Raw genomic sequence first — 57,141 nt, 5'->3', positions numbered from 1 at the left:
CGCGGCGGCGGCGCTGGTGGTGGTGGGCCAGGCGGCGGACCTGCGCGAGGGCGTGAAGCGGGCCGAGGAGGCCATCGACTCGGGCGCGGCGGCGCGCAAGCTGGCGGCGCTCATCCAGGGAGGGGTTCATTGAACAGGGCCCCGAGGAAAGTCCCCTCTTCCTCCGCGGGAGAGGACTAGGCTGAGGGAGTCGTTCCCCAGCAGTCTCTGCCACGGGCGGGCCCACCGCGGAGCCAGCCCCCGGAGAACCCTGTATGAACCTCCTCGCGGACATCTTCGCGCGCAAGCGCCGGGAACTCGCCACCCGCCCTCCGCTGGGCGCACGGGTGCGTCCTCCCTCGCGGGACTTCACCGCGGCCCTGCTCCAGCGCCGGCCCGGCGTGGCGGTGAACGTCATCGCCGAGGTGAAGCGCAAGAGCCCCTCGGGCGGTGACTTCCCGCATCAGGATCTCGTCCAGGTGGCTCGCGGCTACGAGGCCGGGGGCGCCTGCGCCATCAGCGTGCTCACGGACGACGTGGACTTCGGAGGCAGGCTGGCGGACCTGGAGCAGGTGCGCGCGGAGGTGTCGCTGCCCGTGCTGCGAAAGGACTTCCTGGTCGCCCCGCGCGAGGTGGAAGAGAGCGCGGCCATCGGAGCGGACGCGGTGCTGCTCATCGCCGACGCGCTGGAGGACGGGCTGCTCCAGGAGATGGTGGCGGCCGCGAAGTCCTGCGGAGTGGCGGCGCTGGTGGAGGCGCACACGGAGGCCCACGCCGAGCGCGCCCTGGCGGCGGGCGCGGAGCTGGTGGGTATCAACAACCGGGACCTGGCCACGCTGCGCACGGACACGGCCACGGCGCTGCGGGTGATGCCTCGGCTGCGCCAGCGGGCCCGCGGACTGGTGGCCGAGAGTGGACTGAAGACGGCGGCGGACTTCGCGGCGGCTCGGGCGGCGGGGGCTGACGCGGTGCTGGTCGGCGAGTCCCTGCTGCGAGACGCGGAGCCCGGCCGGGCGCTGGCGCGGCTGCTGGCCGCGAGGGATGGGGCGGCGTGAGCGTCCGGGTGAAGATCTGCGGGGTGACGCGCCTGGAGGATGCGCGGACCGCATGGGCGGCGGGCGCGGACGCGCTGGGGCTGAACTTCTACCCGCGCTCGCCTCGCTACGTGGAGCCCGCCACGGCGGCGGCCCTGGGGCACACCCGGCCCGGGCTGGGCGCGGTGGTAGGCGTCTTCGTCAACGAGTCCCCGGACATCATCCGAGCGCGGGTGCGCGAGTGCGGGCTCACGGCGGTGCAGCTCCACGGCGACGAGCCGCCCGAGACCTGCGCGGGCTTCGGCGTCCCTGTCATCAAGGCGCTGCGCGTGCACGGGCCGGAGGACGTGGCCCGGGCTCGCACGTACGTGGGCGCGGGGGACGTGGCGACGCTGCTGCTGGACGGGGCGGCGCCGGGCTACGGCGGAGGGGGCGTCACCTTCGACTGGTCGCTGGTGGCGCAGCTTGTGGACGTGGGAGTGCCTGTCCTGGTGGCGGGCGGGCTCACGCCGGGAAACGTGGCAGAGGCCGTCCGCGCCACTCATCCCTATGGAGTGGACGTGGCGAGCGGGGTGGAGGCGAGCCCCGGTATCAAGGATCCCGAGGCGGTGCGGGCCTTCATCCGCGCCGCCAAGGCAGTGAACCTGTGGGGGCAACAGACATGAGCATGGAGACCTCGACCGGGCGCTTCGGCCGCTACGGTGGCCGCTATGTGCCAGAGACGCTCGTCCCGGCGCTGCTGGAGCTGGAAGCGGCGTACGCGGCGGCGCGCGCGGATCCCTCTTTCGACGAAGAGGTGGCGCGGGTGCTGAAGGAGTTCGTCGGACGCGAGACGCCGCTGACGCCCGCGCGCCGGCTGACCGAGTCCTGGGGCGGCGCGCACGTGTGGCTCAAGCGAGAGGACCTGGCGCACACGGGCGCGCACAAGATCAACAACACCATCGGCCAGGTGCTGCTGGCGCGGCGGATGGGCAAGAAGCGCATCATCGCCGAGACGGGCGCGGGGCAGCACGGCGTGGCCACGGCGACCGCGTGCGCGCTCTTCGGCTTCCCGTGCGAGGTGTACATGGGCGCGCTGGACGTGGAGCGCCAGTCGCTCAACGTCTTCCGCATGCGCGCGCTGGGCGCCACGGTGCGGCCGGTGGAGTCGGGCTCGAAGACGCTGAAGGACGCGATGAACGAGGCCATCCGCACGTGGGTGGCGCAGGTGGAGGACACCCACTACGTCATCGGCAGCGCGGCGGGGCCGCACCCCTACCCCACCATCGTCCGGGACTTCCAGTCCGTCATCGGCCGCGAGGTGCGCGCACAGAGCCAGGCGGCCTTCGGGCGGCTGCCGGATGCCATCACCGCGTGCATCGGCGGCGGCTCCAACGCGATCGGCATCTGCCACCCCTTCATCGGGGACAAGGACGTGCGGCTGGTGGGCGTGGAGGCCGGCGGCCACGGGCTGAACAGCGGGCAGCACGGCGCCTCGCTGACGCTGGGCACGGAGGGGGTGCTGCACGGGACGCGCTCGCTGGTGCTGCAGGACGCCCACGGGCAGATCCAGGAGGCGCACTCCATCTCCGCGGGCCTGGACTACCCGGGCGTGGGGCCGGAGCTGGCGCACCTGGCCAAGCAGGGCCGGCTGGAGGTGCGCACGGCCACGGACGATGAGGCGCTGCGGGCCTTCTACGAGGTGGCTCGCACGGAGGGCATCCTCCCGGCGCTGGAGACGTCCCACGCCTTCGCGCGCGCGGCGGAGCTGGCGCGAGAGCTGGGCAAGGGCAAGCACCTGGTCATCAACTGCTCGGGTCGCGGCGACAAGGACGTGGCGACCATCGCGGCGAAGGGCATTCCGGCCACGGGCCACGAGGGGAAGGCATGAGCGGCGAGATTGCAGCGGCCTTCGCGAAGGCAAAGGCTCGAGGAGAGGGCGCGCTGGTGGCGTATGCCATGGCGGGCGATCCGGACCTTCCCCGCTCGGTGGATGTGTTCGCCGCGCTCGTGGAGGGCGGCGCGGACATCCTGGAGCTCGGGGTGGCGTTCAGCGATCCCATCGCGGACGGCCCGGTCATCCAGGCGGCCTCGGAGCGAGCGCTCAAGGCGGGCGCCACGCTCCAGCGTGTCATGGACGAGGTGGTGCCCGCGGTGCGCAAGCGCTGCCCGAACACCCCGCTGGTGGTGATGACGTACGTCAACATCGTCATGGCGCTGGGTGAGGAGCGCTACGCGAAGCTGGCGCGCGAGCGAGGCATCTCCGGCACCATCCTCCCGGACCTGCCTCCCGAGGAGAGCACGGGCCTGCGGAGCACCTTCGATGCCGCCGGGCTGGAGCTCATCCCGCTGTGCGCGCCCACCACGCCGCCCGCCCGCGCGGAGGCCATCGCCAAGGACGGGCGGGGCTTCGTGTACTGCGTCTCGGTGGCCGGAGTGACGGGCATGCGGGCGGAGCTGCCGAAGGACCTGTCCTCCCGCCTGGAGCTGGTGCGGCGTGCGTCGCCCGTGCCCGTGGTCGCGGGCTTCGGCATCTCCACCGCGGAGCAGGCTCGGGTGATTGGCGCCCATGCGGATGGAGTCGTCGTCGGCAGCGCCCTCGTGCGCGCGGCCCACTCGGGCGGCCCGGCGGCGGCGCGCGAGCTCTGCGCGGAGATCAAACGCGGCCTGAAGCGCTGAGGACGAGCCATGAAGCCACTCTCTCCGCAGATCGTCCTCGTCCGCCACGGTGAGACGGCCTGGAGCCGGAGTGGCCAGCACACCGGCCGCACCGACATTCCGCTGCTCGAGGATGGGCGGCGGATGGGGCGCGCGCTGGAGCGTCCCCTGCGGGCCTGGAGCTTCGTAGCGGTCTGGACGAGCCCCCTGCGCCGCGCCAGCGAGACGTGCGCCCTCTCGGGGCATGGCGTCATCGCCCGGGAGAATCCGGACCTGATGGAGTGGGACTACGGCGCCTACGAGGGGAAGACCTCCAAGGAGATCCATGCCACGGAGCCCGGCTGGAAGCTCTGGAAGGACGGCGTCCCCAACGGCGAGACGGTGGAGCAGGTCGGCGCCCGGGCGGACCGGGTCATCGAAGAGGCCCGGCGGGCTCGAGGCAACGTGCTCCTCTTCTCCCACGGGCATCTGCTGCGAGTGCTCGCCGCGCGCTGGCTGGGACTGCCGCCCACGGAGGGCCGGCTCTTCGCGCTGAGCACCGCGTCCATCAGCGTGCTCGGGTGGAACGAGGAGCAGCCCGTCCTCGTGCAGTGGAACGACACCAGCCACCTGTGAGCCCCGAGGGCCCCTGCCCTCTCCTGCCCCGCGCTGGGAGCTGAGGGGTCCTCGCTCGAGCTCAATTCCAGCTCATCCACTCCCGCGAGAGCACCGACGTCGCCCAGAACATCCGCATCCTGGCGCAGGGCGAGTTCAAGTTCGCCGTGCCGTCCCAGGATGCCTCCGTGGCCAAGGCGGGATGACCCCGCCTCCCTCGGCTCAGACCGAGACGCCCTCCACGAGGGTGTAGGGCGGCATCGTCGGGATCACCCGCGTCAGCTGGAAGCCCGTCGCCGCGAAGAGCTCGCCGAACTCCTTCGGCGTGCGCTCGCGGCCACCCAGCATGGACAGCATGAGCAGGTCCACCAGCTTGCCCGCCAGGGCTCGCTCCGGCGCGGGATCGACGATCATCTCCATGAGGAGGAGCTTCTTCCCGGGCCCACCCGCGGCCTTGCGGGTCACCTCGAGGATCCGCTTCACGTCGTCATCCCGCCAGTTATGGAGGATCTCCTTGAAGAGGTAGAGGTCCTGCCCGGCCGGCACCGCGTCGAAGAAGCTCCCGCCCACGAGCTGGCAGCGGCCGGCGCGCTCGAACTCCGCCAGGATGCCCGGTTCCCGGGCGCGCTCGAGGACCTCCGGCTGCTCGAAGAGCGTGCCCTGGAGCGCCGGATGGGCGCGGAGGATCTCCGCCAGCAGGCGCCCCTGCCCCCCTCCGACATCCACCACGGAGCGGATGCCCGCGAAGTCATAGGCGGCCAGCAGTAGCGGGTTGCTGCCGTTGGAGATGCTGGTCATCGCCTCGTCGAAGAGCTTCCCGTGCTCGGGGTTCTTCGAGAAGAAGTCGAAGATGCCGGCGCCGTGCTCGTTCTCGGGGATGGACTTGCCGTTCTTCACCGACCCGAGCACCTCGCCGAGCGACTCCCAGTGCCAGGGGCTGCCGAAGTAGCGCGCCCACGCGCGCATGGAGCCCGGAACATTGGAGCGCAGCCCGTGGGCCAGGGGCGTGATGCGGAAGATGCCCTCGCCTTCCTGCGCGACGATGCCCATGGCCTCCAGCGCTCGCAGGACGCGGAACAGCGAGTCGGCATGCGTCCCCGTGGTGCGCGCCAGGTCATCCACGTGGCGCGGCCCTGGGGCGAGCAGGTCCGCCAGGCCCAGCTCCGCGGCGATGTAGAGGACCCGGGAGATGAGCATCGTCCCGCCGGTCAGGTACATGATGAAGAGGGGCGGTGGAATCGCGGGGTTGAAGAGCTCCTGCACGGAACGGGCAGCAGCGGGCAGAGGGGGGGTGGGAGCCTGGGGGGGGGGTGCTCATGATTCTCCTGCGGTTGGAAGGGAACGGGCTCAGTGGCCCACGGCGATGCGTCCACCTCGCTCGGTGGCGAGGTGTCGCAGCACGAAGTCTCGGACCGCGCCGCGCCGGATCTTGCCACTGCTCGTCTTGGGAATGGTGCGGGGAGGCGCGGCAATCACGTGGTCCGGCCGCAGGCCGCTGACGCGTCGCACCTGCTCCTCCACCTGCTGACGCAGCTTCCGGAGCACTTCCGGGTCCGACTCCACCGTCTCGAAGACGATGGCGATGTCCTCGGTCCCCGTGTCGCCATTGGCCAGCCCCACCGCGGCCACGCAGCCTTCCCTCACCTTGTCGACGGCGGAGACGGCGCCCTCCATCAAGTAGGGGTGGTAGTTCTCCCCTCCTCGGATGATGAGGTCCTTGCACCGGCCCGAGACGTAGAGCCGCCCATCGACGAGGTAGCCCATGTCTCCGGTGAGCAACCACTGATCCTTCAGCACTTCCCGCGTGGCCTCGGGGTCCCGGTAGTAGCCATGGAAGAGCGACGGCCCGCGAAGGGCGATCTGTCCCTGCTCCCGCTCTCCCAGCACGCGGCCATCCTCACCCCGTACCTGCACCGCGTGTCCGCAGACAGCCCTCCCGACGGAGACGACCTGGATCGCGTCGGGAGCATCCTCGGGGATGGGCACCGCCCGCCCGTCGCGGGCCAGCCGGCTCCGCGAGATGGTGTCCACGATGACGGGAGTGCCGGCCTCGTGGAAGGCCGCGGCCACCACCATCTCCGCCATGCCATAGGACGGCAGGAAGGCGTTGGCCGGGAAGCCGTAGTCCGAGAAGCGCTCGGTGAAGTGGCGCACCGTGTCGGCGTGGACGAACTCCGCGCCGTTGTAGGCAATGCGCCACGAGCTCAGGTCCAGCCCCTGGGCCTCCTGCTCCTGGAAGCGCTTCAGGCAGAGCTGATAGGCGAAGTTGGGCGCGAACGAGAGCGAGCCTCTCAGCACATGCATCGCCCAGAGCCACCGCAGGGGCCGGGTGATGAACGCCGCCGGCGGCATCAGCGCCACAGGGACGCCATGGGTGATGGCCGACAGCGTGGTCGCCACCAGGCCCATGTCGTGGAACAGCGGGAGCCACCCCAGCACCAGATCGCTCTGGCGCCACTGCTGCCCTCCCGAGCCCGCCACGCACCGGGCGTTGGTCAGGAGCGCCTGGTGCGTGCAGGTCACCGCCCGCGCGGCCAGCGTCGTGCCAGAGGTGAACTGAAGGAAGGACAGGTCCTCCGGTCGGCTGGGGTGCGCCGGGACATCTCCCTCGCCCGAGAGCTCCTGAACGCCGTGCACCGAAGGCCGCCCCTGTCCCAGGAGCTCCGTCAGGAGGTCCGTCACTTCTCGGACCGCGCCTTCCTCCGTCACGACAGCGCACGGCTCGAGCACCCGGAGCTTGGGCACCAGCCGCTCGCCCCATGCCTTCAGCCCGCGGCCCAGGGTGGGCGCCTCGACCAGACAGGGGATCGCGCCGAGCAGCTGGCACGCGAAGAAGCCCTCCAGCAGCTCGGGCGAGGTCTGCATCGACAGGAGGATCCGGTCACCGGGCCACACGCCCTGGCGGCGCAGCCCCGCGGCCAGCCGTCCCGCCCGAAGCCGCAGCTCCCGCCAGGAGACGCGGGTCACCCGCTCCTCCATGTCGATGAAGTAGCCAAAGACGGCGGCGGGCGTGGCACTGGCGCGGTACTCCAGCAGCTCCCCCAGCGTGGACACTGGAGGAAGCACCGCAGGCGCCCCCGGCGGAAGCGGCTCTCGCCGGTCCGGATGACGCACCGCCCCCGGACCCAGCATCAGCTGTGTCGTCTGACGCTCCATGGATGGATCTCCTCGCTAGAAGCGAACCAGCGCCCCTTCGACCGTGAGCCCCGGGCCGAAGGCCATCAGCACCCCGTAGTCCCCTCGCGCCGGCTTGTCCTGGCGGAGGATGTCCTCCAGCACGAGCAGCGTGGCGGCCGCGGCGCAGTTGCCATGGTTCTCCAGCACGTGCCACGAGGCGCGGGACTGCTCCGGCCTCAGCTCGAGCTTCCGGGTGAGGAACTCGATGATCTTCGGGCCCCCGGGGTGGATGCCCCAGTGCCGGATGTCTCCCCGGGAGAGCTTCGCCGGCCCGAGCAGCTTCTTCAGGAAGCCCTCGATGTTCTCCGCCAGCACGAACGGGACGAAGGGCGACAGCGTCATCCGGAAGGCCTCGTCCGTCAGACGCAGCGTCATCATGTCCGCCGTCTCGTAGAGCTGCTCCGTGTGGGTGCGCAGGAACTGGAGCCCTTCACCCTCCGGCGCGCTGCCCAGCAACATGGAGGCGCTCGCGTCTCCGAAGAGGTACTGGACGACGGCCTGCTCCTTGGTGGGAGCCGACTGCATGCTGATGGAGCTGGCCTCCGTGCAGTTGAGCAGCACCAGCTCGTCGGGCCGCACGGCCAGGCTGTCCAGCGCGACCTTGAAGGTATTGAAGGCCGCGAAGCACCCCATGCTCCCGATGACCGTGCGGCGCAGGGAGCTGCTCAGCCCCAGCCGCCGCGCGATGACGCAGTCGAAGAAGGGCGCGAAGTACCCCGTGTTCGTCGTGGTCACGAAGCTGCCGACACGCTCGCGATCCACGCCCTCCAGCACGGCCTCCACGGACTGCTGGGCCACGCCGATCACCGACTCCTCGAACGCGCGCATGCGCTCGCCGGTGCCGCGCACCCGGCCGGCCAGCTCCTGGCGCGGATCCCAGAACATGCCCCGCTGGCGCACTCGCGTCTGCGCCATCAAGCGCTCGATGTCCTCGAGGTCCTTGTACCAACCCCGAGCCACCCCGGAGTGGAACTCCTCCTGGGTCAGCCGGAATGGAGGCGGCGCTGACCGGATGGCCAGGAGGGTGGGCAGGTGGCGCTCGCAGGACTGGCTCATGGCTCGTCTCCTTCGGTGGGGGGGGGCCGGGCTTCCAACAGGAAGTCGACGAGGCTGGCGATCGTGTCCTGGCCATGCTGCGCGGCGCGCACGTACCAGGGCGTCAGATCGACTCCCGGGACGCGGGACTTGACCATCGCCATGAGGCTCTCGAGGGACAGGGAGTCGAAGCCCAGATCATGAACCAGGGACGACTCCTCCAGCACCTGCTCGAGGGAGAGGACGGGATGGATCTCCAGGACGGCATGCTGCATCCACGCGACGAGCTCTTCCCGAGCCATCGGCGTCGACTGTCGCGGCTCGATTTCGAGCTTCTCCGTCCGATCGGGAATCATCCTACCCGATAGGTAGAGCATAATTTTCGAACCAACACAACTCTTCAGGTAGCCTGTGACCGCTGGCGCTAGCGCCAAATGTCATCCAGTGAGTCACACACTGCGCGGTTATGTGGGGTGTGCGGCGGGCTCAGCCGGTCGCGGAGAGCGGCTTCGCGCGGAGCCGGGAGACGGTGTCGCGCGCCTGGTCCGTGGTGTCGGTGTACAGGAAGTCCATGCGCCACTTGCCGGCGAGGTAGAGCGCCACCGTCATGGCCTTGGTGACGGCGCGCTCCACCATGCCGGCGCCCACGAAGATCATCCCGCGGAACCACTCCTGGCGGAGCTCCTGGGTGAAGACCTTCCGAGCCTCCGCGTTGGCGGCGAAGCCGGAGACCTCCATGATGGCGAAGAACGGCTGCGCGGCGGCCAGCTCCCGGTAGATGTTGATCAGGGCCCTGGCATCATCGGCCCCCACAGGCCCACCCATCCTCACGAAGAGCATGTCCGAGCCCTCGAGGTGTGCCTTGTGTTTTCCGAACACCCACTCTCGCTGGATACTCACGATGCGCTCCCCCTCGGTTGTCCGAGCTGGTCTCAGACTCGCGATCTTATAACGCGGAGCAGACGCACCTGTGAGACCCACCGTGGTGGACTCGACAGTGCGGCGTTTATCCGGTCGCTATCATCTTCACGGGAGCACCGGAATTTCCGACATGCATTGAGCCCATCTCGCACATGCAGGCACAGACGCGCAGGTAGAAATCCACGGCTTGTATGAATTGCTCCCGTCGATTCACGACTTCCGGGGAGAAGCACAGGGGCGAGTAGTGCACCTGCTCGTCCTGGATGGAGTAGTGCACCAGGAACCTGGGCCGGTAGACGCCCGCGACCTTCTCCGGGAGGAACAGCTCCGGGGTGAAGAAGCGGGGCATCTGGTCGAAGCGGCAGTTCTGGATGGCGGCGGCGCGCACGCCCGGTACGGCCGGCAGGTGTGAGGAGGCAATGTCGACCACCTCGAACGCCAGCAGTCTCGAAAGCAGCGGGAGCCTCGAGAGCCCGGAGGCGAGCCACCGGAGGATGGCTGACTCCTTGAGAGGCTTCGGCGCCCAGCAGGCCCAGAGCACCGCCCCCAGCAGGAGCGGCGTGAAGGCGAACGCTCGGAACCACGCCAGCAGCACCGTGGGCGTGACGAAGCCCTGCCTGGGAAAGAGCATGTGCTGTCGGTGGGAGTCCACCGCCCGGCGCAGCAGACGGACCAGGTCCGCGTCGCCAGCGAGGAGCGCTCGGGGCACCTCGTCGCCAGGCTCGAGCGCGGTCAGCCGCGCCACCACGTCCTTCATCTCTTGCGTGCCGCAGAGCTCCATCGCTCCGCCATAGAGGCCGCGGAAGCAGCCCATGTAGACCGCCTCGGAGGACACCGGGAAGCGGCCGAACACCCGGGCATAGGCGGCGTGAAGACAGACCTGGAAGATGGAGTCCGCGGAGACGTTGTCCCCCGCGAGCTCTCGGAAGGAGCGCCGCCCCACCCTCGCGTGGCCGATGTGAGGCGCCTTCCGCACCCACGCCCGATGCTGCTCACGGTAGGAGCGGAGCACTTCCCGCTCCCGCTCATCGAGCACCGCGTGCTGGAGCGGCTTCACGCTCGCGGCGTCCTCGGAGGAGTTCCTCAGGAGCGCCGAGAAGTCGTGCCTCCGGGCCTCCAGGCCCGCGTACGAGGTCGCCTTCAGGATGGTCGAGCCGAACACATAGTTCCTCAGCCGGGCGATCACCGAGGCCTTGCCGTTGCCGTAGACGATGAACTGGAGCCCCTTGTCGTGCCAGCAGCTCTCGGGGTGCGCGAAGTGCTCGGTCGCCAGCTCGTTGATGCTCTCGGGGGAGGCCTCGGGGATCAGCGAGACGACGAACAGCGCCCGGTTGATCGTGTCGAAGTAGTCCCGGTGCCTGGACCGGAGCGCGACCTGGCGCTCGTCATAGACGTGGGTGCAGAGGCTCAGGCGCTCCTCGGTGACGGTCCCGCCGTGTTGGGCGTGACGGACGATCGCGACGATGTCCCCCAGCAGCTGGCGCTGGTCCTCGTCGGTCAGCACCCGCTCGGGGAGGTCCACCCGATAGGCCACGCCGCGGATGAGCACCACGACATGGCTTCCCGGCTCGACGTCGGTGCTCTCCGCCATGAGCCGTGGCCTCCCGCGCGAGAGCTCGTGGAGCCCCGAGCACCGGGTGAAGAGGAAGAACGCCTCATCGGTGTCGCTGCGGAGGCCCCTCGTGAGGTTGACGAGGTTGCCGCTCTTCAGGTTCCTCCAGAACGCGAACATCCCGGCGATCAGACTGGCGGCCCGGGTCTCGAGGGTGCCGTTCCTCGCGTCATCCTCCAGGATCGCCACGGGGTTGATGAGCTGGGAGACGGAGCCGAAGACGTGGGTCGACAGGCGATTGAAGATCGCCAGCGGCACCGCGGAGCGCTTGGAGAGGTGCGTCTTGCGCGCGAAGAAGAGCGCGTGCCGGATGGGAGTGACGACCACGAGGAAGGCGCCCACCAGCCAGGAGGCACAGGTCCTCAGGACGGAACCGTCCAGCACCACGCTGAAGGTCTGGCGGAAGGCGGCCCGGACCTCGGGCCCCGTGTACAGCGGGTAGGGCTTGATGGGCTCGCTCGAGCGTCCTTCCTTGAAGCGGGTCTCCGCCCCCGCCCGCCGGTCCCGCTCCTCGAGCTCGCTCAGTCGGGGCGTGGCTCGGTAGAGCACGAAGGCCAGGCACAGGTACGCCACGCAGAGGAGCAGACCTGCGAGCAGTGAGACACTCATCGCACGGCCCCCTGAGCCGGTGGACGGAGCCTCGCGCGGGCCGTCTCCTCGACCTTCGGAACGAAGTACGTGGCGAAGACATGGCCCAGGCCCCGCTGGATGAAGCGGCCGATGGCCTGCGCCAGCAGCGGAACCCGACTGGAGATCTTCACCTCCCAGTCGAGGTCGACCTGCTCGCCCCGCTCGACGAGCGTCACGATGCCCTGGTGGCGGATCGGCATGCCCTTGATGATGGAGTACCCGATGCGGCGGGGAGGCTCATAGAGGTTGACCTCCTCCATGACGGAGATGAAGGGGTGTGACACGACACGGACGGCTCCCACTCCGTTGCGCGGTGTCCCCTCGCGGACCAGCCGGCAGCCGGTGACACCTGGCCAGTTCCGCATGTCCTCATGGTCCGTCAGCCGCTCGAACACGACCTCGATCGGGGCCTTCAAGGTGGCTCGGAAACGGATGTGGCTTTGTCCCATGACCTTCCCCGCGCCGCACCCGAGCGGGATGCGGTGTGGGCTCCTTTTGACGGTGCCGGGTGTGAGCTCGATTCTATCCGATCCCCCCACACTCACCGTTCGTGCCGCAGCCGGAGCGCGGGCATCTTTCCAGTCCTGAAAGCTTGAGGCGAACGGCCCAGCGTCCGGTCTCCATTTGGTGAAACGATTCTCCCGGTCGCCTGAGGCTCCGGCGCGACTGGGGAGATCCCAACAGATGCTGACGCTCACGCGTGAGGACGTCCGGCTCGGTTGCCGCGCCACGGACTGGCGCGCGGCCCTGGATCAGGCCGCCACCGCACTGGTCGAAGCAGGCCGGGTCTCGGCCGAGTACCGCGAGGGACTCCTCGCACGAGAGGCGCAGTCCTCCACATACCTCGGCCATGGTATTGCGATTCCGCACGGCACCCTGGAGAGCCGACGCCATGTCCGCGCCACGGGCGTGCGCGTGCTGCAGTTTCCGGAAGGCATCTCCTGGCACGACGGCTCCAGGGTGAACCTCCTGGTGGCCATCGCCGCGCAGTCCGACGAGCACCTCGACATCCTGCGCCAGCTCACGCACGTGCTGGAGCGCACGGGCGTGGCCGAGACGCTGGCCGGTGCGAAGAGCGCGGATGAGGTGATTGCGGCGCTGTCCCGCGAGCTGGTGACGGCGAAGTTCGATGCCGAGACGCTCGTCATGGAGCTGCCGGCGCGCGACCGGCTGGAGCTGGCGCTGGCCGCCGCGGGGCGTCTGCGCAACATCGGCTGCGTGGACTCGAGCTTCGTCGCATCCATCGCCGGACAGCAGCCAGTCCCGCTCGGCCAGGGGCTGTGGCTCGCGTACGGCGCCACGGGGGTGAAGACTCCCGCGCTGGGGCTGGCCACTCCGAAGCAGCGCTTCCAGGACGATGCGGGAGACGTGGCCGCCGTCTTCTGCCTGGCGGCCCAGGGGGATGCGCATCGCTCGCTGCTCGAGAGACTCGACGCGCTGATCGCCCGGGGTGATGGAGCCGAGCTCGCCACCCTGCCCGTCGAGCAGATCCTGTCCCGTCTGTCGGGCGAGTCCGCCCAGGCCCGGACCGCGCGGGTCCGCCTGCTCAATGCCCAGGGGCTGCACGCTCGGCCCGCCCGGGAGCTGGTCCAGGTGGCGCGGGCGCAGACCGTGCCCGTCCTCCTCCGCGTCCTCGAAGGACAGGGCGAGGTGGTTCCGGCGACCAGTCTGATCCGGGTCCTCGGGCTCGGCGCGCGGTACGGCCAGACGCTGGTGTTCTCCGCCGAGGGTGAGGGCGCCGAGCAGGCCGTCTCGGCCCTGGCGGACGCGGTCCGTGGTGGACTGGGCGAGCCGGTGACGCCGCTCGAGGAGAAGCGCCAGGCCCCGGCGGTCCATGCTCCCGCGACGGCTCCAGCGGCACCGGGGCCGGTCATCGCTCCGGGCGCCGACGAGACGCTCACGGCCGTGCCGGCGGCTCCCGGGCTCGCGATCGCCCCCGCCTACGTGCTGCGCCTTCCCGAGTTCCGCTATCCCGAGCGCTCGAGCGACGCCGCGCGTGAGCGAGAACGCCTCGAAGGTGCGCTGGCGGGAGCCCGGCAGCAGCTCCAGGTGGTGGTGCAGCGAACGACGGGCGGCGAGGTCGCGCAGATCCTGTCGATCCACGTGGAGATGCTGGAGGACCCGGCGCTGCGCGACGCGGCCTTCAAGGCCATCGGCGAGGGGCTGTCGGCGGAGGCGGGCTGGTGGCGCGCCATCGAGACGGCGGCGCGGGCCCAGGAGGCGCTCCCCGACCGACTGCTGGCCGAGCGCGCCGCGGACCTGCGCGACGTGGGCCGCCGGGTGCTCGGCCTGCTGTGTGGCGTCGAGCTGCCCATCCCTCCGGAGCAGCCCTACATCCTGGTGGCGGAGGACCTCGGGCCCTCGGACGTCGCGCGGCTGGACACGGCGAAGGTCCGCGGTCTCGTCACCGCGCGGGGAGGTGCCACGGCGCATAGCGCGATCCTTGCCCGGTCCCTCGGCATCGCCGCGGTCGTCGGAGCCGGTGAGCGCGTGCTGGCCCTGAGCTCTGGGGTCGAGCTGATCGTCGACGGCGAGAGCGGACGTGTCGTCGCCTCTCCGAGTCCGGCGCGTCGTCAGCGCACCGAGCAGCGCATCGAGGAGCAGAAGGCGCTCCAGCAGGCGGCCCACGGCCGGCGCCACGAGGAGGCCCGCACGCAGGACGGTCACCGGATCGAAGTCGGCGCGAACATCGGCAACACCGCGCATGCCGCCGACGCCGTCGAGCGCGGCGCGGAAGGCATTGGGCTGCTGCGCACCGAGTTCGTGTTCATGGCCCATCCGCGGATGCCGGATCTGGCCACGCAGATTGCCGAATACAGCCGGGCGTTCGACGCGCTCGCGGGCCGCCCGATGGTCGCGCGCACCCTGGATGTGGGCGGAGACAAGCCGCTGGAGTACTGGCCCATCCCCGCCGAGGAGAACCCCTTCCTGGGGCTGCGAGGCATCCGCCTGACGCTGACCCGGCCCGAGGTGCTCGAGACGCAGCTACGCGCCCTGCTGACCGCCGCGGGCTCGCGGCCGGTGCGCATCATGTTCCCGATGGTCAAGGACATCGATGAGTTCCGCGCGGGCAAGGCCATCTTCGACCGGGTGCAGGCCGAGGTGAAGGCGACCGACGTCCAGCTCGGCGTCATGATCGAGGTGCCCTCCTGCGCCCTGCTCGCTCCAGCGCTCGCGAAGGAGGCCCAGTTCTTCTCGATTGGAACCAACGATCTGACGCAGTACACGCTGGCGATCGACAGAGACCATCCCCAGCTGTCGGTGCAGTCCGATGCGCTGCACCCGGCCGTGCTCCACCTGATTCGCCTGACGGTCGAGGCCGCTCATGCCGAGGGCCGCTGGGTGGGCGTGTGCGGCGAGCTCGGCTCCGACCCGCTGGCGATTCCGGTCCTCGTCGGGCTCGGGGTGGATGAGCTGTCCGTCACCAGCCGCCGTGTGCCGCTGGTGAAGGCCCGAATCCGGGAGCTGACTCTGCCTCGTGCCCGCGAGCTGGCCGCGCTCGCCCTGCGGCAGCCCACCGCCGCCGCGGTGCGCGATGCCCTGGAGGCGGCCTGATGGCACGGCTCCTGACGCTGACCCTCAACCCCGCCCTGGACCTCTCCATCCGGCTCGGGGTGCTCGAGCCCGGCAAGGTCAACCGGACCGAGAGCACCCGCCTCGACGCGGGCGGCAAGGGCATCAACGTGGCGCGCATCCTCGCGGGCCTGGGGCATGACGTCACCGTGTCGGGGCTGCTCGGCGCCGACAACGAGACGACCTTCGTGCGGACCTTCGCCGAGTGCGGCCTGCGGGACGCGTTCATCCGAGTGTCGGGAGAGACGCGCATCAACACGAAGCTCTCAGAGCAGGGCGGGCGCGTCACCGACCTGAACGGACCGGGGCCCCGGATTCCGGAGCGCTCGCTGGAGGAGCTGGCCGAGCGGCTCCGAGCGCTGCGCAGCGGGCTCGACGCGGTCGTGATCTCCGGCAGCCTGCCCCCCAACGTCACCCCGGCCTGGCTCGCGGACCGCATCCGGGAGATCCGCCAGTGGCCGACCCCTGTGTGGCTCGACACCAGCGGCCCGGCGCTGGTCTCCGGACTGGCCGCTCGGCCCTCGGGCATCAAGCCCAATGAGACCGAGCTGGCTGACTGGGCGGGCTACCCGCTCCAGACGCCCGAGGAGCAGCTCCGGGCCGCGCTCCAGCTCAACGAGGACGGCATCGAGGACGTGCTGCTCTCCACCGGCGCCGAGGGCGTACTCTGGGCCTGGCGCGGCAACGTCCTGAAGGCCCGGCCGCCTCGGGTCTCCGTGGTGAGCACCGTCGGCGCGGGCGACACCCTGCTCGCCGGTACGCTGCACGGCGTGCTGTCGGGCTGGCCACGCGAGCACAGCCTGCGCTTCGCGACGGCGCTCGCCGCCGAGTCCGTGCGCCATGTGGGCCTCGGAGATCCGAACGCCTCGGATTTCGACGTGCTCCAGCAGCAGACCCTCGTTCAAGCCTTGTCCGTGGAGCACCTCCGGCGGGAGACACACCGATGAACGTCATCATCGTCACGGCCTGTCCCAGCGGCGTGGCCACGACCTTCCTCGCCGCTCGGGGCCTCGAGCGCGCCGCGACCCGACGCGGCTGGAAGCCCTTCGTGGAGATGCACAGCCAGCTCGAGCCGCTCGTCCCGCTCGACAAGGCCACGATCGATGCCGCCGACCTGGTGGTCGTCGCGACGAGCGCGCCGGTGCCGCTCGAGCGGTTCGTCGGCAAGCGCGTCTATCAGGCGACCATCGCGCAGGCGCTGCCGGAGCCGGATGCGTTCCTGGCGCGGGCCGAGAGCCAGGCCGCGACGCTGCCCCAGGCCGCTGGCCGTGGAGGGCTGGAGGCCACATCCAAGGCACCGGCGCCGGCATCCGCCCAGGGACAGAAGAAGCTCGTGGCCATCACCGCCTGCCCGACGGGCGTTGCCCACACCTTCATGGCGGCCGAGGCGCTCACCCAGGCCGCGAGCGGGCTCGGCTATCCGATTCGCGTCGAGACCCAGGGCTCCGTGGGCGCCCAGAACAAGCTGACCGCGGAGGAGATCCGGAACGCCGACGCCGTCATCCTCGCCTGCGACATCGAGGTCGACACCTCGCGGTTCGCGGGCAAGCGCGTGTGGCGGACCTCGACTGGCACAGCCCTCAAGAAGTCGACCCAGACGATCCAGGATGCGCTGGAGAAGGCACAGGTCCAAGGGGGCGGGACAGGGAGCGCGGAGACGCCCGCGGGCAGCGGTGGAGGAGGAGCACCGGGCGCCCGGCGCGGGCCCTACAAGCACCTGCTGACCGGCGTGTCGTTCATGCTGCCCATGGTCGTCGCGGGAGGCCTGCTGATCGCCCTGTCGTTCGTGTTCGGCATCGAGGCCTTCAAGGAGGAGGGCTCGCTGGCCGCGGCGCTCATGCGGGTGGGCGGCGGCACGGCCTTCAAGCTGATGGTGCCGCTGCTGGCGGGCTACATCGCGTACTCCATCGCAGACCGGCCCGGCATCACTCCTGGAATGATCGGCGGCTATCTGGCGAGCGAGCTCGGAGCGGGATTCCTCGGAGGCATCGCCGCGGGCTTCATCGCCGGGTACTCGGCGCGGTTGCTGAGCCGCTCCCTCAAGCTCCCGGTCAGCGTGGAGTCGCTCAAGCCGATCCTCATCATCCCCCTGGTAGCGAGCCTGCTCACCGGGCTGGTGATGATCTACGTCATCGGCACGCCGGTCGCCGCGATCATGTCGTCGCTGACGACGTTCCTGAAGAACATGGGCTCGGGCAACGCGATCATGCTCGGAGCGCTGCTCGGCGCCATGATGTGCTTCGACCTGGGCGGACCGGTCAACAAGGCGGCCTACACCTTCGGCGTCGGCCTGCTGGCGGAGGGAGGAGCAGGCGCGCAATTGCCGATGGCCGCGATCATGGCCGCGGGCATGGTGCCGCCCCTGGGGCTGGGAGTCGCGAGCCTCCTGGCCCGCGCCAAGTTCTCCGAGCCGGAGCGCGAGGCCGGCAAGGCGTCGCTGGTGCTGGGGCTGTGCTTCATCTCCGAAGGCGCCATCCCCTTCATGGCCAAGGACCCGTTCCGCGTGATTCCCACCTGCATGGTGGGTGGCGCGATCACGGGAGCACTGTCGATGTTCTTCGGCGTGCAGCTGATGGCCCCGCATGGTGGGCTGTTCGTGCTGCTCATCCCCCACGCGGTCAGCCACGTGGCGCTGTACCTGCTGGCGCTCGCGATCGGGACCGGGATCATCGGTGGCGGGTACGCGCTGCTCAAGACGGGCAAGGCCGAGATGCCGGAGGCGACCGAGCAGCCACGGAACGCCCCCGTGGCCGCACGGCCGCCCTGAGGCGCTGAAGCGTCAGAAGCTCACAGGGACGATGAAGGCGTCGCGTCCACCCGGAGGGGCACTGCCTTCGACGAAGACGCCCTCCGTGTAGCCCGCGACGAAGACGCGGCCGCACGCATCCACCACCACGTCGGCCACGTGATCATCCGCGCCTCCCTGGCTGCCGTGCTGCCAGGTTCCCAGCAGCTCCCCGTTCGCGTCGAACTCCAGGGCGAAGGCATCCAGGCTGCCTCGCTCTCCGGTGGCGCCCTCGAAGACGCCGGTCGTCTCTCCCGCCACGAAGGCGTGGCCTCGGGAGTCCACGACCATCGCGGTGACGAAGTCGGCCTCGAGGGTGCCAGCACGCGACACCCAGCGCGCCTCTCCCGTCGCGCCGTCCAGCCGCGCCAGGTAGACATCCTGGCCCGCCCTCACGGGCAGGTTGCCCACCGCGCCGTAGGTGGTGCCCGCGACCAGCACGTCGCCGCCCGGCAGCGCCACCAGCTTCGCCGCCGTGTCGAGTGGGTGCGGACTCAGCGACAGGTTCCATGCGAGCTCGCCCCGCTCATCGCGGCGCTGCACGAAGGCGCCACGCGCGGAGCCAGACAAGGCATTGCCGCTCACATAGCTCTCCTCCGCGGCTCCCACCGTGAGGCCCGTGTACCAGTCGGAGTGCGTGCTGTCCCAGCGGCGGTTCCAGTCCGTGCCCCACGCGCCGTCCGCGCCCTGGGAGATGCGGAGCACGAACGGGTCCTCCCACGACTCCACGTAGTTGCTGGGGACGTAGATGTCGTCATACCCCGCCACCACGAAGCTCCCCGCCGGCGTTCGCGCGAGCCGCACGGGGTGCTGAGGCCGGGCGTCGCCCCACTGGTAGAGCACCGTCGCCTCTCCCTCGGACGTCACGGAGGCGAGGAAGCCGTCGAACTGCCCTCCCGAGCGGAAGCCCTCGAAGGCTCCCGTGGTCCGTCCCGCCACCCACAGCCCGCGGCCTTCCGGAGCCATCTCCAGGGCCTCCACCGTGTCCGTTCCCACGGTCCCCAACGCGCGCTTCCACTCCACGCGCCCGTCGGTGGCCAGCCGCATCACGAAGCCCTGGGCATCCCCGGACGGCCCGAGGTTGCTCTCCCCCAGCACCGCGCCCTCATAGCCCACGACGTACAGCTCGCCATCCTTGCCCGCTCCCAGCGCCAGCGCCTCGTCCCCCAGCGCCGTTCCCAGTTGCTGCCCCCGCGGCCAGGACTGCTCGCACATCCGCCCTGAATCCTCCGGAGTGTTCGCCTCCTGCGCCTCTCCACAAGCCGTCAGCAGCTCTCCCGCGAGAATGAGCCCCAGCGAGACTGCTCGGTTCCACGACCTCGACACTCCTGTGTACAGCGATGACATGAACTGCCCCCCTGATGGTGAATGCGCCATCTCTCAGGCAAGGCTCGCGCCAGCGCTTGCGCCCGAGGCTCCTCCTCTAGAGAAGCCCCTGGAGCGCCATCAGGGTTTCGGACCTGGGCGTCACCGGGCCCACGAAAATTCGTGGGCGCGGTGGACTACTGGGACTGCGCGACCTTCTCCGGTACGCCCGGGGACTGGGACGTCTCGGGAGGCAGCAGCGCCAGGAGGTTGGCGTGGATGACGCCGCAGATCTGCTCGAGCGGCAGATCGTTCTCATCCACGCCGAAGGGATCCTCGATCTCCACGCCGATCTCCTCGATGCCGAGGAAGACGTACGAGACGAGGAAGGTGGCCACCACCGCCAGCCATCCGAAGCTGTCCACCAGAGCGAACGGCAACGAGTAGCAGTAGAGGACGAGCGCCCGGCGCAGGTGCACCATGTACGCGAAGGGCATGGGCGTCCTGTGGATGCGCTCGCAGCCACCGACGTAGTCGATGAGCAGCTGGACGTTCTGGTCCAGCGCCATCTGCGTGTACTCGTTGTAGTAACCGCGGCGGCGCCCCTCCGCCAGCGCTTCGCTCATGCGCCATGCCACCGCGAGCGTCGCGTGCTGGGCGGCTGCGACCTGCTGGACGTCCCCCGGCGGAAGCTGCGCGGCGATGGGCCCGAGGTTCCTCACCCCTCTCAGGCCCGAGGCCGCGGAGCTGGGGAACACGGCGGTCCAGCGCACCAGCGTCCGGTAGAGCTCCGGGTCGCGCTCTCGGAGGAAGACGCCCGCGGCCCGCGCCAGGTTGCGCGTCTCGTTGACGATGCCTCCCCACAGCTTCCGGCCTTCCCAGAAGCGGTCATAGGAGGAGTTGGTCCGGAACACCAGGAGCAGGCCGAGCGCCACCCCCACCAGCCCATGCACCGTGCTGGGGATGTCCACCGGTCGGACGTAGCGGTGGAACGCCACCACTCCCACGGCCCACACCGTGGAGACGAGCATGCGTCCGACGATCTCGCGGACCATCGACCCCTTCAGGTCGAAGAAGTGGTGCAGCCATCGGTGGGGATCGTATTGGATCATCGCGCCGCACCTTCTCGCCTACCCCGGATTGGAAGGCAACGGTCGAACCGTCACTTCGAGCCTTGTCCTCCAGCCTGCCAGGACCGATCATCAACGGTGGCCATGAAGCCCGCTCCCTCTCGCCACAGGCTTGCCCCCGCGATCCTTGCCTCGGTGCTCCTGCACCTGGCTGTCGCCGCGTGGCTGTGGCTGGCGGCTCCCCGGGCTTCATCCGTCCCGAGCCCGGCGCCCGTGAGCGCGGAGCCGAACTCCGTGGAGCTGGAGTTCATCGACGTGCCGCCCGCGGCCCCGCCTCTCCCGAAGGAGCCTGCCGCCAGCCCAGCGCCAGCGAAGCGCTCGGCCGCCCGGCCTGCCCGCCGACAGCAGCCGGCCGCGCCCGTGGCTGAGAGCCCGCCCCCCGCCAAGCCCGCCGAGCGCCAGGAGGATCGGCCCATGGCGGAGCCGGGAGGAGAGGATGCGCCGCGCAAGCTGGTGCTCGTTCCTTCGTGGCCAGGAGGGGTTCCCGGTGCCGGCGCTCCCACCGCGGAGCCGGAGTCCCGGGGCCGTACCTTGCGCCCGGGTGATCCGGCCCTCGAGCCCGAGTCCTCGGCCGAGACCTCGGAGCGGCTCACCGCGCGCGTCCAGGACTGGATGGACGATGGAGCGGCGGGGGCTCGCGCCCGAGGCATCGGACAGCACCCCTACTTCGAAGGGGTCCGCGAGTCGCTCGATGGGGCACTCGGTAGCGCCGAGGGCGGCGAGGCTCGCGATCTCGGGATCTGGAACCCCATGGCGGGCGTCATGAAGAGCTACACGCAAGCCGCCGAGGAGTACGGCAAGACGGGCAACCCGGGAGGAGCCCCGCCCCCACAGCATCCCCTTCACAGCGAGAAGGTCGCGGAGATCTTCAGGCACGAGCCCGCGGCGGACCGGCTGCGGATGCAGATCCAGGCGCGCGAGACGCTGGAGGCGCTGAACAACCGCAGCCCCCTGCTCACCGTCACCCTCGAGCTGCGCCTGGACCGCAGCGGGGAGCTCGTGGACGCCAAGCTCACCGACCCTTCTGGCAACCCGCTCTTCGATGCCTTCGTGCTGAAGGTCGTCCCAGGGGCGCTCACCTCGCTGACGCCTCCTCCGGAAGAAGCGCTCCGGGGACGCGACGTCCTCAGGACCCAGTGGATGGTGGAGGGCTGGCTCTACACGCCCCAGGCGCTGAGGGAGTCGCTCGCCAGCCTCGCCACCGGCACGCTCACGCTCCCGTTGGGGCTCCTCATGGATCCCTCCAACGCCGCGCTGCGCCCCCGCTTCGAGTACCGGGCGCGCCTGCTCAAGGTCTACTGAGCCCGCTCCGGCAGCCGTTGTCGGCAATCCCCACCGGAACCGGCAAGGTTTGCCGGCAAGGCTTGCCTCGAAGACGCCCCAAAACCGCCTGAAACCCCCTCGCGCCTGGAAATTCCCAGGGCGCGCGGCGTGGCACGCCGGATGCTTTGGGATGCGGACGTGAGCTGAACCACTCCCTCCCACGCACCGAGCGCGGGAGGCGCCCACCGCCTTCGAGCCCCATCCAACCGCACCGCTTCACGCAGGGACTGAGCGTCCCGGGGAACCTCCATGCCTGGAAAGCACCGCATCCTCCTCTTCCTCACGCTGCTCCTCCTGGGAATCACCGCGGGAGGGGTGGCCCTGAAGTCGAACGACCTGCCCGCTTCCGAGGCGCCTCAGGCCACCTCGAAGCCCCGCTCCACCGCTCCCGCCGAGCCGGCCTCCGCGCTGCCCGCTCCTTCCGCGCGGAAGGCCATGGAGAGCGCTCGGGAGTGGGTGCCCGGCATGAAGTACCGCTACACGCTGAGCTCCAGCCAGGAGGTGAACTTCACCTCCTCCCAGCCCGGTGCCGAGACGCCCCCGGGCCTGCGCTTCCACCTCCGAGGCGAGTGGAGCGTGGGAGTCGTCTCCGTGGACGGAGAGCAGGTCCACGCCCGCATCCAATTGGTGCCCTCCACCGCCGAGGTGAACCTGAACGGGGAGAGCCGGCTCGCGCCCGAGGTGCGTCGCACCTTCGAGGCCGGCCTGGCCCAGCCCTTCTTCATCACCCTGCACCGCTCCGGTGCCGTGCAGTTCGTCCACTTCGAGCAGGGCACCGACATCCTCGTGCAGGGGCTGCTGCGCGCCACCGTGGCCGCCACCCAGCACGTGCTGTCCGGCGCTCCCCAGGAGACCTGGCGCACCGAGGAGCAGGACACCACGGGGCTCTACTCCGCCCAGTACACCCGCAAGGGCCCCGCGCACTTCGAGAAGACCAAGCTGGCCTACTCGCACCTGGCCACCCCCGACGGGCTCCAGCCGCTGAACGCCGGCCCGCGCGTGAGCATCAGCGCCCTCGCCTCCTTCGAGCTGGGCACGGACTTCTGGGCCGAGTCCCTCCAGGGCCGCGAGCACCTCGAGGTGGACTCCGGGCCGTCCATGTTCACCGTCGTCAGCTCGCTGCAGGTGAGCCTGACGCTGAAGGAGCGCAGCCGCGACCGCACCCTGATCGGCTCCTTCCTGGATCGCTACAGCGAGCTCACCACCCTGCCGCTGGCGAGCTACCAGGGCGAGGGCCAGGACCCCAAGGTGGAGCTGCGCCAGATTCTCGCGGGCAAGAACTTCGACGCGCTGGTGAAGGAGCTGCGCAGCCTGCCCGCCGACGAGAAGCAGAGCGAGACCGCGCGCAGCCAGGCCCTGCAGCAGCTGCGCGCGCTCTTCCTCCTGGAGCCCGGCCAGGCCCTCCTCGTGCACGACACCCTGCGCGCCGGAATGGACCCGCTGGCCGCCAGCCCGCTGCTCGGCGCGCTCTCCTCCGCCAGCACCCCGGAGGCCGTCCAGGCGCTCTCCTCCATCGTCCGTGACGAGTCGCTCGCCGGACCGGTGCGCATGGACGCCACCTCCGCGCTGGGCATGGCCAGCACCCCCACCGACGAAGGCGTGGCCGCGCTGCGCGAGCTGTCGCACGACGCCAACCCCGAGCTGGCCGACACCGCCACGCTGGGCCTGGGCAGCGCCTCCATGATGATGAACGACAGCCGGCCGCGCGATGCCGAGTCGCTCGTGCACGAGCTGGACAGCGCCTACCGCTCCTCCAGCAGCCCCGAGCAGCAGGCCCTGATGCTGCGCGCCCTGGGCAACACGCGCCACCCCAGCGCGCTGCCCACCCTGCAGTCGGCCCTGTCCTCCACGTCCCCCGAGGTGCGCACCGCCGCCGTCGAGGCCCTGCGCAACATGCCCGCCCCCAGCGCGGACCAGCTGCTCGCGAGCGTCCTCCTGCAGGACCCCACCGCCGAGGTGCGCCAGACGGCCGTCTTCGCCAGCAGCTTCCGTCCCCTGGCCCCGCTGCTGCCGGTGCTCTCCCAGGCCCTGCGCATGGACAGCTCCGACCTGGTCCGCCGGGAGATCATCACGCTGGCTGGTGATCAGTTCCGCGCCGTCCCCGAGGCGCGCTCCCTCCTCGAGTGGAGCAGCCAGAACGACCCGAGCCCGGGCCTGCGCCGCACCGCCCTCACCTTCCTCAGCTCGCGGACTCACTGAGCCGCGGCAGTCCCCCTGTCCCCGCAGTCACTTCAACACCCACACCCAACCCACACACAGAGAGGCAGTCCATGTCCCGAATCATTCCCCGTACCCTGAGCGCTGTCCTGGCGTTCATCGTCCCCACCCTGGCCGCGGCGCAGGCCACCACCCCGATCCCGGAGTACACCGACCCGGTCGTCTACCAGGTCGAGGCCAAGTTCCCGGTGGTGTCCTACCCGGATGGCTATGTGATGGATGACAACTACAGCTGGGAGTCGACGCTGCTCCCCTACGACCAGAGGCGCGTCTACACCCCGGAAGAGCAGGAGGCGATCATCGCCGACGAGGTGCGCATCACCGGAGGCCGGCGTATCACCAACACCGATGGCACGACGGAGATCGCCATCGAGCAGCCCACGATTCCTGAAGCATCCCGGGAGACGGCACCCCCTCCCGAGGAGATCTACGAGGAGGATGGCCAGCCCCCAGCACCCCAGCTCAAGCCGCAGGGCCTGATCAGCACCATGTCCGCTCCGGCGACGGCCACCCGGCGCTGGGTCCGCAAGGACGCCTTCGGCAACTCGATGTTCGGCGCGGGCTACTACATCGACACCTTCGTGCAGGGCACGGAGGCCTCCGGCGCCATCGGCAAGAAGGTGGTGGCCTACGTCGACGGCAAGGTGCACGCCACGGCGTTCTCCTATACCCGGGAAGTGGTCCGCGCCCGCATCGACGTGTCCGGGCAGCAGGGTGGCACCAACAGCGGCATGGCCCGGGTGTACGCCATGGGCCAGCAGATCTACTCCAAGAGCCTGGCGGCCAGCTTCACCATCACCCCCGTCAACTCCAGCCGTGACTTCTTCGTCGTCAGCAAGCGGTTCAATGTGGGCCCCGTCCCGATGAAGGTGCGGGCCGCGCTCAGCGGCGGCGCGAAGCTGAGCCTGTCCGGAAAGATCAGCCCCACGGAGGCCAAGATCAACGGGACGCCGGGCGGCTACGTCAACGTGACGGCCTCGGTGAGTGTGGACGTCGTCGTCTTCGCCTTCGGTGTCCAGGGCAGCCTGATGCTCATCAACGTGAACCTGCCGGCGACCGCCGAGCTCTTCTGGCCGCTGTGCAGCGCGATGACCTGGAAGCTCAGCTCCAACATCAGCCTGAACACGATGTCCGGCAACATCCGGCTCTACGCCCGGGTGAAGATCTTCTGGTTCTTCAAGAAGACCTGGTACCTGACCATCGCCAACTGGTCGGGCTACACCCTGAACGCCCCGCTCTTCAGCAAGACCGGCACGATCGGCCTCGGCATCTGCCCGGGCTTCGCTCCGGCCGACACCACCCCGCTGATGAGCATGGCTGAGCAGCTGTAGTCCCCAGCGGCTCCCGAAGCAGGAACATCCGAGCGGCCTCGCGTCACGCGGGGCCGCTCTTCGGCTTTCCGCCCTCCCACCTCACGTCAGGCAGAGCACCACCACGCCCGCCACGGCGACACATGCGCCGCTGATGGAGCGCAGGCCGATGCGCTCCTGGCGCTGGAAGTAGACGACCGGCAGCATCAGCACGGGCACGGTGGAGGCGATCGTCTGCGTCACACCGCTCTGCACGTGCTGCAGCGACTCCAGGAAGAACGTCACGCCCAGCACGGGCCCCATGACGGCGCCACAGGAGACGGCGATCATCGCCTGCCTGTCCTTCAGGCCCGCCATGAGACGGCGCCCCCAGCCGAGGGCGGCAATCAGCAGGCCGAAGCACACCGCCCCCGCGACGGCCCGGATGAAGGTGGCCGCCATCGCGTCGTACTGCCCTCCGTCCTCCAGGCGCATGCCATGGGCCGCGGTAGTCGCGCCCAGGGCCTGCGCCACCGCAGCCAGCAGCGCGAGCACCGCGCCCTGGCGCTTGTCTCGCCGGGTGTGCGGCGCGTCGCTCCCCGAGCGCTCGAGGGTGACCCACATCACCCCGGCGAGCGTGAGCGTCATCCCCAGCAGATCGAACCACGAGAGGGGATAGCGTCGCACGAGCACATCGAGCAGGGCGGCGAACACCGGCGCCAGCGACAGCATCAACATGCTGCGCCTCGCCCCCTGGAGGACGAACGCCCGGAACAGGCACATATCGGACAGGAAGAAGCCGAGCACCCCGCTGAGCGACAGCCAGAGCCACGCGCTCGCTGGCGCATCCAGCGGCAGGAACATCCCCCGCCGCACGAGGCAGAGCATCCCCAGCAGCCCGAGCGCCAGCACCAGCCGGACGAGGTTCACCACCAGCGAGCCCATGCGCCGCCCCGCGCTCTCGAAGCAGAAGCTGCTGGCGACCCAGCAGCAGGCCGTCACCAGGGCGAAGAGCTCTCCAAGGCGGTGTTCCATCATGGGAGCGCGGGACGATAGACGAGGACACCCGCGCCTGGGCGCACCCGGCCCGGGAGTGCTCCAGGCCAGCGCGCGGAGTGAACACACCGGCACAGGCTTCCTCGGGAAGGCCTGGTGGGTTCCAGGGGCCTGAAGAAACCGTGGCCGGATTTTCCGGGCGGCTGCGTTCTCCCTGGAGTGAGAGGGAGAGCGCCCGAGGAGCCGGCTGGGCCCGTGCCGGAGGGAAGCGTTGAACGTCGAAGAGGCGTACCAGGCGTACTTCCCCTCAACGGGCGGTGGGACTCGCGCGAAGCAACGCCTGGGTGTGCGTCAGGAGCTCCGGCCCTCCCGGCGCGCCATGGCCTGGAACGACGATGCGCGCCTGGGGGAAGCGCTCACGCGTCCTGTCCACGCTCGCCGGCCAGGCCGCCGTGTCCGCATCCCCCACGTTGCCCAGGTCCTTCGACTCGCCGCCCTTCACGAAGCAGCCGCCGAAGAGGACCGCGCCGCCCGGGTGCCAGACCACGATGTTGTCGGGCGCGTGGCCGTGGCCAGGAAAGAAGAGCTCGAGCGGTCCCAGGGCCTGGGTCTCCGCGAAGGTGAGTGAGGGGACTGGCTCCTTGCTGGCCGCCGCGATCCGCGCCGTCTCCTCCTGTCCGTAGACGGGGAGCCCACGCGCCAGGAGCGCGGAGATGCCTCCCGTCCGGTCCTCGTGAGAGTGCGTCACCACGGCGGCCTTCACCGGACGGTGCAGCACATCCTGAGCCCACGTCAGCAGGCTCTCGGCCTGCCGAGCGTCCCAGCCCGTATCGACCAGGATGGAGCCATCACCATCCTCGACGAGCAGCCCGTTGGCCGGGATGTTGGCATAGGGCCCGCTGCCCATCGTCGTGTGGACCCAGACGCCCGGGGCGACGCGCCGCAGGCTCACGTCCTCCGTGAGGGCGTACTCACCGCGCTCCTGAGCGCCGGGAGTGGGAGTGGAGGCACAGGCGGCGCTGAGCGCGAGCACAGCCCAGACGCGGAGCAGGCGACAGGGAACGGCGGCCATCGAGCTTCACCTCGGAAGAAGGGTTCCGAGGCTTCCTCTACGCTCAGTACCGCCCTTCGAGGAAGTTCTTCACCAGCGTCGGGCCCTCGGGCGTCAGCACGCTCTCCGGGTGGAACTGCACGCCGACGATGGGCCGCTGGCGGTGCTTCAGGCCCATGATGAGCCCATCCGGCGTCCACGCCGTGGCCTCCAGCTCCGCCGGCAGCGTCGAGGCCTCCACCACGAGCGAGTGGTAGCGCCCGGCCCGGAAGCCCTGGGACGCCCCGGTGAAGAGGCCCGTCCCGCTGTGCTGGACCGACGTCGTCTTGCCGTGGACGGGCTCGGGGGCGCGAATCACCTTGCCGCCGAAGACGGCGCCGATGGACTGATGCCCCAGGCACACGCCGAACACCGGCACCCGCGCATCGCGGATGGCGGCCATGCTCACGCCCGCCTCGTACGGCGTGCACGGCCCCGGAGACACCACCACGTGCGAGGCCCCCGAGGCGAGCACGCCCGCCGCGTCGATCTCGTCGTTGCGCGCCACCTTCACCTCGGCGCCCAGCGTGAACAGCAGCTGCACGAGGTTGAACGTGAACGAGTCGTAGTTGTCGATGACGAGGATCATCGCCCACCTCCCTCGCGAGCCAGCTTCAGCGCGGTGCCGAGCGCCCGGGCCTTGGCCTCCGTCTCGTCCGCCTCCAGGCTGGGAACCGAGTCCGCCACCAGCCCCGCGCCCGCCGTCCACAGCGTGCGGTCTCCGTCCACGAAGAACGTGCGCAGCGCGATGGCCACGTCCAGCGTGCCGCAGAACGACAGGTAGCCCACCGCGCCCGCGTAGGGCCCGCGCCGCATGGGCTCCAGCTCGTCGATGATCTGCATGGCCCGAATCTTCGGAGCGCCGGAGACGGTGCCCGCCGGGAACGTGCTCGCCAGCGCATCCAGCGCGTCGTACTCCGAGCCCAGCTTGCCGCGCACCTGCGAGACGATGTGCATCACGTGGCTGTAGCGCTCGATGACCATCAGCTCCTCGACGCGCACGGAGCCCGGCGCCGCCACGCGCCCCACGTCGTTGCGCCCCAGGTCCACCAGCATCATGTGCTCGGCGCGCTCCTTCTCGTCCGCGAGCAGCTCCTTCTCCAGCGACTGGTCCTCGGCCTCGGTGGCGCCGCGGCGGCGAGTGCCGGCGATGGGCCGCACCACCACGTCCCCGTCGCGCACCTGCACCAGCAGCTCCGGCGAGGCGCCCACCAGCGCTCGCGCCTCGCCCAGCTCCACCAGGAAGAGGTACGGCGAGGGGTTCACCCTGCGCAGCGCGCGATAGAGGCTGAGCGGGGGTGGCGTCCCGCGAGACTCGAACCGCCGCGCCAGCACCACCTGCATGCAGTCTCCGGCGCGGATGTACTCCTTCACGCGCTCCACCGCGGCCTCGTAGCCCGCGCGGTCCCAGTGGACGATGGGATCGGGCTCGCCGCGCATCTTCGGGGCCGGCGCATAGGCCTCGGGCGGCAGCGGCCTGCGCAGGCGCTCGGCCATGGCCTCGGCGCGCTCCTCCGCGTCCTTCAGCGCCTGCGCGACGCTCCCGTGCAGCGCGGGCCGGGCGATGACCGTGGCCTTGAGCGCCTGGGTGCGCGTGTCATGCGTGACGAACTCCTCGGCCAGCAGCCACTCGGAGTCCGGGAACGACAGATCATTCGAGTGCCGGTCCGGCACATGGCGCTCGAACCAGGAGGCGCAGTTGTAGCCGAGGTAGCCCACCAGCCCGCCCAGGAATGGCGCCTCGCCCGGCAGCGCGGCCACGGCATGCTCGCGCCACAGCGCTCGCAGCACCTCCAGCGGCTTGCCGTCGCGGCGCTCCTCGCGCTCGCCCCGCCACAGGGTGGCCCCGTTGCGATCCAGCCGGACGCGACCGGTGGGAGAGGTGCACACGTGGCTGTAGCGCCCGAAGCGCTCGCCGCCGTGGCACGACTCGAGGATGAAACCCCGCGAGCCAGCTCCCAGCTTGAGGTACGCCGACAGCGGCGTGTCGAGATCCGCGGGGATCTCCACCGAGACGGGGACCGACTCCCCCTTCTCCGCGCGCTGGCGATACGCCGCCTTCCGCTCCTGTGCGTTCATCATCATTGGGTTCCTCGGGGGCCTGTGATGGAGTTTCCCCCACCAGGCGCTCTCCTGGAAAGGGCCCCCCGGTTCCTACTGAGTGTAGGAAAAGTGAGACGTGACGGCCGGAGCCCTAACGCTTCTTGCGCTCCTCCACGTAGACGCCGTCCTTCCATTGATACATGCGACGGACCTTCACGGTCTTTCCGCTCTCTGACTCGCCCTTGCGTGTCTCCACGGAGATGAGCCGCCGCTTCTTTCGCTGGAAGGAGACGGCATGGCGGACCACGAGGGGCGGGTCCACCCGCTCCGTCAGGGAGAGCGACTCCATCACCGTGCCGAGCGCCTCGTGATTGCGCCCGGGCACCACGTAGCTGAGCAAGGCCTTGAAGCTGGTGCTGTCCGCCTCGGGAATGGACTCCACCATCAGCAGCGCCACGCCGGCCTTCCTGGGGTCCACGAAGGTGGCCTTGACCGAGCCTCCCGGCCCCGCGCCCGCGGGCCGTAGATCCAGGTAGGCGACGCGCTGGTTGGGCGGCAGCCTCGGCTCCATCACCCGCACGCGGATCTTGAAGTCCGCCGTCATCGCCACCGTGGCGAGCTCCTTCTCGCCGTCTCCGTCGAGATCCTTCTCGAAGCGCAGCGGGGTGAGGAGGTTGCCGAACAGGTGGCCGCTCACGGTCCTGCCCTCCGCGTCCTTCGCCTCCACCAGGTACCAGTGGTCCACGCGATCCAGCACCCGCACCCGCTCGCCCGAGCGCTGCTTCACCGTCACGGGCGAGCCCAGCGCGAGCGAGGCCACCACGCGCGTCTCCTCGTCGGGCTCCTCGCGCAGGCTGGCCTGGTCCACCGCGATGAAGAGCTGGTGCCCCGGCTCCCACGTGGAGATGTCATAGGAGGCCGGGTCATTCGTGTCCCCGTGAGCGGCGTAGAGAACGATCTTCGGCTGCGAGAGCAGGAGAGAGAGCAGGAGAGCGGGCGCCATGTAAGGTTGCTCGGGGGGAGGACGGCGGAGTTATCTCCTGGCAGCCAACGCCATGGAAGTCCATCCCTTCCCGGGAGCCCGGGTCGCTCCGGGAGAAGGATGCCTCCCTGGTCTCGGAGGCAGCAGGTGACCTGGCTGCTCCCCGCTGTGGCCGCCAACCTGTGGCGTCGTTAATTGAAAGAGGCTTTGGGTGCCACTGCTCTCCAGGACAGACCGCCGCTGGTCTCGGTGACGCCCCAGGGCCTGTTCTGCCCGCCCGGGGGCTTCTACATCGATCCCTGGCGCCCGGTGGAGCGGGCCCTCATCACCCACGCCCATGGCGACCACGCCCGTGGCGGCAGCCAGCGCTATCTGGCGGCACGGGCCGGACAGGGCCTGCTGCGCAAGCGGCTGGGGCAGGACGCGGAGCTGACCACGCTGGAGTATGGCGAGCGGCTCACCGTGGGCGACGTCACCGTGAGCTTCCACCCCGCGGGCCACGTGCTCGGCAGCGCGCAGATCCGCATCGAGCACCAGGGCGAGGTGTGGATCGTCTCCGGCGACTACAAGCGCACGCCCGACCCCACCTGCGTGCCCTTCGAGGTGGTGCGCTGCGACACCCTCATCACCGAGGCCACCTTCGGGCTGCCCATCTACCGCTGGGATGATCCGCGCCTGGTGGCCGAGGACATCCTCCGCTGGTGGGACGGCAACCGCGAGGCGGGACGGGCCTCGGTGCTGTTCTGCTACGCGCTGGGCAAGGCGCAGCGCATCCTCGGAGAGCTGGCGCGCCTCACGGACCGGCCCGTGCTCGTGCATGGCGCGGTGAACGGCCTGGTGGGCTGCTACCGCGAGGCCGGCGTGCGGATGCTGCCGACCCAGCTCGTCTCCGAGACGGAGAAGGGCGCCTCCTTCGCCGGGGCGCTGGTGCTGGCGCCTCCGAGCGCGGGCGGCTCCACGTGGATGCGCCGCTTCGGGGACTTCGCCACGGCGTTCGCCTCGGGCTGGATGCGCGTGCGCGGCAACCGGCGGCGGCGCGGCTTCGACCGCGGCTTCGTGCTCTCGGACCACGCGGACTGGCCGGAGCTGCTGCGTACGGTGGAGGAGACGCAGGCGAGCCGGGTGCTCGTCACCCACGGCTACAGCGAGCCGCTCGCGCGCTACCTGCGCGAGAAGGGGCTGGATGCCGCTCCACTCTCCACGCCCTTCGAGGGCGAGGCGGAGGACTGAGATGCGGCGCTTCGCGGACCTCTATGACGCGCTCGACGCCACCACCTCCACCAACGCCAAGGTGGAGGCGATGGTGCGCTACTTCCGGGATGCTCCGGCCCAGGACGCGGCCTGGGCGCTGTACTTCCTCACCGGCCGGCGCCTGAAGCGGCTGCTGACGTCGAAGGTGCTGGTGCCGTGGACGCAGGAGCTGACGGGCCTCCCCGACTGGCTCTTCGCGGAGGTCTACGCCTCCGTGGGCGACCTGGCGGAGGTCATCGCGCTGCTCCTCGATCAATACGAGCGTCCCGCCGCGCCCGAGGAGATGCCCCTGTCCTGGTGGCTGGAGGAGCGGCTGCTTCCTCTAAAGGATCTGGAAGTCACCCAGCAGCGCGAGCAGGTGCTCTCCTGGTGGAAGGTGCTGCCCCGGCGCGAGCTGTTCCTCCTCAACAAGATGCTCACCGGCGAGCTGCGCGTGGGCGTCTCGGACACGCTGGTGGTGCGCGCCGTGGCGCAGGTGGCGCAGCTGCCTGCGGCCACCGTGTCCCATCGGCTGATGGGGACGTGGGCGCCCTCGCGAGCCTTCTTCGAGCAGCTGCTCTCCCCCGACGTGTCGGACGGAGACGTGTCCCGGCCGTATCCGTTCTATCTGGCCTCGCCGCTGGAGCAGCCGGTGGAGTCGCTGGGCGCTCCCCAGGACTGGCTCGTCGAGTGGAAGTGGGACGGCATCCGCGGCCAGCTCATCCGCCGCAAGGGCGGTGTCTATCTCTGGAGCCGCGGCGAAGAGCTCATCACCGAGCGCTTCCCGGAGATCACCAAGGCCGCCGAGGCCCTGCCGGATGGGACGGTGCTGGACGGAGAGGTGCTCGCCTACGAGAACGGCCGTCCCCTGCCCTTCAGCCGGCTGCAGCGGCGCATCGGCCGGCAGAAGCTGACGGCCAAGGTGCTCGCCGAGGCTCCCGCCTCCTTCATCGCCTATGACTTGCTGGAGGAAGGCGGAGAGGACCTGCGAGGCCGTCCGCTGCGCGAGCGCCGCTGGCGGCTGGAGGCCCTGCTGAGAGGCCGGCCGCACTTCACCGTGTCGCCGGCGGTGCAGGCGGACTCGTGGGAGAGGCTGGCGGAGCTGCGGCACGAGTCCCGTGAGCGCAACGTCGAGGGCTTCATGCTCAAGCGCCTCGAGTCCACCTACCAGCACGGCCGCAAGCGCGGAGACTGGTGGAAGTGGAAGATCGACCCGTTCGCCGTGGACGCGGTGCTCCTCTACGCGCAGCCGGGGCACGGGCGCCGCTCCTCGCTCTACACGGACTACACCTTCGCGGTGTGGAACGGCTCGGAGCTGCTGCCCGTGGCCAAGGCGTACTCGGGGCTCACGGACCAGGAGATCGCCCGGCTGGACCGGTGGATCCGCGCCCACACGCGCGAGAAGTTCGGCCCGGTGCGCTCCGTCGCCCCGGAGCAGGTGTTCGAGCTGCACTTCGAGGGCATCGCCGCCTCGCCCCGCCACAAGTCGGGCGTCGCGCTGCGCTTCCCGCGCATCGCCCGGTGGCGCCTGGACAAGAAGCCCCAGGACGCGGACTCGCTCGAGAGCCTCAAGGAGCTGCTCCATGCCCAGCACTGAGAGGAGGACTCGGCGTCCGACCCGGGCGAAGAAGCCTTCTCTGCCTGCTCCTCCTTTAGATGGCGACACCCGGAGTCCGCTCGAGCGGCTCCGAGGCTGGTTCCAGGAGCGCGGGTGGACGCCCTACCCCTTCCAGGAGCAGGCCTGGGCCGCGTACGCGCGGGGCGAGAGCGGCCTCATCCATGTCCCCACGGGCGCGGGGAAGACGTACGCCGCCTATATCGGACCGCTCGCCGACGTGGCCGAGGGTGGGCGCAAGGGCCTGCAGATCCTCTATGTGACGCCGCTGCGCGCCGTGTCCCGAGACGTGGAGCTGGCCCTGCTGGCACCGCTGGACACGCTGGGCGCGGACATCACCGTGGAGAGCCGCACCGGGGACACCTCCTCCTCCGTGCGCCAGCGCCAGCGAGACCGGCTGCCCGAGGTCCTCATCACCACGCCCGAGTCCCTCTCGCTGCTCCTGGCCAACGAGCGCTCCTCGGAGCTCTTCGCCGGCCTGCGCTCCATCATCGTGGACGAGTGGCACGAGCTGCTCAGCACCAAGCGCGGCACGCAAATGGAGCTGGCCCTGGCGCGCCTGCGCCGCTTCGCTCCGGGCGTTCGCACCTGGGCGCTGTCGGCCACGCTCGCCAACCTGGACGCGGCGGCCCAGGCCGTCGCCGGCGCGCTCGCCACGCCCACCCTCCTGAGCGCGGACCTCGAGCGCCCTATAGAGGTGAGCACGCTGCTGCCGGACAGCGTGGACAGCTTCCCCTGGGCGGGCCACCTGGGCTTCTCGATGCTGGAGAAGGTGGGCGCCTGGCTGGACCCGGCCCGCACCACCCTGCTCTTCACCAACACCCGCTCCCAGGCGGAGCGCTGGTTCGAGGGGCTGCGCTTCGCCCGTCCCGAGTGGGAGGGCGTGATTGCCCTGCACCACGGCTCCATCGACCGGGAGGAGCGCGAGCGGGTGGAGCGAGGCCTGAAGGACGGCAGCGTCCGCATCGTGGTGTGCACCTCCTCGCTGGACCTGGGCGTGGACTTCGGCCCGGTGGAGCGCGTGGTGCAGGTGGGCAGCCCCAAGGGCATCGCCCGCTCGCTCCAGCGCGCCGGGCGCAGCGGCCACCGCCCCGGAGAGACCTGCCACCTGCTCTTCGTCCCCACGCACGCGCTGGAGCTGGTGGAGATGGCCGCCGCGCGCGAGGCCCTCCAGCGAGGCGAGGTGGAGCCCCGCCTGCCCCTGAGCAAGCCGCTGGACGTGCTCGCGCAGCACCTCGTCACGTGCGCCATGGGCGGCGGCTTCACCCGCGAGGCCCTGCGCGCCGAGGTGCGTGAGGCCACCAGCTACCGGAGCCTCTCGGACGAGGAGTTCGAGTGGACCCTGGCGCTGGTGCGCGAGGGCAGCGCCACCCTGCGCGCCTACCCCGAGTTCCGCCGCGTGGTGGAGCACGAGGGCCGCTTCATCGTCGCGGACGCGCGCATCGCCCGGCTGCACAAGCTCAACATCGGCACCATCTCCTCGGATGCCACGGTCCAGCTCCGCTACTGGAGCGGAGGGCGCATCGGCTCGGTGGAGGAGTCCTACGTGAGCCGCATGCGCCCCGGGGACACCTTCCTCTTCGCGGGCAAGCGGCTGGAGTTCAGCCGGCTCAAGGACATGACGGCCTACGTGAAGCCGGCGAAGGGAAAAGTCTCTCAGACGCCGCGCTGGTACGGCAGCCGGCTGCCCCTGTCCGGCTCCCTGGCCGCGGCGGTGCGCCGGACGCTGCACTCGGCTCGCCACGGAGACGTCAGCGCCGAGGAGCTGGCCGCGGCCTGGCCGGTGCTCGACGCGCAGGCACGCCTGTCTCGCATCCCCGCCGCCAGCAGCTGCCTGGCCGAGACGTGCCAGACGCGCGAGGGGCACCACCTCTTCCTCTACCCGTTCGAGGGCAGGCTGGTGCACGAGGGCCTGGCGGCCCTGCTGGCCCTGCGCTTCACCCGGCTGCGCAAGTCCACCTTCAGCCTCTCGGTGAATGACTACGGCATCGAGTTCCTCACGCCGGACGACTTCCCCTTCGAGGAGGCGCTGCGCCCGGCCCTCTTCACCCGAGAGCGGCTGGTGGAGGACATCCTCGAGAGCGTCAACCTGAGCGAGCTGGCGCGCCGCCAATTCCGGGACATCGCGCGGGTGGCCGGGCTGGTGCTCCCAGGGCTGCCCGGCGCTCGCAAGTCCACGCGCCAGGTCCAGGCCAGCGCCTCGCTGCTCTACGACGTCTTCCTCAAGTACGACCCGGACAACCTGCTGCTCGTCCAGGCCCGGCGCGAGGTGCTGGAGCAGCACTTCGAGCAGAACCGGCTGGCCGGCACCCTGGAGCGCCTGGAGCACTCCAGCCTGGAGCTCATCCCCGTCCGGCGGCCCACGCCGCTGGCCTTCCCGCTCGTCGTCGAGCGCATCAGCGCGAGCCTCTCCAATGAGTCCCTCCTGGAGCGGGTGGAGCGCCTCAAGGAGCGATGGCAACGCGAAGATGCCAGGTCCGCGTGAGCGGTAGAGAGGTGGAGCTGCTCCCCGAGCGCGCTCTGTACTGGCCCGAGGCCCGTCTGCTGGCGGTGGCGGACCTGCACTGGGGCAAGCCCGAGAGCTTCCAGCAGCACGGCATCCCCCTGCCCGCCGGCGTCCTGGAGGACGACCTGGCCCGCCTCTCCCGAGCGCTGGAGCGCACCCAGGCCCAACGGCTGCTGCTCGTGGGGGACCTCATCCACTCCAAGCGAGGCATCACCCCCGCCGTCCGGGAGCGCATCGCCACCTGGCGGGCCGGCCATGACGTGGAGATGGTCCTGGTCCGGGGCAACCACGACCGGCACCTCAAGTCGCTGCCCCCCGAGTGGCGCCTGGACGTCCACGAGGAGCACCTGGACGAGGGCCCCTTCCGCTTCGCCCACCACCCCGAGCCCGCGACAGGCCGCTACAGCTGGGCCGGGCACCTGCACCCCGTGGTCCGCCTGTCCCATGGCGCCGACCGGCTGCGGCTGCCCTGCTTCCACGTCGGCGAGGCGGTCGGCATACTTCCCGCATTCAGCGCCTTCACCGGGGGGCTGGACATGAGCCGGCGCGGGGGCGAGCGCATCTTCGTCATCGCCGACGAAGCCGTCATCGAGGTGTAGGCCCCATGAGTGCCTCCAAGCGCCGCCGCGTCCTGGACATCATCGCCACCGACTCCACCTTCGAGCGCACCGACTTCCGCGGCCACGAGGTCTGGCTCGGAAAGTGCTTGCACTGCAACGCCCACCTCATGGTGGACCTGAATGGCGACCCCATCAGCCGCGCCACCATCGAGCACATCATCCCCCGGACCCACGGCGGCACCGATGCCTTGGAGAACCTCGGCCTGGCGTGCGCCCGCTGCAACCAGGGCAAGGGCTCGCGGCACGACCCGCGCTATCTAAAGGATGCCAGGGCCCAGCAGCTCGTCACCCGGCTCCAGGAGCGCCGCCGGGAGCGCTGGCGCGATCCGGACGCCTCCGAGCCGGACTGAGCGCCGGCCCCGGATGGGCCGCCTCCCCCCGGCGGCTGATCCGGACCGAGTTGGTACGGGTTCACCCCCCCTATCTCTTGCCAGAAGAGAACGTCATCCCGCGCAGCAACCTCACTGCACCTGTCTCGGGACGCTGTGCTATCTGCGCTACCCGGCGGGTCCGGCGCGCAACGAAAGAAGGTTGACAGTAGGGAGTCGATGGTCGATGGTCGCGCGCCGCGTTGGGACGGGAGCAGGAGGAGGGACCCGCCCGCGGCATCTCTTCAGGATTCGGTCATCGACTTGTTCGTGATTGCCATGCCTTGCGTGCGCCCCAAGCGTCGCCCTGACTCCTCCGACGAGATGAGGCCGCTATTGGCCCTGCCTTCCGAAGTCTTCCCTCGGTACGGCTCGTCTTCCTCCCTGTCGCGTTCCTCTTCAGTCCCCTGCTTCCCCCTGGTCCTGGTATGAGCGGCCCACTCTTCCCTCGCTGGACGAACACGGTCTCGCGGTTCTCCGCCGCGGGCCTCCTCGCGGTGCCTGCAATCGCCATCGGCGGCCTGATGGCGTACGTACGCTCGCCGTACGGCACCAACATGCAGCGCCCGTACGAACAGCCGATCGAGTTCGACCACCGCCACCACGCCGGTGACGAGCAGATCGACTGTCGGTACTGCCACTGGACGGTGGAGAAGTCGCCCTCGGCGGGCATCCCCTCCACCACCGTGTGCATGTCCTGCCACGCGCAGGTGTGGAACAAGAGCCCGTACCTCACCCAGGTGCGCGAGGCCTACTTCACCGACCGGGCCATCCCCTGGGTCCGCGTGCACAACCTGCCGGACTTCGTCTACTTCAACCACGCCATCCACGTGAACAAGGGCGTCGGCTGCTACAGCTGCCACGGCCGCGTGGACGAGATGGCCGCCGTGGAGCAGAAGCAGCCGCTCACCATGGGCTGGTGCCTGGACTGCCACCGCGATCCCAAGCCGCACCTGCGGCCGCTGGAGTACATCACCAGCATGACCTGGACCCCGCCCGCCAAGCCCGAGGAGGCAGTCGCCCTCGGGGAGAAGCTGGCCACCGATTACGACGTTCACTCGCGGACGAGCTGCTCCACATGCCACCGATGAATCCGAAGAAGCACGGCGCTCCGTCGCAAGACACCCCCTCCTCCTTCGCCCTGCCGGTGTTGTCCAACCAGGCCGCGGCGGCCGAGGAGCATGACCACGCCCACCCGCACGAGCACGACGAGGTCGGCTCGGCGCTGGACCACGCCGCCGCCTCGGGCGTGGCCTCCGAGAACGGCTATGGCCGGACGTACTGGCGCAGCCTCGAGGAGCGGCTGGGCAAGCCCGAGTACCTGGAGACGGTGGGGCCCGAGTTCCCCGAGGGCGCGGACCTGCCGCCCACCGGCGTGGCCCGCCGTGAGTTCATGCAGCTCATCGGCGCCTCGCTGGCGCTGGCCGGCGCCACCGCCTGCTCCACCCGTCCGCCGGACGAGCGGATGGTGCCCTTCACCAAGACGCCGCCCGAGCTGACCCCGGGCAACCCGCTGCACTACGCGTCCGGGATGACGTTCGCCGGCCACACCTCCGGCCTGCTCATCACCGCCCGCGAGGGCCGCCCGGTGAAGGTGGAAGGCAACCCGCAGCACCCGGTGAACCAGGGCGCGGCCGGTGTCTTCGAGCAGGCCTTCCTGCTCTCCCTGTACGATCCGCAGCGCGCCCGCGTGCTGCGCCAGGGCAAGAACCCGCGCTCGCTGCGCACCTTCTCCGAGCAGATCGCCGGCCTGGTGGGCAAGTCCGCCACCGCCGACGGCGGCGCCCGGGTGCGCTTCCTCACCGAGCCGCTGAACTCGCCGCTGCTGGGCCACCTGCGCAGCCGCATCCAGCAGAAGCTGCCCTCCGCCCGCTTCTACAGCCACACCGACGTCACCCAGGAGCAGGCGCACGAGGCCACCCGCGCCGTCTTCGGCCAGCCGTACACGGCGCTGTACGACTTCAGCAAGGCCGACATCATCCTCTCCCTGGATGGCGACTTCCTGGACAGCCGCCCCACCAACCTCACCTACGCGCGGCAGTTCGCCCATCGGCGCGACCCGAACATGGGCAAGCTCAACCGCCTGTACGTGGCGGAGCCGCGCTACTCCATCACCGGCGGCATGGCGGACCACCGCCTGCCGGTGCGCTCCGCGGACATCCTCGGGGTGGCCGCCGCCGTGGCTCGCGCCGTGGGTGGAGGGGCCGCTGGACTGGCCGCCGCCGCTGGCGCCAAGTCCGCCGCGCCCGCCAACGCCGAGCAGTGGATCGCCGCCGTCGCCGCGGATCTGCGCAACGCCGAGGGCAACTGCCTGGTGGTGGCCGGTGAGCGCCAGCCCGCCGCGGTGCACGCCCTGGCCCACGCGCTGAACGTGGCGCTGGGCAGCGTGGGCAAGACGGTCAGCTACGTGCCCGCCATCGCGGAGAACACGGGCCTGGCCGGCATCCGCGAGCTGGTCAACGACATCAAGGCCGGCACCGTCGACACGCTGGTCATCACCGCCTGGAACCCCGTCTACTCGCTGCCCGCGGACGCGGGGCTGGCGGAGCTGCTGGACCCGGCGAAGAACCCCAACCGCGCCAGGCTCAACGTCATCTACACCTCGCTCTTCGAGGACGAGACGTCCGCCCTGGTGGACTGGTTCATCCCGGCCGCCCACCAGCTCGAGTCGTGGACCGATGGCCGCTCGGTGGATGGCACCGTCTCCATCGCCCAGCCGCTCATCCAGCCGCTCTTCAACGGCGTGCCGGAGTCCGAGCTGCTGGCCGTCTTCCTGGATGAGCCCTTCCGCCCGTCCTACCAGCTGCTGCGCGACTTCTGGCGCGGCCAGGCCGCCGGCATCGCGGACTTCGAGTCCCACTGGGAGCAGCTCGTCTCCGTGGGCATCGTCCCGGGCAGCACCGCCACCCCGGTGGCCACGCCCGGCAACGTGGACGCCGCCTCCGCCCTCATCAACGCGTACCAGGCGCCCGCCGCCGCCGCCGGCCAGTTCGAGATCAACTTCATCCCGGACTACAAGGTCTTCGACGGCCGCTTCTCCAACATGTCCTGGCTGCAGGAGCTGCCGGACCCCATCACCAAGCTGGTGTGGGACAACCCGCTGCTCATCAGCCCCAAGGACGCCGCGGCGCTGGGCGTCGAGCGCGGTGACGTGGTGGAGGTGAGCTACGGCGGCCGCAAGCTGCAGGCCCCGGTGTGGATCATGCCGGGCCACGCCAACGGCGCGGTGACGCTGCCGCTGGGCTACGGCCGCACCGGCCTCCACGAGACGACGGCGCAGGGCAAGGGCTACAACGCCAACCTGGTGCGCAGCATCAACGCGCCCTGGTTCGACGGCGGCGCCACCCTGACCAAGACGCGCGAGACGTACAAGCTCGTCTCCACCCAGCAGCACTGGAGCACGGCGGGCCGTCCCATCGCGCTGGACTTCACGCTGGACGAGTGGAGCAAGCGCAAGACGGACCACCACGTGGTCGAGGCTCTCGCTCGCACCCGAGGCAATCTGGACGCCGAGGGGAACAAAGAGAACCTCATGCCTGCCTTCAAGTACACGAAGGAGAAGCAGGAGGGGAGCAACGAGCGGGCCGAGTACAAGTGGGCCATGGCCATCGACCTGTCCCGCTGCACCGGCTGCGCCGCGTGCGTGGTGGCCTGCCAGGCGGAGAACAACATCCCGGTGGTGGGCAAGGACCAGGTCTCCCGCAGCCGTGAGATGCAGTGGCTGCGCATCGACCGGTACTTCTCCGGCGCCGGCATCTACGAGGGCGGCTACGAGAGCCGCGCGGAGCCGGACGCCAACCCGCAGCTCATCATGCAGCCGGTGATGTGCGTGCACTGCGAGAAGGCGCCCTGCGAGTACGTCTGCCCGGTGAACGCCACCGTCCACTCGGACGAGGGCCTCAACGACATGGTGTACAACCGCTGCGTCGGCACGCGGTACTGCTCCAACAACTGCCCCTACAAGGTCCGCCGCTTCAACTACCTGCACTACACCAAGGGCAAGACGCCGACCGAGAAGATGGCGATGAACCCGGACGTCACGGTGCGCAACCGCGGCGTCATGGAGAAGTGCACCTACTGCGTGCAGCGCATCGAGCGCACCCGCATCAACGCCCGCATCGAGCGCCGGACCATCACCTTCGAGCAGAGCGCCGGGGCCGGCAAGCAGGGCGAGCTCCACACCGCCTGCCAGCAGGCGTGCCCCACGCAGGCCATCAGCTTCGGCTCGCTGCATGACCAGCAGGCCCGCGTCACCCAGCTGCACAACGACGAGCGTCACTACAAGCTGCTGCACGAGCTGGGCACCCAGCCCCGCACCGTCCACCTCGTGCGACTGCGCAACCCGAATTCCGCTCTGGCTCCAGCGCCCAAGGCGCGTGAAGGAGAGCACTGACCATGGCCGAGACCACTGCCTCCGATGTCGTGATCGATCCCCTCGAGCCACGGCACCTCGTCGCGCCGCACCACGACGACAAGTCGCTCAATGACACGCTGCTGGACTACGTCTGGCAGAAGCCCGGCAAGGGCTGGTTGATGCTGTTCGGCATCACGCTCACCGCGCTGGGTGGCCTGGTGGTCGGCGTGACGTACACGCTGGCCAAGGGCATCGGCGTGTGGGGCAACAACCAGCCGGTGGGCTGGGCCTTCGACATCATCAACTTCGTCTGGTGGGTGGGTATCGGCCACGCCGGTACGCTCATCTCCGCCATCCTCCTGCTCTTCCAGCAGAAGTGGCGCACCAGCATCAACCGCTTCGCCGAGGCGATGACGCTGTTCGCCGTCATGTGCGCGGGCCTCTTCCCGCTGCTACACACCGGCCGCCCCTGGTTCGCCTTCTGGCTGATTCCCTACCCCAGCACCCTGGGCGCGTGGCCGCAGTTCCGCTCGCCGCTGGTGTGGGACGTGTTCGCCATCTCGACGTACCTCACCGTCTCCATCCTCTTCTGGTACATCGGCCTCATCCCGGACCTGGCCGCGCTGCGTGACTCGTCCAAGACGCGGGCTCAGCGCATCGCCTACGGCATCTTCAGCCTCGGCTGGCGCGGCTCCGGGCGGCACTGGCACAACTACAAGATCGGCTACCTGATTCTGGCGGGCATCTCCACCCCGCTGGTGCTCTCGGTGCACACGATCGTGTCCTTCGACTTCGCCGTGTCGGTGCTCCCCGGCTGGCACGCGACGATCTTCCCGCCCTACTTCGTCGCCGGCGCCGTGTTCTCCGGCTTCGCGATGGTGGTCACCCTGATGATTCCGGCCCGCAAGTACATGGGCCTCAGGGACGTGATTACGGACCGGCACCTGGAGAACATGAACAAGGTCATCCTCGCCACCGGCCTCATCGTGTCCTACGGGTACATGATGGAGCACTTCGTGGCGTGGTACTCCCAGAGCCAGTACGAGATCTGGACCTTCTACGTGAACCGCGCGAAGGGCCCCTACGCCGGGGTGTACTGGCTGATGATCGCCTGCAACGTCATCACCCCGAACATCTTCTGGTTCAAGAAGCTGCGCACCAGCATCCCGGTGATGTGGGTGGCCGCCATCCTGGTGAACGTCGGCATGTGGTGCGAGCGCTTCATCATCATCGTCACCTCGCTGCACCAGGACTTCCTGCCCTCGTCGTGGGACATGTACACGCCCACCTGGGTGGACTGGACCATCTACATCGGCACGCTGGGCCTGTTCGGCACGCTGTTCATGCTGTTCCTCAAGTTCGTGCCCGCGGTGGCCATCAGCGAGGTGAAGGAGCTGCAGTTCGAGCTCAAGCACGCCGCCGCCCACCACGGCAGCCACGGTGTGGAGACGGCCGCCGCCGGTACCCTCACCCACGGAGCGCACTAGAGCCATGGATACTCCGGTTCTCGATAGCTGGGTGCTGGCCGAGTTCGCCAGCCCCGATGAGCTGGTGAAGGCCACCAACGAGATGCGCCTGAAGGGCTTCCAGGGAATGGACACCTACTCCCCGTACCCGCTGCACGGCGGGTCCGAGGCGCTGGGCCTTCCTCCCTCGAAGATTCCCCTCATCGCCCTGTGCGGCGCCATCACCGGCGCCTGCACCGCGCTGGCCATGCAGACGTGGATGAACAGCATCGACTACCCCCTGAACGTGGGTGGTCGCCCGCTGCTCAGCCTGCCGGCGTGGATCCCCATCACCTTCGAGCTGGCGGTGCTCTGCACGGCCTTCAGCATCTTCTTCGGCGTGCTGGGCCTGGCCCGGCTGCCGCAGCCGTACCACCCGGTGTTCGAGCACGACGCGTTCCGCAGCGCCTCCACGCACGGCTACTGGCTGAGCGTGCCCAAGCTGGACGGCGTGGACGTCCAGGACGTGCAGAGCAAGCTGCAGGCCCTGGGCGCCACCCAGGTGACCGTCGTGTCGGGAGAGAAGGAATGAGGAAGCTCATCCCCGCCCTGGGCCTGCTGGCCCTGACCGGCTGTGACATCCCCTCCGAGTTCCTCCAGCGGATGGAGTCGCAGTCCAAGTACGAGTACTACGAGGCCTCGGAGTTCTGGGCCGACGGGCGCGCCATGCGCCACCCGCCCGAGGGCACCATCGCCCGCGAGCAGCCGGTGGGCAACCCGGGCATGACGACGGGCAGCGTCAACGGCGTGCTGGTGACGGCCATCCCCGTGAAGGTGGACCGCAACCTGCTGCAGCTGGGGCAGAAGAAGTACTCCATCGTCTGCGCGCAGTGCCACGGTGTGCTCGGTGACGGAAACAGCGTCGTCGCGGAGAACATGGGCCTGCGGCTGCCGCCCTCGCTGCTCGAGCTCTCCGGCAAGCCCGCCGGCCACTTCTACACCGCCATCACCCAGGGCTACGGCGTGATGCCGTCCTTCGCGGGTGAGCTGAACACCCAGGAGCGGTGGGCCGTGGTTGCCTACGTGCGCGCCCTCCAGGCCGCTCGCGGCGGCGCCGCGGGTGCCCAGCCCCTTCCTCAGGAGAACCGATGACTTCCGTGGAGCGTTACACCGGGACGCCCAGGCTGATGGTGCCGGCCTTCGGCATCGGCATCCTCGGGCTCGTGCTGACCGCGGTGGGAGCCTTCGTCGGCGACGCGCGCGCCGCCGCCCACAGCTACCTGTTCGCCTACGCCTACTGGGTGGGCATCTCCGTGGCCGCCATCATCATGGTGGCCGTCTTCCACACGGCCAAGGCCAAGTGGATGACGGTGCTGCGCCGGGCCATGGAGACGATGGCCATCTCCATCCCCATCTTCGCGGTGCTCTTCCTGGGGCTCATCCCCGCCCTCAAGCTGCTCTACCCCTGGGTGCCCGGCTCGGAGCTGGCCAACCAGCTGACCGACGTGCAGCGCGGCCACCTGTCCCACAAGCACGCCTACCTCAACGTGGGCTTCTTCTACGCCCGCCAGGTCATCTACTTCGTGGTGTGGACCTTCGTCAGCCACCGCCTCTACGGCTGGAGCACCCGCCAGGACGAGGGCGGGGACCTGATGCTCACCGTGAAGCAGCGCTTCCTGTCGCCCGGTTCGCTACCTTTTCTTGCCCTTACGATCACTTTTGCTGCGTTCGACTGGATGATGAGCCTCACGCCGCTCTGGCAGTCGACCATCTATGGGGTCTATTACTTCGCGGGCAGCTTCCTGGCGGCCTTCTGCGTGCTGACGCTCGCGACGGTGAACGCCACGGGCAAGGACCTCTACGGCAACCTGGTGACGACGGCGCACTACCATAACCTGGGCAAGCTGATGCTGGCCTTCGTGGCCTTCTGGGCCTACATCGCCTTCAGCCAGTTCCTGCTCGTGTGGATCGCCAACCTCCCGGAGGAGGCGCCCTGGTACCACGTGCGCATCTTCGGCGGCTGGCGCCCGGTGTCCATCGCGCTGTTCTTCGTCCACTTCCTGATTCCGTTCGGCATCCTGCTGTCGCGCAACCTCAAGCTGCAGCCGCGCAAGCTGGCGGTGGTGGCCGTGTACCTGCTCCTCGTGCACGCGGTGGACATGTACTGGCTCATCTTCCCCGCCTACAACGACGCGCAGCCCACCTTCCCGTGGACGATCATCACCGCCTGGGTGGGCGTGGGCGGCATCGCGGTGGGCTTCGCCCTGTTCCGCGCCCGCGGCCGCTACACGGTGCCGGTGAAGGATCCGTACATCGCTGACTCGCTGAGGTACGTGCAGCCATGAAGAAGACCCAGGTCGAGCAGGAGTCGCGCGTCATCGTCGGCGCGCATGGCGTGGCGGCCGAAGAGGACCACCTGGTCCTCGGCAAGGTCGTCAAGGTGGGCGTGCTGTCGCTGCTCATCTTCGCCGTGGCCTCGTTCGTGGCGTGGCGCGGCCAGGTGAACCTCGAGCGCGAGTACCAGCCGGACGGCCCGCCGCCCAAGCCGATCGCCATCGGCCAGTACGAGATCGGCATCGTCAACCAGCGCATATTCGAGCAGGACCTGCATGCCGAGCAGAAGATCGCCGGCCAGCGCGAGTCCCTGAAGAACGGCTGGGGCGACCAGCCGGGCGTGGCCGCCCACACCCCGCTCGATCAGGCCTTCGAGCGCGTCATCTCCGACGCGGCCCGTCCGCCTCCGCCGCCCCCGGCTCCGACTCCGGCCCCCGAGCCGGCTCCGGCCCCGGGCGGCAAGGCTCCGGCCCCGGCTCCGGGCGGCACCGCTCCGGCTCCCACCACTCCTCCCACCACCCCTCGCTAGGAACCAGGTCTGCCTCCGATGTCGATGTCCTCCCTCCCCTCCCTGCCCACCTCGCGCGCCAGCTGGTGCGTGGGGCTCGCCGTGGCGGCGCTCCTGCTGGGCGTCGGCCAGCCGGCGTTCGCGCTGCCCGGCGGGGGCAAGACGCCTCAGGCGATCGTCAACGCGGAGCAGCCGCCGCAGGTCCAGGGAGTGGACGTGGAGGAGCACCTGGGAGAGCCCCTGCCCCTGCAGGCGCGCTTCCTGGACTCGGCGGGCCGCGAGGTGCGGCTGGCCGATGTGCTCCCCAAGGACAAGCCCACGCTGCTGACGCTGGTGTATTACGAGTGCCCCATGCTCTGTAACCTGGTCATCAATGGCCAGGTGAGCGCGATGCGCGAGGTGGGGCTGGAGCTGGGCAAGGACTACGAGGCCGTCACCGTCAGCATCGATCCCAAGGACACGCCGGCCCAGAGCGAGCAGCGGCGCCGTCGCCACCTGCAGGCCATGGGCAAGCCGGAGTCGGCCCCCTGGCACTTCCTCACCGGGACGGAGGAGAACATCCAGAAGCTCACCGAGGCGGTGGGCTTCAAGTACCGCTACGACGAGTCCACCAAGCAGTACGCGCACCCCGCCGTGGTGCAGGTCATCACCCCCGAGGGCAGCGTCTCCCGCTACCTCTACGGCACCACCTTCTCCCCCAAGGACATGAAGCTGTCCCTGGTGGAGGCCGGCAACGGTCGGGTGGGTACCAGTTTCGACCGGGTCATCCTGTCCTGTTTCAAGTATGACGCCGCCATGCGGCGATACAGCTTCTACGTGTTCGGCTTCATCCGGACGGGGGCGATGCTGGTGTTCACCGCGCTCTCGACCATGCTGATCTACTTCTGGAGGCGCGAGCTGAAGAAAGGCGCTGCGGCATGAGCAACCTCGCTGACAATATCCTCTTCCTCCCGGAGCGCGCGTCGACGTTCGCGGAGAAGGTCGACGATCTCCACTACTTCGTCGTCGGCGTCACCATGGTGTCGTCGATCGCGGTGGGCCTGGCGGCCGTCTTCATGTTCTTCCGCTACCGCCGCCGCGTGCCCAACCAGGCCACGGAGTACGTGGTGCCGAACCTGCCGACGGAGTTCCTCTTCGTCTCGGTGCCGCTGGTGTTCTTCCTGGCGTGGTTCGCCATCGGGTTCCGCGACTTCGTCTGGTACACCTCGCCGCCCAAGGACACGTACGACGTGTACGTGATGGGCAAGCAGTGGATGTGGAAGTTCGCGTACCCGGAGGGCCCCAACGGGGTGAACGTGCTGCACGTGCCGGCCAACCGCAACGTGCGCCTGCTCATCACCTCCAGGGACGTGCTCCACTCCTTCTACGTGCCCGCGTTCCGCATCAAGATGGACGCGCTGCCGGGCCGCTACACGCAGGCGTGGTTCAACGCCACCAAGCCCGGCACCTACCAGGTGCTGTGCACGGAGTACTGCGGCCTGTCCCACTCGAAGATGCTGGCGGAGGTCGTCGTCCTCTCGCCGGAGGACTTCGAGGAGTGGCTCAAGGAGCAGCAGCGCGGCCGCCTGGCCAGCCGTCAGGACGCGCTGGCGGACACCTCGCTGGTGCCGCCGGTGGCGCGCATGGCCGAGCAGGGCCAGCGGCTGGCCGGTACCCAGGGCTGCTTCAAGTGCCACACGGTGGACGGGGCGCCGCACATCGGCCCCACCTTCCTGGGCATGTATGACCGCATGGAGCAGCTGGAGGGCGGGCAGACCATCCGCGTGGATGAGGCCTACATCACCCAGTCGATGATGGATCCCGGCGCGCACCTGGTCGCGGGCTACAAGAACGTGATGCCGACCTTCCAGGGCAAGCTGGAGGGCGCGGAGACGGCCGCCATCGTCGAGTTCATCAAGTCGCTGCGCACTCCGAACGTGCGCGAGGGCGCTTCTCAAGGACCTGCCTATGAACCCATCCAGTAGCACGACAGCCGAGGGTGTCCTGCCCGCGCACGACGCCCCCGACGCGCACCACGACCACCACCACCCCAGCTACCTGGTTGACGGCACGACCATCAAGTCGTGGCTGCTGACGGTGGACCACAAGCGCATCGCCCTGATGTTCCTGGTGTGGATCCTGCTCTTCTTCCTGGTGGGCGGCATCTTCGCCATGCTCATCCGGATCGAGCTGCTCACGCCGGGTCCGACCATCATGGACGCGATGACATACAACCGTATGTTCACGCTCCACGGCATGGTCATGATCTTCCTGTTCATGATCCCGGCCATCCCGGCGGTGTTCGGCAACTTCATGCTGCCGCTCATGCTGGGGGCCAAGGACGTGGCCTTCCCGCGGCTCAACCTGGCCAGCTTCTACATCTACCTGTTCGGCGCGGGCCTGGCGCTGTGGGGCATGATCAACGGCGGCCTGGACACGGGCTGGACGTTCTACACCCCGTACAGCACGCACACGACGACGACGGTGGCGCCGGTGCTCTTCGGCGCCTTCATCATCGGGTTCAGCTCCATCGCCACGGGTCTGAACTTCATCGTCACCGTGCACACCATGCGGGCGCCGGGCATCACCTGGTTCAAGCTGCCGCTGTTCGTGTGGGCCATCTACGCCACCAGCTGCATCCAGGTGCTGGCCACGCCGGTCATCGGCCTGCTGCTGGCCATCGTCACCGGTGAGCAGTTCTTCCAATTCGGCCTGTTCGACCCGGCGCGCGGCGGAGACCCGGTGCTCTTCCAGCACCTGTTCTGGTTCTACAGCCACCCGGCCGTGTACATCATGGTGCTGCCCTCGTTCGGAGTGATGAGCGAGGTGGTGGCCACCTACAGCCGCAAGAACGTGTTCGGCTACCGCGCGGTGGCCTACTCGAGCCTGGGCATCGCCTTCGTGGGCTTCTTCGTGTGGGGCCACCACATGTTCGTGTCGGGGCAGTCGACGTTCGACGCGGGCGTGTTCGGCGTGCTGACCATGCTGGTGGGCATCTTCACCGCCATCAAGGTCTTCAACTGGGTGGGCACCGTCTACAAGGGCGCGGTCGACTTCAAGACGCCGTTCGCCTACTTCTGCGGCTTCCTGTTCTTCACCGTGTTCGGCGGGATGACGGGCATCGCGGTGGCGACCACGTCGCTGGACGTGCACTGGCACGACACCTACTTCGTGGTGGCGCACTTCCACTTCATCATGGTGGGCGCCACGGTGATGGCCTTCCTGGCGTCCCTGCACTACTGGTTCCCGAAGATGTTCGGGAAGACGTACCACGAGGGGTGGGGCCTGGTGGCCGCGGCGTTCATCATCCTGGGCTTCAACGCCACGTTCATCCCGCAGTTCCTGCTGGGCAACTACGGCATGCCGCGGCGCTACTTCGAGTACCCGGAGCGCTACCAGGCGCTGCACGTGGCGTCCACGGCGGGCTCCTCTCTGCTGGCCTTCGGCTTCATCATCATCGCCGTGTACCTGACGTACTCGCTGGCGTACGGGAAGGCCTCCGGAAAGAACCCGTGGCGCAGCAAGGGCTACGAGTGGATCTCCGAGTCTCCGCCGCCGACGCACAACTTCGTGGGCCCGCAGCCCACCTTCCCCGAGGAGCCGCACCTGTACGTGGATCCGAAGAAGGCCGAGGTGCCCAATGCAGTCTAGTGCTCACACCGCGGGTGCGACGCCCGGGGTTCCCCGGCTGGCGCACCACTTCGCCTCGCTCGAGGTGCAGAACCACGCGGCCCGCCTGGGCATGTGGCTGTTCCTCTCGACGGAAATCCTGCTCTTCGCGGGCCTGTTCGTCTGCTACGGCTGCTACCGCTATCTGTTCCCGGATGCGTTCGCGGCCGCCAGCCGGCACCTGGACCTGACGCTGGGCACCGTCAACACGGTGGTGCTCATCACCTCCTCGCTGACGGCGGCGCTCGCCGTGCACTACGCGAAGGAGGGCAAGAGCAAGCTGGTGGCGTGGATGTTCATCCTCACCATCGCCATGGCCTGCGCGTTCCTCGTCATCAAGGGCTTCGAGTACAGCCACAAGTTCCACGAGGGCGCCCTGCCCGGCCGGCACTACCGCATGGAGGCGGTGCAGCTGCCCGGCGCGCCGCTGTACTTCAGCATCTACTTCCTGGCCACCGGCCTGCACGCCTTCCACGTCATCGTCGGCATGAGCGTGCTGGTGTGGCTGACCATCAAGGCGCTGCGCGAGCAGAACTTCGGCCCCAACAACTACACCGCGGTCGAGCTGGGCAGCATGTACTGGCACCTCGTCGACCTGGTGTGGATCTTCCTCTTCCCGCTGCTGTACCTCATCTAGTTCCAGGAGCTTCCGATCATGTCCGTGGCCAACGAGTCACAGCAGGAAGATCGCAACATGAAGGAGCACCACAGCGCGGCTCCGTATTGGATCGTCTGGGCGGCGCTGATGTTCTTCACGGGGCTGACGGTCGTCACCGGGCGCATGCACTTCGAGCTCGCGCTCCCGGTGGCGCTCGCGATCGCCACCACGAAGGGCATGCTGGTGCTGCTCATCTTCATGCACCTGAAGGACCACAAGGGCGCCAACCGCCTGGTGATGGGCGTGTCGTTCCTCTTCGTGATCTTCATGCTCATCATGCCGCTGGCGGACTTCGCCACGCGGTTCCGCCCCGCGAACCCGGCCGGCTCGCACCTGAGCGATCTGCCGGACCTGAACTTCATCGAGGGCAAGACCGGCGCCCACGGCGGCGCTCACGGGGCGGGGAACACCACCCCCGGTGGCCACCCGGCCCCCACCGGTCACTGAGCTTTTCCCGCCGCCTCCAACGGGCGGGCTCGCGCGGCGCCGAGGGTTCTCCCCGGCGCCGTGTTGCTTTTGCGGGCCCAGGGCGCCGATCAGGTTGAGACGTAGCACCGACGGTAGAAGGGGCTGGCAACAGGGCAGAGGAGCGAGGCTTTCCAGGGGTGAGCCCGAGGGTCGCTGGCACCTGGGCAGGAGCACGGACGTACGCTGCAGGGGACACAGGTCGCGGGTCCCTCGTCACGGGGCGGGGCCCCCCGGCGGCTGCCGGGTCCTCCCGCCCCGGCCGTCCCGCTCGCCCAGGATGGAACGGACGGGCCCGGTGCTCACAAGCCCAGGGGGGGCAGGTGCCATCGGTCCACAATCGCACCTGGGGCACCTGATGGCGCTGTCCCCGCTGCGCTACCCGCGCCCCGGGGGTGAACCCCTGAGCCGTGAGTCGTGGAAGAGCGGGACGCCGGGGCGGGCGGACCCGTCCCAACGGGGGGACCCGCCCCGCAGCGAGGGACCCGCGACCTGTGGCTCCCTTCTCCGTGGCTCCGTGCCTGAGGTCCTCGAGCCGAGCCTCCCTTCACCGCTGCGCCACTCGCCGCCTCCCCGCTCAAAGCCGGAAGACGTGAACTTCCAATAATTCGGTGCTCGAGGCGGCTCCGCGGAAATCCTTCCACGCCCTCTGAAAGAGTCCGGCCGACGTGAACCAGGCAGAGGGCCCGAGGCCGCCCCGCGTCCGGTCTCCCCCTGCCGGGCGAAACCTGTGCGAACTGGTCCGCTTGTCATACCAGTTCGCTACCGGTCCGCCGACAGGGCGCCTCCCTCAGGGGTGCAGGAACTTCTTCGGAGTGACCTAGAAGGTCACCTGCAGGTTGACCGAGAGCGCCGTGTCCGTGGACACCTTACCCGGCGGGGGCGCGCTGTCGTACTGGAGGACGAAGCTGGTGCCGACGGCCAGCGTGTCCGTCAGCCCCACGGTGAGCGTGGAGGTGCTGTTGAAGAGGAAGCGGGGGTCCCCTAGCACGTTGGGGATGGCCTCGGCCGTCTCGGTGAAGACGGTGTCCTTGGACAGGCCGTAGCTGAAGGCCACGCCCACGCGCGGGCCGCCGAGGTCCACGTCCTCCAGATCCAACGGCGTGGGGTAGTACTGGAAGCGCGTCTCGCGCGAGAAGCGGAAGGCCAGGTCCGTGCGCAGCGAGGTGGTGCGCCCGTCCGGCATCTTCTCGTCCCACCAGGAGATGCCGGCGCCGGCCTCGCCGATGCCGCGCGCCTCCACGCTCTTCACGTGGTCCGTCTGAGCGCCCGCGAGCAGGTAGCCGCTGATCACAGGCGTGAAGCGGCGGTCCACCCGAAGGTCCATGCCCGCGCCGAGCGCCACCACCTGCGTGCGCTCTCCCTCCGTCTCCGTGGCGGGCAGCCGGCTGCGGCCGTACACGCCCTGCGCCCTGAGCGTGTAGATCCACCCCTTCGTCTTGCGCTCGGCGGAGGCCAGGCCGTTGAAGGTCAGCGTCGAGGAGTTGCCCGACAGGGCGATGAGGCCCAGACCCACGCTGCCCTTCCACGGGTCCTCCTTCGGAGGCTCCTCCGGCTTGGCGGCAGCGGCCTCCGGCGCGGCGGGTGTCCCAGGGGCGGGGGCCTTGCCCAGCGTCTCGCTCAGGCGCTCCACGGCGGCGGCCATCCGGGAACTGGCCTCGGCGGCCTTCTCGGCGGCGGCGGCGGCCTTCTCGGCGGCGGCGGCGGCGCGCTCCGTGGTGGCCTCGGCGGCGGGAGTGGGAGGAGGCGTGGGGGTCTGTGCTTGCAGTGAGGTTGCAACGAGGAATGCGGTCAGCATGTGTGGTGACTCGAAGTGGTGTAGGGTTTTGGGCCTACCCATGGGGCGGAATGCCAGCATGGATGCCTGCCAGCCTGCCTTGTCGCGGGCTCCAAGAACAGGATCCTTCGATGCCGCGAGGCCATCCCGACGCCGCCCCGGAGGCATGCCCCTCATGAAGCTCGTCCACCTGGCTCTGCTGTGCGGTGTGTTGCTGCCCGGAGTCTCCGCGGCCCAGCGGCGTATCACCGCACCCGTGGACATCGCGGTGGGCCCGGCCGCCTTCCTCTTCTTCGGGCCGGTGTTCGAGGACCAGCCCATCCACACCGGGTTGAAGATCTCCGTGGAGGCCGTGCTCGACAAGGAGTGGCTGCGCAAGCACCGCAACCTCGTCCCCCAGCGGCAGCGGGGCCGGCTCGACAGGATGAACGAGGTCCGCTACGCGCCCGCGGTCCTCAAGCTCATCCCGGACTCCATCATCATCTCGCCGAAGTACCGGAACACCTCCATGTACGGCGCCACCTGGAAGCCGCTGGGGTTCGGCCTGGGGCTGACGCCCAGCCCGGTGCGCCTGTCGCTCGACGCGGGGCTCATCCTCACCTACGCCTATCTCTCCTCGGACGAGCTGGAGAACACCCACTTCATCCGGCCGGGCGCGCAGCTCGCCGCGGACCTGGAGTTCCAACTCTCCAAGTCGTTCCTGGTAAGCATCGGCTGGGCCTCGTCCCTCTACGTGCCGCAGCGCCTGGGCACCGTCTCCGAGACGAAGCCGCTCAACGAGTCCATCTTCCACGTGGGCCAGGCGTACCTGCTCCTGCACTTCCGCGTTCCCTTCACCACGTCCCTGTGAGGTGAGTCAGCCATGCGCCTGGTGATCGCCACGGAGGCCCAGAAAGCGGCGCGGGACGTCGACACCTATCCCGCCTGGGGGAAGCTCCTGACACCCGAGAAGTACCTCGAGCGCGAGCTGCGGCTGCGGGCCCACCCGTGGGCTCGCTCCGTGCTGAAGACCTGGCTGCTGTGCGCGGAGGATGGCGCCGTGCTCGCCTCGTGCGAGAGCTACCGGATGGACAGCTTCCTGAGGGGCCCGGATGGCGCGCCCTCCCCGGGAGACAGCTTCGGCATCGCCAGCGTCTTCACCGAGGAGCGGCTGCGCGGGCGCGGGTACGCCACGCGGCTGATGGACCTGGTGGCCGCCGAGCTCGAGCGCGCCTCACCGCGCGTCCACAGCGCCCTGCTCTTCTCGGACGTGGGGGCGCCGCTCTACCGCCGCTCCGGCTACCAGGAGACGGAGGCCTGGGACTGGTGCTTCACCCCGGAGCCCGGCGAGCCCGCCGCGCGCGTGGACCGGCTGCTCTCCGAGAGGGAGGTCGGCGCCGGGCTGGCCCGCATGCGCCGGCCCGAGGCTCCCTTCTTCTACTGGCCCACCGCGGAGCAGGTGGACTGGCACATCGAGCGAGAGCGCATCTACACGGAGCTGCTGTCCCGCCCGCGTCCCGAGGCCCAGGGCGCCACGGTCGGCGAGTCCACGGCGCTCTGGTACATGACGGCCCGCTCCAGCGCCTTGACGATGGTGATGTTCGACGCGCGCACGGCCGAGGACGCGGCCGCGCTGCTGGGCGCCGCGCGACGTGTGGCCCACCGGGCAGGGCTCGCCCAGGTGGTGCTGTGGGAGGAGCCTGCCCTGGCCCCGCTCCTGGCCCGGGTCCCCGGCGCGGCTCGGGTGGCGCGGGAGGACTCGCTCCCCATGCTGAGGCCTCTGCGGCCCGGTGGGGTCCCCACCTCGGGAATGCCGATCCCGCGGGCACTCTGGGTCTGACGCCGGCTGCGGATAGGATGGAGCCATGGCCAAGCGCACCCGGATCATCGAGGGCACGTGGGACTGCACCTCGTGCGACACCAAGGGCATCCTCGCCCGGCACAAGAAGTGCCCCCAGTGCGGCAACCCCCGCGAGCTCACGGGCGAGGAGTCCGAGTTCGACTTTGGCGAGACGGACGCGGCCACGGGCAAATCCCTGCGCGAGGGCGTGACGGACGAGAAGGCGCTGGAGCTGGCCAAGGCGGGCGCGGACTGGTTCTGCGCCTACTGCGGCGCCTCGAACCGGGGCGACCAGAAGATCTGCAAGAACTGTCGGGCCGAGCGGACCGGGGACGCCAAGGCGCTCCGAGAGGAGGCGGATCCCGGCCTTCCTCCTCCGCGTCCCTCGCCGCAGCAGGCGGTGCCGAAGAAGCGTGGCCCGCTGGCCAAGGTGGGCCTGGCGCTCCTGGGCAGCCTGTTCCTCTGCTGCGGCGGCACCGTGGCCTACCGCATCTGGGCATCCATTCCTCACGACACCACGGGCCAGATCACCGGCACCGAGTGGAAGCGCAGCGTGGCCCAGGAGCGCTTCACGCCCGTGACGCTGGAGGGCTGGGCGGACCAGCTGCGCGCCCAGTCTCCGCGCATGCCCGTCGACGGCAAGGGCGAGGTGGCGGGCGTGCAGAACATCCGCAACTGCGTGCCGCGCCAGCGCACCACGCGGAAGGTGGCGGACGGCACGGAGCGGGTCTGCTCGACGAAGACGCGCAAGGTGGCCTGCGGCACGGAGGAGAAGTGCCGCACCCGGGACAAGGGCAACGGCTTCCGGGAGGAGATCTGCGAGGACGTCACGAAGTACTGCAGCGAGTCCTATGAGGACTGCCGCAACGAGACGCGCTACCGGACCGAGCCCGTGTACGAGCCGAAGTGCAGCTACGACACGTACGAGTGGAAGAAGGTGACGCACCAGGAGCTCTCGGGCGAGGACGGGGAGCCGCCGCGCTGGCCGGAGCTGTCCGTGAGGACCGAGGACCGCCTGCGCCGCGAGGAGGAGTACATCGTCCACCTCGAGTACGACGGCGGAAAGAAGAAGACGAAGCACGAGCTCAAGACGGAGCAGGAGTACCTCGCCTGGAAGAAAGGCCAGCAGGTGTCCCTCACCGTCACCAACGGCGGGGAAGTGCAGAAGATCGCCCCGCGTTGAGGTAGGACGCCCCCTCGCCTTCCTGGAGCCCAGGCCAATGGAGTGCACCCGCTGTGGCGCCTGCTGCGTGGCGCCGGACATCGCCGCGCTGGACAAGCCGCTGGGGCTGCGCTGTCCGCACCTGGGCGCGGACAACCTGTGCACCGTGTATGACCGCCGTCCGCAGGTGTGCCGCGACTACCAGCCGGACGAGGTGTGCCGCCGTATCGAGGCCCCCACCCTGGAGGAGCGCGTCCAGAAGTACCTGGCCCTCTTCGGGCTGACCGCCGAGGCCGAGGCCACGCGCCAGAAGGGCTGCGCCTCCATGCGCCGGGCCCGCGGCGAACCGTGAGCCCGTGGGCAGGCTCGGGCTTCCCCGACCCGCCAGGGACTTGTCTCTCCCTCTCGCGGGCGCTATCGCGGGCCCGTGCGCTTCCAACCGACCGACTCCTTCGCTCCGGCGGCGGGCATGGGCTCGCCCCACGCCCAGACGATCTTCGCCTCGCTCGCGCGTCCGACCCGGGCCCCGCTGGTGCGCAGCGAGCGCCATGAGCTGTCCGACGGCGACTTCGTCGATCTGGACACCTTCGATGGAGCCCCGGGCGCCCCGCACGTGGTGGTGCTCCATGGGCTGGAGGGCTCCTCCAAGGCGGGCTACGTCGCCGCCGTCCTCCGTGGCGCCTTCGAGCGAGGCTGGGGAGGCACCGCCCTCAACTTCCGCTCGTGCAGCGGCGAGCCCAACCGGCTGGCGCGCTCGTACCACTCGGGAGAGTTCGGCGACGCGCTCGCGGTGACGAAGCACGTGCGCGCGCGCGTCACCGGCCCGCTGTACGCGGTGGGCTTCTCGCTGGGCGGCAACGTCCTCTGCCGGCTGCTGGAGGAGACGGGCGAGAACGCGCCGGTGCAGGCCGCGGCCGTGATGAGCGCGCCGTATGACCTGGACGCCTGCTGCTACAAGCTCGACGGGCCCGGGCCCTTCCAGCTGCTCTACCGTGAGCGCTTCCTGCGCTCGCTCAAGCAGAAGGCTCGCGAGAAGCTGCGGCGCTTCCCCAAGGCGTTCGATGGCAAGGCCATGGAGGCCGCGCGCACCATCCGCGCCTTCGACGATGCCGTCACCGCGCCGCTGCACGGCTTCCGGGACGCCACGCACTACTACACCGAGGCGTCCTCCGGGCCGAAGCTCCACGCGATCCGGCGGCCCACGCTGCTGCTGAGCTCCAATGATGATCCGATGCTGGTGGCGCCGGTCATCCCGCCCCAGGCGGCGGACAACCCCCTCCTGAGCATCATCCTGACGGAGCGCGGAGGCCACGTGGGCTTCGTCTCCGGCCGGGTGCACGCCCCTCGCTTCTGGGGCGATGCGCAGATGCTGGCGTTCTTCGACGCCGTGGGCGCCGCTCAGCCGAAGTAGAGCACCAGCCCGAACTTGGCGGACGGCATCATGTAGATGAAGCGTCCGCCCTGGGCGCCGGACTCTCCGAGGCTCCGGATGAAGGGCTCGGCGAGATCCTCCACGTTGGGCACATGGAGCTCGACCCAGCTCACGCCCGCGCGCAGGAAGAACATGACGTCGCCGGGCTTGCCCACCTCGAAGCCCAGGTGCGTGCTCGCGTAGGAGTACCCCACGCGCTCCATCGAGAAGAGCGGCGGCTGCGAGATGTCCGCCATGCGGCGCGCCACCGTGTCCGAGCTCACCGTGAGGGTGTGCCCCACCTCGAAGGTGAAGGAGGGAGTGTACCAACCCCGCTTCGGCAGCAGGGTGATGCCCGCTCGACCTCCCAGACGAATTCCGTTGTGCGTGGCTCCCAGGTGCAGCCGCACGCGTCGCGTGGGCCGGAACGCCGCCGACAGGCCCGGCCCGTCGGGGATTCCCGCATCCAGCAGCAACCCGAAAGGAGCCAGCCGCTCCGGATCGTTCGTGCTGCGCTTCACCTGCGGCGCCTCGGCCCGCGCCGTCATCCCGCCGAGCATGAGCCCCGCAGCCACCAGCGCGCTCATTGCCCTCATGCCCGTCCCCCCCACCATCACACGTCAAGGCAGCCGGTCCCGGCGAGTGACCCTCTCACCGGGAACCGGCTCTCCTCCCCCTCCACTCTCCACCGTCCCGAGCCGTTCCAACCCAGCGTGTGCCAACGAGGTGCTCCGCCGTGCCGTCCCGCCCGTCCTCGACCGACCCCAACCCCACCACGGTACTGCTCACCGAACCCCCCCCCCCCCCCCCCCCCCCCCCCCCCCCCCCCCCCCCCCCCCCCCCCCCCCCCCCCCCCCCCCCCCCCCCCC

General features: G+C 69.8%; 50 protein-coding genes (1 of these 50 only partly in view). 34 read left to right on the top strand and 16 right to left on the bottom strand.

Annotation, left to right across the window (positions count from 1 at the left end; genetic code table 11):
• From trpD to KY572_RS31035, 6 genes are all read left to right on the top strand, one after another.
• Positions 1–133, top strand: partial view of an anthranilate phosphoribosyltransferase gene (gene trpD, locus KY572_RS31060; RefSeq protein ID WP_224247204.1) — the 3' end only. It extends 884 nt beyond the left edge of the window; 133 of the gene's 1,017 nt are visible here — the last part of the coding sequence; its start codon lies beyond the left edge, outside the window; the stop codon is at positions 131–133.
• Positions 134–254: 121 nt separating this feature from the next.
• Positions 255–1,034 carry an indole-3-glycerol phosphate synthase TrpC gene (locus KY572_RS31055; RefSeq protein ID WP_224247202.1) on the top strand — a complete coding sequence of 260 codons (780 nt, stop codon included), beginning with the start codon at positions 255–257 and terminating at the stop codon, positions 1,032–1,034.
• On the top strand, positions 1,031–1,678 hold the full coding sequence (locus tag KY572_RS31050) for a phosphoribosylanthranilate isomerase (protein ID WP_224247200.1): 648 nt from the start codon (positions 1,031–1,033) through the stop codon (positions 1,676–1,678). Before KY572_RS31055 ends, KY572_RS31050 begins: the two co-directional genes overlap by 4 nt.
• A complete protein-coding gene (gene trpB / locus KY572_RS31045; protein WP_224247198.1) occupies positions 1,675–2,883 on the top strand; it encodes a tryptophan synthase subunit beta in 1,209 nt (402 codons plus the stop codon). The genes KY572_RS31050 and trpB overlap by 4 nt, the downstream gene beginning before the upstream one ends.
• Entirely contained in the window at positions 2,880–3,671 is a 792-nt protein-coding gene (trpA, locus tag KY572_RS31040; protein ID WP_224247196.1) for a tryptophan synthase subunit alpha, read from the top strand. Before trpB ends, trpA begins: the two co-directional genes overlap by 4 nt.
• A 9-nt stretch (positions 3,672–3,680) precedes the next feature.
• A complete protein-coding gene (locus KY572_RS31035) occupies positions 3,681–4,265 on the top strand; it encodes a histidine phosphatase family protein (RefSeq protein WP_224247194.1) in 585 nt (194 codons plus the stop codon).
• 201 nt (positions 4,266–4,466) lie between these two features.
• Here the strand turns inward: KY572_RS31035 and KY572_RS31030 are convergent, their stop codons facing one another.
• The 7 genes from KY572_RS31030 to KY572_RS31000 form a co-directional block, all read right to left on the bottom strand.
• Positions 4,467–5,507 carry an acetylserotonin O-methyltransferase gene (locus KY572_RS31030; protein WP_224247192.1) on the bottom strand — a complete coding sequence of 347 codons (1,041 nt, stop codon included), beginning with the start codon at positions 5,505–5,507 and terminating at the stop codon, positions 4,467–4,469.
• An 84-nt stretch (positions 5,508–5,591) separates the two neighbouring features.
• A complete protein-coding gene (locus KY572_RS31025) occupies positions 5,592–7,400 on the bottom strand; it encodes an AMP-binding protein (RefSeq protein WP_224247190.1) in 1,809 nt (602 codons plus the stop codon).
• A 15-nt stretch (positions 7,401–7,415) separates the two neighbouring features.
• Positions 7,416–8,477 (bottom strand): type III polyketide synthase, encoded by a 1,062-nt coding sequence (locus KY572_RS31020; RefSeq protein WP_224247188.1) that lies wholly within the window; start codon positions 8,475–8,477, stop codon positions 7,416–7,418.
• Entirely contained in the window at positions 8,474–8,812 is a 339-nt protein-coding gene (locus KY572_RS31015) for a hypothetical protein (protein WP_224247187.1), read from the bottom strand. The genes KY572_RS31020 and KY572_RS31015 overlap by 4 nt, the downstream gene beginning before the upstream one ends.
• Before the next feature lie 130 nt (positions 8,813–8,942).
• The gene (locus KY572_RS31010; RefSeq protein WP_224247186.1) at positions 8,943–9,356 is read right to left on the bottom strand and encodes a hypothetical protein; all 414 of its coding nucleotides are present in this window, start codon (positions 9,354–9,356) and stop codon (positions 8,943–8,945) included.
• A 106-nt stretch (positions 9,357–9,462) separates the two neighbouring features.
• Positions 9,463–11,598, bottom strand: a complete 2,136-nt coding sequence (locus tag KY572_RS31005; protein ID WP_224247184.1) for a choline/carnitine O-acyltransferase — start codon at positions 11,596–11,598, stop codon at positions 9,463–9,465.
• Positions 11,595–12,068, bottom strand: a complete 474-nt coding sequence (locus KY572_RS31000; RefSeq protein WP_224247182.1) for an SRPBCC family protein — start codon at positions 12,066–12,068, stop codon at positions 11,595–11,597. The genes KY572_RS31005 and KY572_RS31000 overlap by 4 nt, the downstream gene beginning before the upstream one ends.
• Positions 12,069–12,303: 235 nt before the next feature.
• Here KY572_RS31000 and ptsP point away from each other — a divergent pair, with 235 nt between their 5' ends.
• From ptsP to KY572_RS30985, 3 genes are read left to right on the top strand one after another with little or no spacing between them, the layout of a single operon-like run.
• Entirely contained in the window at positions 12,304–15,174 is a 2,871-nt protein-coding gene (gene ptsP / locus KY572_RS30995) for a phosphoenolpyruvate--protein phosphotransferase (RefSeq protein WP_224247181.1), read from the top strand.
• Positions 15,174–16,139: a 1-phosphofructokinase gene (pfkB, locus tag KY572_RS30990; protein WP_224247179.1), complete on the top strand. Its 966-nt coding sequence runs from the start codon at positions 15,174–15,176 to the stop codon at positions 16,137–16,139. The genes ptsP and pfkB overlap by 1 nt, the downstream gene beginning before the upstream one ends.
• Positions 16,136–17,959: a PTS fructose-like transporter subunit IIB gene (locus KY572_RS30985; RefSeq protein WP_224247177.1), complete on the top strand. Its 1,824-nt coding sequence runs from the start codon at positions 16,136–16,138 to the stop codon at positions 17,957–17,959. Before pfkB ends, KY572_RS30985 begins: the two co-directional genes overlap by 4 nt.
• A 12-nt stretch (positions 17,960–17,971) precedes the next feature.
• Here KY572_RS30985 and KY572_RS30980 read toward each other — a convergent pair whose 3' ends face one another.
• Complete coding sequence (locus KY572_RS30980) at positions 17,972–19,324, bottom strand: hypothetical protein (protein ID WP_224247175.1); 1,353 nt, start codon at positions 19,322–19,324, stop codon at positions 17,972–17,974.
• A gap of 155 nt (positions 19,325–19,479) precedes the next feature.
• Positions 19,480–20,394, bottom strand: a complete 915-nt coding sequence (locus KY572_RS30975) for a bestrophin family protein (protein ID WP_224247173.1) — start codon at positions 20,392–20,394, stop codon at positions 19,480–19,482.
• A 102-nt stretch (positions 20,395–20,496) separates the two neighbouring features.
• On the opposite strand from KY572_RS30975, the gene KY572_RS30970 reads away from it, so the two are divergent.
• The 3 genes from KY572_RS30970 to KY572_RS30960 all read left to right on the top strand — a co-directional run bounded on the left by KY572_RS30970 (position 20,497) and on the right by KY572_RS30960 (position 25,283).
• Positions 20,497–21,714: a TonB C-terminal domain-containing protein gene (locus KY572_RS30970; RefSeq protein ID WP_224247171.1), complete on the top strand. Its 1,218-nt coding sequence runs from the start codon at positions 20,497–20,499 to the stop codon at positions 21,712–21,714.
• A 270-nt stretch (positions 21,715–21,984) separates the two neighbouring features.
• Entirely contained in the window at positions 21,985–23,934 is a 1,950-nt protein-coding gene (locus KY572_RS30965) for a HEAT repeat domain-containing protein (RefSeq protein ID WP_224247169.1), read from the top strand.
• A 71-nt stretch (positions 23,935–24,005) separates the two neighbouring features.
• Positions 24,006–25,283 (top strand): hypothetical protein, encoded by a 1,278-nt coding sequence (locus KY572_RS30960; RefSeq protein WP_224247167.1) that lies wholly within the window; start codon positions 24,006–24,008, stop codon positions 25,281–25,283.
• 81 nt (positions 25,284–25,364) lie between these two features.
• Here the strand turns inward: KY572_RS30960 and KY572_RS30955 are convergent, their stop codons facing one another.
• The 5 genes from KY572_RS30955 to KY572_RS30935 all read right to left on the bottom strand — a co-directional run bounded on the left by KY572_RS30955 (position 25,365) and on the right by KY572_RS30935 (position 30,373).
• Positions 25,365–26,279 (bottom strand): DMT family transporter, encoded by a 915-nt coding sequence (locus KY572_RS30955; RefSeq protein ID WP_224247165.1) that lies wholly within the window; start codon positions 26,277–26,279, stop codon positions 25,365–25,367.
• Between the two features lie 265 nt (positions 26,280–26,544).
• Complete coding sequence (gene bla, locus KY572_RS30950) at positions 26,545–27,309, bottom strand: subclass B1 metallo-beta-lactamase (RefSeq protein WP_224247164.1); 765 nt, start codon at positions 27,307–27,309, stop codon at positions 26,545–26,547.
• A 43-nt stretch (positions 27,310–27,352) separates the two neighbouring features.
• The gene (locus tag KY572_RS30945) at positions 27,353–27,916 is read right to left on the bottom strand and encodes an anthranilate synthase component II (RefSeq protein ID WP_224247162.1); all 564 of its coding nucleotides are present in this window, start codon (positions 27,914–27,916) and stop codon (positions 27,353–27,355) included.
• A complete protein-coding gene (locus tag KY572_RS30940; RefSeq protein WP_224247405.1) occupies positions 27,913–29,406 on the bottom strand; it encodes an anthranilate synthase component I family protein in 1,494 nt (497 codons plus the stop codon). The genes KY572_RS30945 and KY572_RS30940 overlap by 4 nt, the downstream gene beginning before the upstream one ends.
• 115 nt (positions 29,407–29,521) lie before the next feature.
• The gene (locus KY572_RS30935; protein WP_224247160.1) at positions 29,522–30,373 is read right to left on the bottom strand and encodes an SH3 domain-containing protein; all 852 of its coding nucleotides are present in this window, start codon (positions 30,371–30,373) and stop codon (positions 29,522–29,524) included.
• Between the two features lie 186 nt (positions 30,374–30,559).
• Here KY572_RS30935 and KY572_RS30930 point away from each other — a divergent pair, with 186 nt between their 5' ends.
• From KY572_RS30930 to KY572_RS30850, 17 genes are all read left to right on the top strand, one after another.
• The gene (locus tag KY572_RS30930) at positions 30,560–31,582 is read left to right on the top strand and encodes a ligase-associated DNA damage response exonuclease (RefSeq protein ID WP_224247158.1); all 1,023 of its coding nucleotides are present in this window, start codon (positions 30,560–30,562) and stop codon (positions 31,580–31,582) included.
• Between the two features lies 1 nt (position 31,583).
• Positions 31,584–33,179 carry an ATP-dependent DNA ligase gene (locus KY572_RS30925; protein WP_224247156.1) on the top strand — a complete coding sequence of 532 codons (1,596 nt, stop codon included), beginning with the start codon at positions 31,584–31,586 and terminating at the stop codon, positions 33,177–33,179.
• Positions 33,166–35,682, top strand: a complete 2,517-nt coding sequence (locus tag KY572_RS30920) for a ligase-associated DNA damage response DEXH box helicase (RefSeq protein ID WP_224247154.1) — start codon at positions 33,166–33,168, stop codon at positions 35,680–35,682. Before KY572_RS30925 ends, KY572_RS30920 begins: the two co-directional genes overlap by 14 nt.
• Positions 35,652–36,302 carry a ligase-associated DNA damage response endonuclease PdeM gene (gene pdeM, locus KY572_RS30915; protein ID WP_224247152.1) on the top strand — a complete coding sequence of 217 codons (651 nt, stop codon included), beginning with the start codon at positions 35,652–35,654 and terminating at the stop codon, positions 36,300–36,302. Before KY572_RS30920 ends, pdeM begins: the two co-directional genes overlap by 31 nt.
• Before the next feature lie 5 nt (positions 36,303–36,307).
• On the top strand, positions 36,308–36,673 hold the full coding sequence (locus KY572_RS30910) for an HNH endonuclease (protein ID WP_224247150.1): 366 nt from the start codon (positions 36,308–36,310) through the stop codon (positions 36,671–36,673).
• Positions 36,674–37,119: 446 nt separating this feature from the next.
• On the top strand, positions 37,120–37,782 hold the full coding sequence (locus KY572_RS30905; protein WP_224247148.1) for a cytochrome c3 family protein: 663 nt from the start codon (positions 37,120–37,122) through the stop codon (positions 37,780–37,782).
• Positions 37,779–41,084 carry a TAT-variant-translocated molybdopterin oxidoreductase gene (locus KY572_RS30900; RefSeq protein ID WP_224247404.1) on the top strand — a complete coding sequence of 1,102 codons (3,306 nt, stop codon included), beginning with the start codon at positions 37,779–37,781 and terminating at the stop codon, positions 41,082–41,084. The genes KY572_RS30905 and KY572_RS30900 overlap by 4 nt, the downstream gene beginning before the upstream one ends.
• Before the next feature lie 2 nt (positions 41,085–41,086).
• Positions 41,087–42,532: an NrfD/PsrC family molybdoenzyme membrane anchor subunit gene (nrfD, locus tag KY572_RS30895; protein WP_224247141.1), complete on the top strand. Its 1,446-nt coding sequence runs from the start codon at positions 41,087–41,089 to the stop codon at positions 42,530–42,532.
• Between the two features lie 4 nt (positions 42,533–42,536).
• Complete coding sequence (locus KY572_RS30890) at positions 42,537–43,082, top strand: DUF3341 domain-containing protein (RefSeq protein WP_224247139.1); 546 nt, start codon at positions 42,537–42,539, stop codon at positions 43,080–43,082.
• Complete coding sequence (locus KY572_RS30885) at positions 43,079–43,642, top strand: c-type cytochrome (protein WP_224247132.1); 564 nt, start codon at positions 43,079–43,081, stop codon at positions 43,640–43,642. The genes KY572_RS30890 and KY572_RS30885 overlap by 4 nt, the downstream gene beginning before the upstream one ends.
• Positions 43,639–44,835: a hypothetical protein gene (locus tag KY572_RS30880; RefSeq protein ID WP_224247131.1), complete on the top strand. Its 1,197-nt coding sequence runs from the start codon at positions 43,639–43,641 to the stop codon at positions 44,833–44,835. Before KY572_RS30885 ends, KY572_RS30880 begins: the two co-directional genes overlap by 4 nt.
• Positions 44,832–45,353, top strand: a complete 522-nt coding sequence (locus KY572_RS30875; RefSeq protein WP_224247129.1) for a hypothetical protein — start codon at positions 44,832–44,834, stop codon at positions 45,351–45,353. Before KY572_RS30880 ends, KY572_RS30875 begins: the two co-directional genes overlap by 4 nt.
• Before the next feature lie 24 nt (positions 45,354–45,377).
• Complete coding sequence (locus KY572_RS30870) at positions 45,378–46,253, top strand: SCO family protein (RefSeq protein ID WP_317987928.1); 876 nt, start codon at positions 45,378–45,380, stop codon at positions 46,251–46,253.
• Positions 46,250–47,296, top strand: a complete 1,047-nt coding sequence (gene coxB, locus KY572_RS30865) for a cytochrome c oxidase subunit II (protein ID WP_224247125.1) — start codon at positions 46,250–46,252, stop codon at positions 47,294–47,296. Before KY572_RS30870 ends, coxB begins: the two co-directional genes overlap by 4 nt.
• Positions 47,280–48,962, top strand: coding sequence for a cbb3-type cytochrome c oxidase subunit I (locus KY572_RS30860; protein ID WP_224247123.1), 1,683 nt, complete (start codon positions 47,280–47,282; stop codon positions 48,960–48,962). Before coxB ends, KY572_RS30860 begins: the two co-directional genes overlap by 17 nt.
• Positions 48,952–49,617, top strand: coding sequence for a cytochrome c oxidase subunit 3 family protein (locus tag KY572_RS30855; RefSeq protein ID WP_224247121.1), 666 nt, complete (start codon positions 48,952–48,954; stop codon positions 49,615–49,617). Before KY572_RS30860 ends, KY572_RS30855 begins: the two co-directional genes overlap by 11 nt.
• A gap of 18 nt (positions 49,618–49,635) precedes the next feature.
• On the top strand, positions 49,636–50,085 hold the full coding sequence (locus KY572_RS30850) for a cytochrome C oxidase subunit IV family protein (RefSeq protein ID WP_224247120.1): 450 nt from the start codon (positions 49,636–49,638) through the stop codon (positions 50,083–50,085).
• 838 nt (positions 50,086–50,923) lie between these two features.
• Here the strand turns inward: KY572_RS30850 and KY572_RS30845 are convergent.
• Positions 50,924–51,901 carry a DUF481 domain-containing protein gene (locus KY572_RS30845; RefSeq protein WP_224247118.1) on the bottom strand — a complete coding sequence of 326 codons (978 nt, stop codon included), beginning with the start codon at positions 51,899–51,901 and terminating at the stop codon, positions 50,924–50,926.
• Positions 51,902–52,046: 145 nt separating this feature from the next.
• On the opposite strand from KY572_RS30845, the gene KY572_RS30840 reads away from it, so the two are divergent.
• The 5 genes from KY572_RS30840 (at position 52,047) to KY572_RS30820 (ending at position 56,272) form a co-directional block, all read left to right on the top strand.
• Positions 52,047–52,730 (top strand): hypothetical protein, encoded by a 684-nt coding sequence (locus KY572_RS30840; RefSeq protein ID WP_224247116.1) that lies wholly within the window; start codon positions 52,047–52,049, stop codon positions 52,728–52,730.
• Positions 52,731–52,742: 12 nt separating this feature from the next.
• Positions 52,743–53,699, top strand: coding sequence for a GNAT family N-acetyltransferase (locus KY572_RS30835; protein WP_224247114.1), 957 nt, complete (start codon positions 52,743–52,745; stop codon positions 53,697–53,699).
• A gap of 25 nt (positions 53,700–53,724) precedes the next feature.
• Positions 53,725–54,882, top strand: a complete 1,158-nt coding sequence (locus KY572_RS30830) for a hypothetical protein (protein ID WP_224247112.1) — start codon at positions 53,725–53,727, stop codon at positions 54,880–54,882.
• Between the two features lie 37 nt (positions 54,883–54,919).
• Positions 54,920–55,213 carry a YkgJ family cysteine cluster protein gene (locus KY572_RS30825; RefSeq protein WP_224247110.1) on the top strand — a complete coding sequence of 98 codons (294 nt, stop codon included), beginning with the start codon at positions 54,920–54,922 and terminating at the stop codon, positions 55,211–55,213.
• Between the two features lie 75 nt (positions 55,214–55,288).
• Entirely contained in the window at positions 55,289–56,272 is a 984-nt protein-coding gene (locus KY572_RS30820) for a hydrolase (protein ID WP_224247108.1), read from the top strand.
• On the opposite strand, the gene KY572_RS30815 is transcribed toward KY572_RS30820, so the two are convergent.
• A complete protein-coding gene (locus tag KY572_RS30815; protein ID WP_224247107.1) occupies positions 56,260–56,868 on the bottom strand; it encodes a hypothetical protein in 609 nt (202 codons plus the stop codon). The genes KY572_RS30820 and KY572_RS30815 overlap by 13 nt on opposite strands.
• Positions 56,869–57,141: the final 273 nt, after the last annotated feature.

It is taken from the genome of Hyalangium gracile (assembly GCF_020103725.1).
In the GTDB taxonomy this organism is placed as follows: Bacteria; Myxococcota; Myxococcia; order Myxococcales; family Myxococcaceae; genus Hyalangium; species Hyalangium gracile.
Note: the sequence above shows the minus strand (reverse complement) of the source record. Positions and strands in the feature narration are given on the sequence as shown.

Coding starts and splice junctions, on each gene's coding strand:
- KY572_RS31000 (WP_224247182.1), bottom strand. CDS start 12,068: ATGGGACAAAGCCACATCCGTTTCCGAGCCACCTTGAAGGCCCCGATC.
- KY572_RS30935 (WP_224247160.1), bottom strand. CDS start 30,373: ATGGCGCCCGCTCTCCTGCTCTCTCTCCTGCTCTCGCAGCCGAAGATC.
- KY572_RS30860 (WP_224247123.1), top strand. CDS start 47,280: ATGAACCCATCCAGTAGCACGACAGCCGAGGGTGTCCTGCCCGCGCAC.
- KY572_RS30975 (WP_224247173.1), bottom strand. CDS start 20,394: ATGATCCAATACGATCCCCACCGATGGCTGCACCACTTCTTCGACCTG.
- KY572_RS30870 (WP_317987928.1), top strand. CDS start 45,378: ATGTCCTCCCTCCCCTCCCTGCCCACCTCGCGCGCCAGCTGGTGCGTG.
- KY572_RS30855 (WP_224247121.1), top strand. CDS start 48,952: ATGCAGTCTAGTGCTCACACCGCGGGTGCGACGCCCGGGGTTCCCCGG.
- KY572_RS31015 (WP_224247187.1), bottom strand. CDS start 8,812: ATGATTCCCGATCGGACGGAGAAGCTCGAAATCGAGCCGCGACAGTCG.
- KY572_RS31055 (WP_224247202.1), top strand. CDS start 255: ATGAACCTCCTCGCGGACATCTTCGCGCGCAAGCGCCGGGAACTCGCC.
- trpB (WP_224247198.1), top strand. CDS start 1,675: ATGAGCATGGAGACCTCGACCGGGCGCTTCGGCCGCTACGGTGGCCGC.
- bla (WP_224247164.1), bottom strand. CDS start 27,309: ATGGCCGCCGTTCCCTGTCGCCTGCTCCGCGTCTGGGCTGTGCTCGCG.
- pdeM (WP_224247152.1), top strand. CDS start 35,652: ATGGCAACGCGAAGATGCCAGGTCCGCGTGAGCGGTAGAGAGGTGGAG.
- KY572_RS30835 (WP_224247114.1), top strand. CDS start 52,743: ATGCGCCTGGTGATCGCCACGGAGGCCCAGAAAGCGGCGCGGGACGTC.
- KY572_RS30945 (WP_224247162.1), bottom strand. CDS start 27,916: ATGATCCTCGTCATCGACAACTACGACTCGTTCACGTTCAACCTCGTG.
- KY572_RS30920 (WP_224247154.1), top strand. CDS start 33,166: ATGCCCAGCACTGAGAGGAGGACTCGGCGTCCGACCCGGGCGAAGAAG.
- ptsP (WP_224247181.1), top strand. CDS start 12,304: ATGCTGACGCTCACGCGTGAGGACGTCCGGCTCGGTTGCCGCGCCACG.
- KY572_RS30940 (WP_224247405.1), bottom strand. CDS start 29,406: ATGAACGCACAGGAGCGGAAGGCGGCGTATCGCCAGCGCGCGGAGAAG.
- KY572_RS30900 (WP_224247404.1), top strand. CDS start 37,779: ATGAATCCGAAGAAGCACGGCGCTCCGTCGCAAGACACCCCCTCCTCC.
- KY572_RS30925 (WP_224247156.1), top strand. CDS start 31,584: ATGCGGCGCTTCGCGGACCTCTATGACGCGCTCGACGCCACCACCTCC.
- KY572_RS31020 (WP_224247188.1), bottom strand. CDS start 8,477: ATGAGCCAGTCCTGCGAGCGCCACCTGCCCACCCTCCTGGCCATCCGG.
- KY572_RS30845 (WP_224247118.1), bottom strand. CDS start 51,901: ATGCTGACCGCATTCCTCGTTGCAACCTCACTGCAAGCACAGACCCCC.
- coxB (WP_224247125.1), top strand. CDS start 46,250: ATGAGCAACCTCGCTGACAATATCCTCTTCCTCCCGGAGCGCGCGTCG.
- KY572_RS30965 (WP_224247169.1), top strand. CDS start 21,985: ATGCCTGGAAAGCACCGCATCCTCCTCTTCCTCACGCTGCTCCTCCTG.
- KY572_RS31025 (WP_224247190.1), bottom strand. CDS start 7,400: ATGGAGCGTCAGACGACACAGCTGATGCTGGGTCCGGGGGCGGTGCGT.
- KY572_RS30960 (WP_224247167.1), top strand. CDS start 24,006: ATGTCCCGAATCATTCCCCGTACCCTGAGCGCTGTCCTGGCGTTCATC.
- KY572_RS30905 (WP_224247148.1), top strand. CDS start 37,120: ATGAGCGGCCCACTCTTCCCTCGCTGGACGAACACGGTCTCGCGGTTC.
- KY572_RS30885 (WP_224247132.1), top strand. CDS start 43,079: ATGAGGAAGCTCATCCCCGCCCTGGGCCTGCTGGCCCTGACCGGCTGT.
- nrfD (WP_224247141.1), top strand. CDS start 41,087: ATGGCCGAGACCACTGCCTCCGATGTCGTGATCGATCCCCTCGAGCCA.
- KY572_RS30890 (WP_224247139.1), top strand. CDS start 42,537: ATGGATACTCCGGTTCTCGATAGCTGGGTGCTGGCCGAGTTCGCCAGC.
- KY572_RS30970 (WP_224247171.1), top strand. CDS start 20,497: ATGAAGCCCGCTCCCTCTCGCCACAGGCTTGCCCCCGCGATCCTTGCC.
- KY572_RS30985 (WP_224247177.1), top strand. CDS start 16,136: ATGAACGTCATCATCGTCACGGCCTGTCCCAGCGGCGTGGCCACGACC.
- pfkB (WP_224247179.1), top strand. CDS start 15,174: ATGGCACGGCTCCTGACGCTGACCCTCAACCCCGCCCTGGACCTCTCC.
- KY572_RS30955 (WP_224247165.1), bottom strand. CDS start 26,279: ATGATGGAACACCGCCTTGGAGAGCTCTTCGCCCTGGTGACGGCCTGC.
- trpA (WP_224247196.1), top strand. CDS start 2,880: ATGAGCGGCGAGATTGCAGCGGCCTTCGCGAAGGCAAAGGCTCGAGGA.
- KY572_RS30880 (WP_224247131.1), top strand. CDS start 43,639: ATGACTTCCGTGGAGCGTTACACCGGGACGCCCAGGCTGATGGTGCCG.
- KY572_RS30910 (WP_224247150.1), top strand. CDS start 36,308: ATGAGTGCCTCCAAGCGCCGCCGCGTCCTGGACATCATCGCCACCGAC.
- KY572_RS31035 (WP_224247194.1), top strand. CDS start 3,681: ATGAAGCCACTCTCTCCGCAGATCGTCCTCGTCCGCCACGGTGAGACG.
- KY572_RS31005 (WP_224247184.1), bottom strand. CDS start 11,598: ATGAGTGTCTCACTGCTCGCAGGTCTGCTCCTCTGCGTGGCGTACCTG.
- KY572_RS30825 (WP_224247110.1), top strand. CDS start 54,920: ATGGAGTGCACCCGCTGTGGCGCCTGCTGCGTGGCGCCGGACATCGCC.
- KY572_RS30875 (WP_224247129.1), top strand. CDS start 44,832: ATGAAGAAGACCCAGGTCGAGCAGGAGTCGCGCGTCATCGTCGGCGCG.
- KY572_RS30980 (WP_224247175.1), bottom strand. CDS start 19,324: ATGTCATCGCTGTACACAGGAGTGTCGAGGTCGTGGAACCGAGCAGTC.
- KY572_RS30840 (WP_224247116.1), top strand. CDS start 52,047: ATGCCCCTCATGAAGCTCGTCCACCTGGCTCTGCTGTGCGGTGTGTTG.
- KY572_RS30815 (WP_224247107.1), bottom strand. CDS start 56,868: ATGAGGGCAATGAGCGCGCTGGTGGCTGCGGGGCTCATGCTCGGCGGG.
- KY572_RS30850 (WP_224247120.1), top strand. CDS start 49,636: ATGTCCGTGGCCAACGAGTCACAGCAGGAAGATCGCAACATGAAGGAG.
- KY572_RS30830 (WP_224247112.1), top strand. CDS start 53,725: ATGGCCAAGCGCACCCGGATCATCGAGGGCACGTGGGACTGCACCTCG.